Annotated in this window: 55 protein-coding genes and 2 pseudogenes (1 of these 57 cut by a window edge); 31 read left to right on the top strand and 26 right to left on the bottom strand. The window is 68.2% G+C overall.

All coding sequences use genetic code 11. The features are described from left to right. Both typA and CEX88_RS06745 read left to right on the top strand, forming a co-directional pair. Nucleotides 1-1,488, top strand: the 3' portion of a protein-coding gene (gene typA, locus CEX88_RS06750; protein ID WP_094293093.1) for a translational GTPase TypA. Its footprint begins 402 nt before the window's first position; only the last 1,488 of its 1,890 coding nucleotides appear in the window; the start codon falls outside the window, past its left edge; it ends in the stop codon at nt 1,486-1,488. A gap of 50 nt (nt 1,489-1,538) precedes the next feature. Continuing rightward, nucleotides 1,539-3,401 carry an ABC transporter family substrate-binding protein gene (locus CEX88_RS06745; RefSeq protein WP_202931404.1) on the top strand — a complete coding sequence of 621 codons (1,863 nt, stop codon included), beginning with the start codon at nt 1,539-1,541 and terminating at the stop codon, nt 3,399-3,401. A 4-nt stretch (nt 3,402-3,405) separates the two neighbouring features. Here the strand turns inward: CEX88_RS06745 and CEX88_RS06740 are convergent, their stop codons facing one another. Further along, nucleotides 3,406-4,638, bottom strand: coding sequence for a chloride channel protein (locus tag CEX88_RS06740; protein ID WP_094293092.1), 1,233 nt, complete (start codon nt 4,636-4,638; stop codon nt 3,406-3,408). 39 nt (nt 4,639-4,677) lie between these two features. Between CEX88_RS06740 and mshB the strand changes: the two genes are divergently transcribed. The 4 genes from mshB (at nt 4,678) to CEX88_RS06720 (ending at nt 9,579) form a co-directional block, all read left to right on the top strand. Next, nucleotides 4,678-5,568, top strand: coding sequence for an N-acetyl-1-D-myo-inositol-2-amino-2-deoxy-alpha-D-glucopyranoside deacetylase (mshB, locus tag CEX88_RS06735; protein WP_094292896.1), 891 nt, complete (start codon nt 4,678-4,680; stop codon nt 5,566-5,568). 116 nt (nt 5,569-5,684) lie between these two features. Further along, on the top strand, nt 5,685-6,122 hold the full coding sequence (locus CEX88_RS06730) for a hypothetical protein (RefSeq protein ID WP_420799194.1): 438 nt from the start codon (nt 5,685-5,687) through the stop codon (nt 6,120-6,122). A gap of 142 nt (nt 6,123-6,264) precedes the next feature. Then, the gene (locus CEX88_RS06725; RefSeq protein WP_420799201.1) at nt 6,265-8,814 is read left to right on the top strand and encodes a bifunctional FO biosynthesis protein CofGH; all 2,550 of its coding nucleotides are present in this window, start codon (nt 6,265-6,267) and stop codon (nt 8,812-8,814) included. Nucleotides 8,815-9,030: 216 nt separating this feature from the next. Next, entirely contained in the window at nt 9,031-9,579 is a 549-nt protein-coding gene (locus tag CEX88_RS06720) for a YceI family protein (RefSeq protein WP_094292893.1), read from the top strand. 4 nt (nt 9,580-9,583) lie between these two features. Here CEX88_RS06720 and CEX88_RS06715 read toward each other — a convergent pair whose 3' ends face one another. Continuing rightward, nucleotides 9,584-10,195 carry a DUF1353 domain-containing protein gene (locus CEX88_RS06715; RefSeq protein ID WP_082962024.1) on the bottom strand — a complete coding sequence of 204 codons (612 nt, stop codon included), beginning with the start codon at nt 10,193-10,195 and terminating at the stop codon, nt 9,584-9,586. Nucleotides 10,196-10,439: 244 nt separating this feature from the next. On the opposite strand from CEX88_RS06715, the gene fdxA reads away from it, so the two are divergent. After that, nucleotides 10,440-10,763: a ferredoxin gene (fdxA, locus tag CEX88_RS06710; protein WP_064398016.1), complete on the top strand. Its 324-nt coding sequence runs from the start codon at nt 10,440-10,442 to the stop codon at nt 10,761-10,763. Between the two features lie 23 nt (nt 10,764-10,786). Continuing rightward, a complete protein-coding gene (dapC, locus tag CEX88_RS06705; RefSeq protein WP_094292892.1) occupies nt 10,787-11,920 on the top strand; it encodes a succinyldiaminopimelate transaminase in 1,134 nt (377 codons plus the stop codon). Here dapC and CEX88_RS06700 read toward each other — a convergent pair. Continuing rightward, nucleotides 11,907-13,490 carry a PucR family transcriptional regulator gene (locus CEX88_RS06700; RefSeq protein WP_094292891.1) on the bottom strand — a complete coding sequence of 528 codons (1,584 nt, stop codon included), beginning with the start codon at nt 13,488-13,490 and terminating at the stop codon, nt 11,907-11,909. The genes dapC and CEX88_RS06700 overlap by 14 nt on opposite strands. A 93-nt stretch (nt 13,491-13,583) precedes the next feature. Here CEX88_RS06700 and pruA point away from each other — a divergent pair, with 93 nt between their 5' ends. Further along, nucleotides 13,584-15,218 (top strand): L-glutamate gamma-semialdehyde dehydrogenase, encoded by a 1,635-nt coding sequence (gene pruA, locus CEX88_RS06695; protein WP_094293091.1) that lies wholly within the window; start codon nt 13,584-13,586, stop codon nt 15,216-15,218. Then, nucleotides 15,218-16,216, top strand: coding sequence for a proline dehydrogenase family protein (locus tag CEX88_RS06690; RefSeq protein ID WP_094292890.1), 999 nt, complete (start codon nt 15,218-15,220; stop codon nt 16,214-16,216). The genes pruA and CEX88_RS06690 overlap by 1 nt, the downstream gene beginning before the upstream one ends. On the opposite strand, the gene CEX88_RS06685 is transcribed toward CEX88_RS06690, so the two are convergent. The 4 genes from CEX88_RS06685 to CEX88_RS06675 form a co-directional block, all read right to left on the bottom strand. Further along, the gene (locus CEX88_RS06685) at nt 16,213-16,749 is read right to left on the bottom strand and encodes an Rv2253 family sensor-like surface protein (RefSeq protein ID WP_202931395.1); all 537 of its coding nucleotides are present in this window, start codon (nt 16,747-16,749) and stop codon (nt 16,213-16,215) included. The genes CEX88_RS06690 and CEX88_RS06685 overlap by 4 nt on opposite strands. 58 nt (nt 16,750-16,807) lie before the next feature. Next, the gene (locus tag CEX88_RS26025) at nt 16,808-16,945 is read right to left on the bottom strand and encodes a hypothetical protein (RefSeq protein ID WP_202931394.1); all 138 of its coding nucleotides are present in this window, start codon (nt 16,943-16,945) and stop codon (nt 16,808-16,810) included. 80 nt (nt 16,946-17,025) lie between these two features. Then, entirely contained in the window at nt 17,026-17,400 is a 375-nt protein-coding gene (locus CEX88_RS06680) for a VOC family protein (RefSeq protein ID WP_094292889.1), read from the bottom strand. A gap of 71 nt (nt 17,401-17,471) precedes the next feature. Then, entirely contained in the window at nt 17,472-17,957 is a 486-nt protein-coding gene (locus CEX88_RS06675) for an NUDIX domain-containing protein (protein WP_420799200.1), read from the bottom strand. A gap of 93 nt (nt 17,958-18,050) precedes the next feature. Here CEX88_RS06675 and CEX88_RS06670 point away from each other — a divergent pair, with 93 nt between their 5' ends. The 3 genes from CEX88_RS06670 to CEX88_RS06660 all read left to right on the top strand — a co-directional run bounded on the left by CEX88_RS06670 (nt 18,051) and on the right by CEX88_RS06660 (nt 20,421). After that, a complete protein-coding gene (locus CEX88_RS06670) occupies nt 18,051-19,451 on the top strand; it encodes an acyl-CoA synthetase (RefSeq protein ID WP_094292887.1) in 1,401 nt (466 codons plus the stop codon). Beyond that, nucleotides 19,448-19,798, top strand: a complete 351-nt coding sequence (locus CEX88_RS06665) for a VOC family protein (RefSeq protein WP_094292886.1) — start codon at nt 19,448-19,450, stop codon at nt 19,796-19,798. The genes CEX88_RS06670 and CEX88_RS06665 overlap by 4 nt, the downstream gene beginning before the upstream one ends. A 62-nt stretch (nt 19,799-19,860) precedes the next feature. Beyond that, complete coding sequence (locus CEX88_RS06660; RefSeq protein ID WP_094293089.1) at nt 19,861-20,421, top strand: M15 family metallopeptidase; 561 nt, start codon at nt 19,861-19,863, stop codon at nt 20,419-20,421. A gap of 124 nt (nt 20,422-20,545) precedes the next feature. Here CEX88_RS06660 and dapD read toward each other — a convergent pair whose 3' ends face one another. Further along, entirely contained in the window at nt 20,546-21,490 is a 945-nt protein-coding gene (gene dapD, locus CEX88_RS06655) for a 2,3,4,5-tetrahydropyridine-2,6-dicarboxylate N-succinyltransferase (protein ID WP_094292885.1), read from the bottom strand. A 24-nt stretch (nt 21,491-21,514) separates the two neighbouring features. Between dapD and dapE the strand changes: the two genes are divergently transcribed. From dapE to CEX88_RS06635, 4 genes are all read left to right on the top strand, one after another. After that, a complete protein-coding gene (gene dapE / locus CEX88_RS06650; RefSeq protein ID WP_094292884.1) occupies nt 21,515-22,579 on the top strand; it encodes a succinyl-diaminopimelate desuccinylase in 1,065 nt (354 codons plus the stop codon). A 102-nt stretch (nt 22,580-22,681) separates the two neighbouring features. Beyond that, nucleotides 22,682-24,298: an ABC-F family ATP-binding cassette domain-containing protein gene (locus CEX88_RS06645; RefSeq protein WP_094292883.1), complete on the top strand. Its 1,617-nt coding sequence runs from the start codon at nt 22,682-22,684 to the stop codon at nt 24,296-24,298. A gap of 93 nt (nt 24,299-24,391) precedes the next feature. Then, entirely contained in the window at nt 24,392-25,510 is a 1,119-nt protein-coding gene (locus CEX88_RS06640) for a hypothetical protein (RefSeq protein ID WP_094292882.1), read from the top strand. A gap of 12 nt (nt 25,511-25,522) precedes the next feature. After that, nucleotides 25,523-26,209: a hypothetical protein gene (locus tag CEX88_RS06635; RefSeq protein WP_094292881.1), complete on the top strand. Its 687-nt coding sequence runs from the start codon at nt 25,523-25,525 to the stop codon at nt 26,207-26,209. Between the two features lie 3 nt (nt 26,210-26,212). On the opposite strand, the gene CEX88_RS06630 is transcribed toward CEX88_RS06635, so the two are convergent. Together CEX88_RS06630 and CEX88_RS06625 are read right to left on the bottom strand one after the other, a co-directional pair. Next, the gene (locus CEX88_RS06630) at nt 26,213-26,962 is read right to left on the bottom strand and encodes an ESX-1 secretion-associated protein (protein WP_202931393.1); all 750 of its coding nucleotides are present in this window, start codon (nt 26,960-26,962) and stop codon (nt 26,213-26,215) included. A gap of 46 nt (nt 26,963-27,008) precedes the next feature. Continuing rightward, complete coding sequence (locus CEX88_RS06625; protein WP_094292879.1) at nt 27,009-29,102, bottom strand: AAA family ATPase; 2,094 nt, start codon at nt 29,100-29,102, stop codon at nt 27,009-27,011. Between the two features lie 195 nt (nt 29,103-29,297). Between CEX88_RS06625 and CEX88_RS06620 the strand changes: the two genes are divergently transcribed. The 7 genes from CEX88_RS06620 (at nt 29,298) to CEX88_RS06585 (ending at nt 35,215) form a co-directional block, all read left to right on the top strand. Then, nucleotides 29,298-29,873, top strand: a complete 576-nt coding sequence (locus CEX88_RS06620) for an LOG family protein (RefSeq protein ID WP_068195676.1) — start codon at nt 29,298-29,300, stop codon at nt 29,871-29,873. 49 nt (nt 29,874-29,922) lie between these two features. Further along, the gene (gene fadD6 / locus CEX88_RS06615) at nt 29,923-31,704 is read left to right on the top strand and encodes a long-chain-acyl-CoA synthetase FadD6 (RefSeq protein WP_094292877.1); all 1,782 of its coding nucleotides are present in this window, start codon (nt 29,923-29,925) and stop codon (nt 31,702-31,704) included. A gap of 130 nt (nt 31,705-31,834) precedes the next feature. Then, the gene (gene folP, locus CEX88_RS06610) at nt 31,835-32,659 is read left to right on the top strand and encodes a dihydropteroate synthase (RefSeq protein ID WP_094293088.1); all 825 of its coding nucleotides are present in this window, start codon (nt 31,835-31,837) and stop codon (nt 32,657-32,659) included. Beyond that, complete coding sequence (locus tag CEX88_RS06605) at nt 32,656-33,603, top strand: glucosyl-3-phosphoglycerate synthase (protein WP_094292876.1); 948 nt, start codon at nt 32,656-32,658, stop codon at nt 33,601-33,603. Before folP ends, CEX88_RS06605 begins: the two co-directional genes overlap by 4 nt. A 301-nt stretch (nt 33,604-33,904) precedes the next feature. Then, nucleotides 33,905-34,258 carry a DivIVA domain-containing protein gene (locus CEX88_RS06595; RefSeq protein WP_094292874.1) on the top strand — a complete coding sequence of 118 codons (354 nt, stop codon included), beginning with the start codon at nt 33,905-33,907 and terminating at the stop codon, nt 34,256-34,258. Further along, entirely contained in the window at nt 34,255-34,902 is a 648-nt protein-coding gene (locus CEX88_RS06590) for a DNA-3-methyladenine glycosylase I (protein ID WP_094292873.1), read from the top strand. The genes CEX88_RS06595 and CEX88_RS06590 overlap by 4 nt, the downstream gene beginning before the upstream one ends. Before the next feature lie 145 nt (nt 34,903-35,047). Continuing rightward, entirely contained in the window at nt 35,048-35,215 is a 168-nt protein-coding gene (locus tag CEX88_RS06585) for a DUF3117 domain-containing protein (RefSeq protein ID WP_005059648.1), read from the top strand. A gap of 18 nt (nt 35,216-35,233) precedes the next feature. Here the strand turns inward: CEX88_RS06585 and glgA are convergent, their stop codons facing one another. Then, the gene (gene glgA, locus CEX88_RS06580) at nt 35,234-36,403 is read right to left on the bottom strand and encodes a glycogen synthase (protein WP_094292872.1); all 1,170 of its coding nucleotides are present in this window, start codon (nt 36,401-36,403) and stop codon (nt 35,234-35,236) included. A 131-nt stretch (nt 36,404-36,534) separates the two neighbouring features. Here glgA and glgC point away from each other — a divergent pair. Together glgC and CEX88_RS06570 are read left to right on the top strand one after the other, a co-directional pair. Continuing rightward, nucleotides 36,535-37,750 (top strand): annotated as a pseudogene (glgC, locus tag CEX88_RS06575) (glucose-1-phosphate adenylyltransferase). A gap of 147 nt (nt 37,751-37,897) precedes the next feature. Next, a complete protein-coding gene (locus CEX88_RS06570) occupies nt 37,898-38,146 on the top strand; it encodes a hypothetical protein (RefSeq protein ID WP_064420203.1) in 249 nt (82 codons plus the stop codon). Nucleotides 38,147-38,161: 15 nt separating this feature from the next. On the opposite strand, the gene CEX88_RS06565 is transcribed toward CEX88_RS06570, so the two are convergent. The 8 genes and pseudogenes from CEX88_RS06565 to CEX88_RS06530 form a co-directional block, all read right to left on the bottom strand. Continuing rightward, a complete protein-coding gene (locus tag CEX88_RS06565; RefSeq protein WP_094293087.1) occupies nt 38,162-38,746 on the bottom strand; it encodes a DUF4126 domain-containing protein in 585 nt (194 codons plus the stop codon). Nucleotides 38,747-38,847: 101 nt separating this feature from the next. Next, complete coding sequence (locus CEX88_RS06560; RefSeq protein ID WP_094292871.1) at nt 38,848-40,131, bottom strand: DUF222 domain-containing protein; 1,284 nt, start codon at nt 40,129-40,131, stop codon at nt 38,848-38,850. A 78-nt stretch (nt 40,132-40,209) separates the two neighbouring features. Beyond that, complete coding sequence (locus CEX88_RS06555) at nt 40,210-40,884, bottom strand: methyltransferase family protein (RefSeq protein WP_094293086.1); 675 nt, start codon at nt 40,882-40,884, stop codon at nt 40,210-40,212. Between the two features lie 2 nt (nt 40,885-40,886). Beyond that, nucleotides 40,887-41,560: pseudogene (locus CEX88_RS06550) on the bottom strand (methyltransferase family protein). An 11-nt stretch (nt 41,561-41,571) separates the two neighbouring features. Continuing rightward, entirely contained in the window at nt 41,572-43,188 is a 1,617-nt protein-coding gene (locus CEX88_RS06545) for an ABC transporter permease (protein WP_094292870.1), read from the bottom strand. Beyond that, nucleotides 43,185-44,120 (bottom strand): ABC transporter ATP-binding protein, encoded by a 936-nt coding sequence (locus CEX88_RS06540; RefSeq protein ID WP_094292869.1) that lies wholly within the window; start codon nt 44,118-44,120, stop codon nt 43,185-43,187. Before CEX88_RS06540 ends, CEX88_RS06545 begins: the two co-directional genes overlap by 4 nt. After that, a complete protein-coding gene (locus CEX88_RS06535) occupies nt 44,083-44,781 on the bottom strand; it encodes a TetR/AcrR family transcriptional regulator (RefSeq protein ID WP_094292868.1) in 699 nt (232 codons plus the stop codon). The genes CEX88_RS06540 and CEX88_RS06535 overlap by 38 nt, the downstream gene beginning before the upstream one ends. 129 nt (nt 44,782-44,910) lie before the next feature. Next, nucleotides 44,911-45,570 carry an O-methyltransferase gene (locus CEX88_RS06530; RefSeq protein ID WP_094293085.1) on the bottom strand — a complete coding sequence of 220 codons (660 nt, stop codon included), beginning with the start codon at nt 45,568-45,570 and terminating at the stop codon, nt 44,911-44,913. Between the two features lie 176 nt (nt 45,571-45,746). Between CEX88_RS06530 and sigE the strand changes: the two genes are divergently transcribed. The 4 genes from sigE (at nt 45,747) to tatB (ending at nt 48,969) form a co-directional block, all read left to right on the top strand. Then, a complete protein-coding gene (gene sigE / locus CEX88_RS06525; protein WP_094292867.1) occupies nt 45,747-46,535 on the top strand; it encodes an RNA polymerase sigma factor SigE in 789 nt (262 codons plus the stop codon). Between the two features lie 76 nt (nt 46,536-46,611). Further along, nucleotides 46,612-47,007: an anti-sigma E factor RseA gene (rseA, locus tag CEX88_RS06520; RefSeq protein ID WP_094293084.1), complete on the top strand. Its 396-nt coding sequence runs from the start codon at nt 46,612-46,614 to the stop codon at nt 47,005-47,007. Between the two features lie 69 nt (nt 47,008-47,076). Then, on the top strand, nt 47,077-48,561 hold the full coding sequence (htrA, locus tag CEX88_RS06515) for a serine protease HtrA (RefSeq protein ID WP_094292866.1): 1,485 nt from the start codon (nt 47,077-47,079) through the stop codon (nt 48,559-48,561). 3 nt (nt 48,562-48,564) lie between these two features. Beyond that, the gene (gene tatB / locus CEX88_RS06510) at nt 48,565-48,969 is read left to right on the top strand and encodes a Sec-independent protein translocase protein TatB (protein WP_094292865.1); all 405 of its coding nucleotides are present in this window, start codon (nt 48,565-48,567) and stop codon (nt 48,967-48,969) included. A 12-nt stretch (nt 48,970-48,981) separates the two neighbouring features. Here the strand turns inward: tatB and CEX88_RS06505 are convergent, their stop codons facing one another. From CEX88_RS06505 to CEX88_RS06485, 5 genes are all read right to left on the bottom strand, one after another. Then, nucleotides 48,982-49,605, bottom strand: coding sequence for a VldE C-terminal domain-containing protein (locus CEX88_RS06505; RefSeq protein ID WP_094292864.1), 624 nt, complete (start codon nt 49,603-49,605; stop codon nt 48,982-48,984). A gap of 76 nt (nt 49,606-49,681) precedes the next feature. Further along, nucleotides 49,682-50,824, bottom strand: coding sequence for an Mrp/NBP35 family ATP-binding protein (locus CEX88_RS06500; protein ID WP_094293083.1), 1,143 nt, complete (start codon nt 50,822-50,824; stop codon nt 49,682-49,684). 34 nt (nt 50,825-50,858) lie between these two features. Next, entirely contained in the window at nt 50,859-52,238 is a 1,380-nt protein-coding gene (locus tag CEX88_RS06495; protein WP_094293082.1) for a lytic transglycosylase domain-containing protein, read from the bottom strand. Nucleotides 52,239-52,424: 186 nt separating this feature from the next. Continuing rightward, entirely contained in the window at nt 52,425-52,976 is a 552-nt protein-coding gene (locus CEX88_RS06490; protein WP_094292863.1) for a DUF1003 domain-containing protein, read from the bottom strand. Further along, nucleotides 52,973-54,265: a magnesium transporter MgtE N-terminal domain-containing protein gene (locus CEX88_RS06485; protein WP_094292862.1), complete on the bottom strand. Its 1,293-nt coding sequence runs from the start codon at nt 54,263-54,265 to the stop codon at nt 52,973-52,975. Before CEX88_RS06485 ends, CEX88_RS06490 begins: the two co-directional genes overlap by 4 nt. A gap of 25 nt (nt 54,266-54,290) precedes the next feature. Here CEX88_RS06485 and CEX88_RS06480 point away from each other — a divergent pair, with 25 nt between their 5' ends. Then, nucleotides 54,291-55,247 carry an HpcH/HpaI aldolase/citrate lyase family protein gene (locus tag CEX88_RS06480; RefSeq protein WP_094292861.1) on the top strand — a complete coding sequence of 319 codons (957 nt, stop codon included), beginning with the start codon at nt 54,291-54,293 and terminating at the stop codon, nt 55,245-55,247. A gap of 3 nt (nt 55,248-55,250) precedes the next feature. Here CEX88_RS06480 and CEX88_RS26275 read toward each other — a convergent pair whose 3' ends face one another. Further along, nucleotides 55,251-55,712 (bottom strand): DUF4190 domain-containing protein, encoded by a 462-nt coding sequence (locus CEX88_RS26275; protein WP_238381976.1) that lies wholly within the window; start codon nt 55,710-55,712, stop codon nt 55,251-55,253. Nucleotides 55,713-55,716: 4 nt separating this feature from the next. Further along, a complete protein-coding gene (locus CEX88_RS26270) occupies nt 55,717-55,947 on the bottom strand; it encodes a DUF4190 domain-containing protein (protein ID WP_068194904.1) in 231 nt (76 codons plus the stop codon). Between the last annotated feature and the right edge of the window lie 313 nt (nt 55,948-56,260).

Raw genomic sequence — 56,260 nt, 5'->3', positions numbered from 1 at the left:
GACCGCCCCGACGCCCGGATCAGCGAGGTCGTCTCCGACAGCCACGACCTGCTGCTGGACGTCGCATCGGACCTCGATGAGGAAGCGCAGATGGCGGCCGAAGAGGCGCTCGGGCTGCCGACGCTGTACGCGTCGGGCCGGGCCGGCATCGCCAGCACCACCGAGCCCGCCAACGGCGAGAACCCGGACGGCACCAACCTCGACCCGCTGTTCGACGTGCTGATGGAGCACATCCCGCCGCCCACCGGTGACTCCGAAGCCCCGCTGCAGGCGCTGGTCACCAACCTCGACGCCTCGGCGTTCCTGGGCCGCTTGGCGCTGGTCCGCATCTACAACGGCAAGCTGCGCAAGGGCCAGCAGGTCGCCTGGATGCGCGAAGTCGACGGCGTACCGGTCGTCACGAACGCCAAGATCACCGAGCTGCTGGCCACCGTCGGCGTCGAACGCAATCCGACCGACGAGGCCATCGCCGGCGATATCGTCGCCGTCGCGGGCATGCCCGAGATCATGATCGGCGACACGCTCGCCGATCCGGACCATGCGCACGCGCTGCCGCGCATCAGCGTCGACGAGCCGGCCATCTCGGTCACCATCGGCACCAACACCTCACCGCTGGCGGGCAAGGTGTCCGGCCACAAGCTCACCGCGCGGATGGTGCGCAACCGCCTGGACCAGGAACTGGTCGGCAACGTGTCGATCAAGGTCGTCGACATCGGCAGGCCCGATGCGTGGGAGGTGCAGGGCCGCGGCGAACTGGCGCTGGCCGTGCTCGTCGAGCAGATGCGCCGCGAGGGTTTCGAGCTGACCGTCGGCAAGCCGCAGGTGGTGACCCGCACCATCGACGGCAAGCTGCACGAGCCGTACGAGGCGATGACCATCGACTGTCCCGAGGAGTTCGTCGGCGCCATCACGCAGCTGATGGCCGCACGCAAGGGCCGCATGGAGGACATGACCAACCACGCCGCGGGCTGGGTGCGGATGGACTTCGTCGTGCCGAGCCGCGGGCTCATCGGGTTTCGCACCGACTTTTTGACCATCACCCGCGGCACCGGCATCGCCAACGCCGTCTTCGACGGCTACCGGCCGTGGGCGGGGGAGATCCGCGCCCGGCACAGCGGCTCGCTGGTCTCCGACCGCAGCGGTCAGATCACGCCGTTCGCGATGATCCAGCTCGCCGACCGCGGCCAGTTCTTCGTCGAGCCCGGCCAGGACACCTACGAAGGTCAGGTCGTTGGCATCAACCCGCGCGCCGAGGACCTCGACGTCAACGTGACCCGGGAGAAGAAGCTCACCAACATGCGCAGCTCGACGGCCGACGTCATCGAAACCCTGGCCCGGCCGCTGGAACTGACCCTGGAACAAGCCATGGAGTTCTGCGCCGAGGACGAATGCGTCGAGGTCACCCCCGAGGTCGTCCGCGTGCGCAAGGTGGAGTTGAACGCGAGCCTGCGCGCAAGGGCCAAGGCGCGCGCGAAGGCCCGCGGCTGAAACCGGCGGTCGCCGATCGGGCGGGTGCCTCAAAGTTGCCCGATACCCTGTTGGGCGTGCCCGGCCCCCGACGCGTCATCGCCACGTTGTCCGCGATGGTGACACTGTTGGCCGCCTGCACCGTCAGCCCGCCGCCCGCGCCGCAGAGCACCGATACGCAGCAGCAGCCGCCGCCTCCTCCGTTGAAGGCGACGCAGATCATCATGGCGATCGACTGGATCGGCCCCGGCTTCAATCCGCATCTGCTGTCCGATCAGTCGCCCGTCAACGCGGCGATCAGCTCGCTCGTGCTGCCTAGTTCCTTCCGGCCCATCGCCGATCCGAAGACCCCGACCGGGTCGCGGTGGGAACTCGACACCACGCTGCTGGACTCGGCAGAGGTGACGAGCCGAGATCCGTTCACCGTCACCTACAAGATCCGCCCCGAGGCGTCGTGGACCGACAACGCGCCCATCGCCGCCGACGACTACTGGTACCTGTGGCAGCAGATGGTCAGCCAGCCCGGGGTCGTCGACCCGGCGGGGTACGACCTGATCACCGGCGTGCAGTCGGTCGAAGGCGGCAAGACCGCGGTCGTGACGTTCTCGCAGCCGTATCCGGCGTGGCGCGAGTTGTTCAACGACATCCTCCCGGCTCACATCGTCAAGGACGTGCCCGGCGGGTTCGCGGCAGGCCTCGCGCGGGCGCTGCCCGTGACGGGCGGTCAGTTCCGCGTCGAGAACATCGACCCCCAGCGCGACGAAATTCTGCTGGCCCGCAACGACCGGTACTGGGGTCCTCCGGCGAAACCCGATCAGGTGTTGTTCCGCAGGGGTGGCGACTCGGCGGCGCTGGCCGATTCGATTCGCAACGGTGACACGCAGGTCGCCCAGGTGCACGGCGGGTCGGCCGTGTTCGCCCAACTGTCCGCGATTCCCGACGTGCGCACGGCGCGCATCGTCACGCCGCGTGTGATGCGCTTGAGTCTGCGGGCCCAGCAGCCCGCGTTGCGGGAGTCGCAGGTCCGCAAGGCGATCCTGGGGTTGCTCGACGTCGACCTTCTGGCCGCCGTCGGCGCGGGCGACGACAACACGGTGACGTTGGCTCAGGCTCAGGTGCGCTCACCGTCGGATCCGGGTTACACCCCGACCGCGCCGCCCGCGATGGCCAAGGAGGACGCCCTCGGGTTGCTGGCCGACGCGGGGTACGAGGTGGAACCCGTCGTGACCAGTGCGCCGCCTACACCGGGAACCCCCCCACCGGACGGCGACCGTGGGCGCATCGCCAGGAACGGTGAGCCGTTGACGTTGGTGATCGGGGTGGCGGCCAACGACCCGACGTCGGTGGCCGTGGCCAACACCGCGGCCGACCAACTGCGCAACGTCGGCATCGCCGCATCGGTGTCGGCGCTCGACCCCGTCGCGCTCTACGACGATGCGTTGCCCAATAACCGGGTCGATGCGGTGGTCGGCTGGAATCAGGCGGGCGGCGATCTGGCCACGTCGCTCGCGTCGCGCTACGGCTGCCGGGCGCTGGAGGCGACCCCGGTGGCGACGGTCCAACCCGGCCCAAGAGCGACTGCTCCCGCGACCCCGGCACCGAGTACGACGCGGCCCACACCCACCGCGACGACGCCGAGTCCACAGCCCGAACCCGAAACCGACGAACTGGTTCAGGCGCCGAGCAACATCACCGGGATGTGCGATCGCAGCATTCAGCCGAAGATCGACGCCGCGCTCGATGGCAGCGAAGATATCGCCGATGTCATCACCGCCGTCGAACCGCGCCTGTGGAACATGGCGACCGTGCTGCCGATCCTGCAGGACACCACGATCGTGGCGTCGGGCCCGAGCGTGCAGAACGTCAGCCTGTCCGGTGCCGTGCCGGTCGGCATCGTCGGTGACGCCGGCGAATGGGTGAAGACCAAGCAGTAGCGCCTCACCCGCCGGTAATGGCCCGCCTGTCGCGCAGCACGCGCAAGCCGTGTGCGGCGAACGCCGCGATTGCGAACACCACCAGCAGCCAGTAGGGCGGATGCGCGAGCTCCCAGACAAACAGCGCCGCGAACGCCGGTGCGCGCTGGGTGATCGCCAGCACGCCCGCTGCACACGTCAACGACAAGGCCGAGACGGGGAGGTCCGTTCCCGCCCACTGATTGAGTGATAGGGCGACGAGCGACCCAGCGGCCGCACCCGTCGCCAACGCCGGAGTGATCAGGCCGCCGACCGCGCCGGCGCGCAGGAACACCGCGGTGAGAAGCGGCTTCAGCAGCAGGATCATGGCGGCCGCGCCGAGCGTGAGCCCGTTGTTGACGCTGACAGTGAGAATGCTTCTGCCGTTACCCGGCAATTCGGGCCACCAGATCGAGCACACGCCGGTCAGCAGGCCGGCCGCGGCGATCGCGGGAACCAGCATCGATGAGCGCATCTGGATCCGTGGCCGGGCGGCGGTCATGACGCGGTCGAAGGCCAAGCCGACCGCGGCGGCCAGCGGCGAGATGGCCACCGCCAGAAACGCGAACAGTGGCGACAGCTCGAAGTCGGGCCAGGTCAACGCGTGCTCGAGATGGGTGACCGGAGCCGCCACCGCCACGGCCAGGCTCGACGTGATCAGCGCCGCGCCGACCGCACGCGGATGCCAGGTTCGGAGCAGGATGCTTGCGGTGAACAAGGCCCCACCCAACGGCACGCTGTACACCGCGCCGAGCCCGGCGCCGGCGGCGCAGGCGAGCAGGATCTCGCGATCGCGCGCAGTCAGGGCGAGCCGTGTCGTCCCGAAATCGCCGAGCGCGGCGGCGATCTGGCGCGGCGCGCTCTCACGCCCCAGCGATGCGCCCGATCCGACGAGCAGCACCTGAAGTGCGGCGTCTATGCACAACGGCACGCGGGGCAGTGGGCGGGGTTCCCTGATGGCCGAGGACAACGACGGAATCTCGGTGCGCCGACGCAGCAGCCACCACCCGAAACCGGCAAGCGCCCCGCCGATCATCGGGCCTGCGGCGCGCCGGACCGGACTGCTCCCGCCGATACCGGTGAGCAGGGTACCGAACGAGTAGTGGTACGTGAGGTGTTCGACGCCGTGCAGGAGCAGCGTCGTGGCCGCACCCGCGACGCCTGCGAGCAGACCGATGACGATGATCGCGCAACCGAACTCCACGGTGCGCCGGGACACCTCGTGAATGTATGCCAGCCGGCAGGCAAGCTGGTGCGAATGGAACGCGATGACCCCAGCGGTGGGCGGCTGTTGTTCGTGCACGCCCATCCCGACGACGAGACGCTGACCACCGGCGCCACGATCGCCCACTACGTCGGCCGCGGCGCGCAGGTGCGCGTAGTGACATGCACGCTCGGCGAAGAGGGCGAGGTCATCGGCGAGCGGTGGGCCCACCTGGCCGTGGACGAGGCCGATCAGCTCGGCGGCTACCGCATCGGCGAGCTGACCGCGGCGCTGAACGCGCTGGGCCTCGACGAACCGGAGTTCCTCGGCGGGGCCGGGCGCTGGCGCGACTCGGGGATGGCGGGCACACTGCGCCGGCACCACCAGAGGTTCATCGACGCCGATCCCGCCGAGTCCGTGGGTGCGCTGGTCGAAATCATCCGTGAGCTGCGCCCGCACGTCGTCGTCACCTACGACCCGCAAGGGGGTTACGGCCATCCCGACCACATCCACACCCACGAGGTGACGATGGCCGCCGTGGCCGCCGCCGAAGGGTCGGGGTTTCCTGGCGAGCCGTGGGCCGTGCCGAAGGTCTACTGGGCGGTGACGTCCAGGAACGCGATCGCCGAGGGGCTCGCCAGGATCGACGATGCACCCGCCGAGTGGACCCGGGTGACCGTGGACGAGGTGCCGTTCGGCTATCCCGACAACGAGATCGACGCGGTGATCGACGATCCCGGACAGTTGAGCGCCAAGGTGGCGGCGATGCGCGCGCACGCGACGCAGATCACCGTCGCCCCGGACGATCGCTCGTTCGCGCTGTCCAACAACATCGCGCTACCGGTCGGCGGGGTCGAGCACTACATCCTGGCCGCAGGTACGGCCGGTGAACGCGACAGCCGAGGCTGGGAAACCGATCTGCTCGCCGGACTGGACCTTCGATAGCGGCGGCGATAGGGAGTAAGCTCGCCCGCAGTCGGCGGCGCGACGAAGGGACGGCACATGGATCCAGATCTCGATCCCAACCTGCAGCACTGGCAGGACCGGTTCGACAGCCTGCAGTGGGTGATCGGTTCCCTCACCGGCATGCTGGACAGCATCCCGACCTGACCTCGCTCACCACCACCGCCGGGCCTCGAAGCGTGGCAGTCCTGACGCTGCTGGCCATCGACGGCGTGCTGTGCGCCATCGCTTCGGCCTTCTTCCTTCCGCTCCGCCTGGGGTCCGTCCCTTTTCCGATCAGCGCGTTGCTCGCCGGCCTGGTCAACGCCGCGCTGGTGTGGGCCGCCACGCACTGGACCACGTCGCTGCGGGTTGCGGCCCTTCCGTTGTGGACCTGGCTGTTGACGGTGGGGCTGATGACGCTGGGTGGACCGGGAGACGACCTGATCTTCGGCGGCGCCGGCGTGCTGGAGTTCGCGGCGCTGCTGCTCATCGTGCTCGGCACGCTGCCGCCTGCGGCGGTGCTGCGGGCGTACGTGAAGCGAGGACTAGGGTGACCCGTATGTCAGGCGTACGGCACGCGCAAGCGGTTTCACCATGTGAGACCGGATCTGAGACCGGATCTGCGTCGGAGGGGATGAAACTCGTCGGCGGCGGGGTTACAGGGGAGTGGCTCTGAACCCTCAGCGCGGCGCCGATCTGCCCGACCCGGTGATCTCACCGAAGCCCGATCAGCCCAGTCCTGCGGCGCTGCGGCGGGTACTGCGACGCGCACGCGACGGGGTGGCGCTCAACGTGGACGAAGCCGCGATCGCGATGACCGCCCGCGGCGAGCAGTTGGCCGAGTTGTGTACCAGCGCATCACGGGTGCGCGACGCCGGACTCGAGGCAGCAGGGCGGCGCGGGCCCTCGGGACAGCTACCGGTCAGCTACTCGCGCAAAGTATTCATTCCCGTCACGCATCTGTGCCGCGACACCTGCCACTACTGCACGTTCGTCACCGTTCCCGGCCGGCTGCGTGCGCAGGGCAAGGGCATGTACATGGAGCCCGACGAGATTCTCGACGTCGCGCGGCGCGGGGCCGAATTGGGTTGCAAGGAAGCGTTGTTCACGCTCGGTGACCGCCCCGAAGCGCGGTGGGACGAGGCCCGCCAGTGGCTCGACGAGCGGGGTTACGACTCCACGCTGGACTACGTGCGCGCGATGGCGATCCGCGTCCTCGAAGAGGCCGGACTGCTGCCACACCTGAATCCCGGCGTGATGAGTTGGTCGGAACTGTCCCGGCTCAAGCCGGTCGCACCGTCGATGGGCATGATGCTCGAAACCACCTCGCGGCGGCTGTACGAGACGCGCGGCGCGGCTCATTTCGGCAGCCCGGACAAGGACCCCGAGGTTCGGCTGCGGACCCTGGCCGACGCGGGTCGGCTGTCGATCCCGTTCACCACGGGCCTGCTCGTCGGAATCGGTGAGACGCTTGTCGAGCGGGCCGAGACCATTCACGCGATCCGCCGGTCGCACAAGGAGTTCGGGCACGTTCAGGAAGTGATCGTGCAGAACTTCCGGGCCAAGGACCACACCGCGATGGCCTCATCGCCGGACGCGGAGTTCGAGGACTTCCTGGCCACCATCGCGGTCACCCGGCTGGTGCTGGGACCCAAGATGCGGGTTCAGGCACCGCCGAACCTCGTGTCGCGCAACGAGTGTCTGGCCCTCGTCGGGGCCGGGGTCGACGACTGGGGCGGTGTCTCGCCGCTCACCCCCGACCACGTCAACCCCGAACGCCCGTGGCCTGCACTCGACGAGCTGGCCGCGGTGACCGCCGACGCCGGCTACGACCTGGTGCAGCGGCTCACCGCGCAGCCGCAGTACGTGCAGGCGGGTGCGGCGTGGATCGACCCGCGGGTGCGGGGCCACGTCGACGCGCTTGCCGACCCCGACACCGGTTTCGCGCTGGACGTCAACCCGGTCGGGCGGCCGTGGCAAGAGCCCGATGAGGCGTCGGAGTCGTTGGGCCGCACCGACCTTCACTCCGCGATCGACGACGCCGGCCGGCTCACCGAGACCCGCAGCGACCTCGACAGCGCGTTCGGCGACTGGGAGTCGATCCGTGAGAAGATCTCCGAACTCGCGGCCAGGGCACCCGAACGCATCGACACCGATGTGCTGGCGGCGTTGCGCGCCGCCGAACGCGATCCGGCCGGGCTGTCGGACGACGCGTACCTGGCGCTGGCGTGTGCCGACGGTCCGGCATTGGATGCGGTTGGCGCGCTTGCCGATTCGCTGCGCCGCGACGCCGTCGGGGAGGACGTCACGTTCGTCGTCAACCGCAACATCAACTTCACCAACATCTGCTACACCGGTTGCCGGTTCTGTGCCTTCGCCCAGCGTAAAGGCGACGCCGATGCGTATTCGCTGTCGGTGGACGAGGTCGCCGACCGGGCGTGGGAGGCGCACGTCGCGGGCGCGACCGAGGTGTGCATGCAGGGCGGTATCGACCCCGAACTGCCCGTCACCGGCTACGCCGATCTGGTGCGCGCGGTGAAGAAGCGGGTGCCGTCGATGCATGTACATGCGTTCTCGCCGATGGAGATCGCCAACGGTGTCACCCGCAGCGGCCTGTCGATTCGCGAATGGCTGACGTCGTTGCGCGAGGCGGGCTTGGGCAGCATCCCGGGCACCGCGGCAGAGATTCTCGACGACGAAGTGCGATGGGTGCTGACGAAAGGCAAGCTGCCGACGTCCATGTGGATCGAGGTCGTGACGACCGCCCACGAGGTCGGTCTGCGGTCCAGCTCGACGATGATGTACGGCCACGTCGACCAGCCCCGACACTGGGTCGGCCACCTACGGGTGTTGCGCGAAATCCAGGACCGCACCGGCGGGTTCACGGAGTTCGTGCCGCTGCCGTTCGTGCACCAGAGCTCGCCGCTGTATCTGGCCGGCGGCGCGCGGCCGGGCCCGACGCACCGCGACAACCGCGCCGTGCACGCGCTCGCGCGCATCATGCTGCACGGCCGGATCTCCAACATCCAGACCAGCTGGGTCAAACTCGGCGTCGAGCGCACCCAGGTGATGCTCACCGGCGGGGCCAACGACCTCGGCGGCACCTTGATGGAGGAGACGATCTCGAGGATGGCCGGTTCGGAGTTCGGCTCCTACAAGACGGTCGAGGAACTCGTCTCGATCGCCGAGGGCATCGGCCGCCCGGCGCGCCAGCGTTCCACGACGTACGCCCCCCTCGCCGCCTAGCTCTACTTCCGCGAGCGACCGTGTCTGCCCCCCGACACGCCGCGTTCCGGCGAGATTTTGCGGTCGCTCGCGGCCTGAGCCGCGGGCCTGAAAGCGCGGGCCTCGGTTCCGTGACCCCTTCGGAATAAATCCGGACTGTGGTCCGTTTCGATAGGAAGTGCCTCCGATGGCGGACCGGCACCCCGAAGAACCAATCGAAACGAAGGAGAAGCGAGCATGACCACAGCTGTTAGGACCCCCCTTTCCGTCGGCACCTGGACCATCGACCCCGTGCACTCGACCGTAGGGTTCTCCGTACGCCACATGATGGTGAGCAAGGTTCGCGGCACGTTCGACGACTTCAACGGTGCGATCACCGTCGCCGAGGACGGCACGCCCTCGGTCACCGCCGAAATCAAGGTCGACTCCATCAACACCCGTAACGAGCAACGCGACGGCCACCTCAAGTCGGCCGACTTCTTCGACACCGCAGAGCATCCGATCGCCACCTTCACCTCGACCGGTGTGCGGCCCAACGGCGACACCTATCTCATCGATGGCGACTTCACGCTCAAGGGCGTCACCAAGCCGATCACCCTCGAAGTCGAGTTCAACGGCGTCAACCCCGGCATGGGACAGGGCGAGGTCGCCGGCTTTGAGGCCTCAGTTGTGCTGAACCGCAGAGACTTCGGCATCAACATCGACATGCCGCTCGAGACCGGCGGCGCGGTCGTCGGCGACAAGGTCACCGTCACCCTCGAGATCGAGGCCCTCAAGCAGGCCTGACCCGTCAGGTCTTCAACGGCAGCGGTGGTGGTGTCTCGTCGGGCACCACCACCGCGACGACCGACTCGAGAAGCCAGAACACCACCGTCGCAACCACGATCACCAACGCGGGCACGACGACGATCGGGGCGGCGACGAGCAGCACCAGAAGCAGGGCGCCCGGCAGATCTCTCCACCAGCCGGCGCCGCCCTTGCCCTGCAGGATCGCGGAGAGTCGAACCGTCGCCCAGATGATCCAGCGCCGCAGCAGGCTCACGCCGTCGCGCTGCATCTGCAGGCGAAAGCGGTAGTCGGCGGTCCGGCGGTCACACCCCGTGCGCTCCGGAAAGCGCCACAGGTAGTCGTGGAGGACGGCTGCGCGCGCATAACGCCCGGCGCGGGGCACGAACCAGGCCACCACGCCCGGCACCGACACCAGATCGGTCGCGAAGTCGGCGCTGACCTCGAATTGCTCATTCGGCCCCTCGAACCCGAGCGGCTGCGTGGTTCGCCATTCGTCCCACGCGCTCTCCTTGAAGACCCGTTTGGTGGCGCGTACGGCGTCGACCTCGGCTGCGGTCAGTTGTCGGACATGGAGGACGGCCGTCTTGTCGACGGGCGGGGCGCAACGTTCCATCACGCAGGTATAGCAAGGTGGTCGCGCCGTGCGGTCGAACTGAGGGGTGTCTGCTAGGCAGTTGTATGTGCAACGTTTAGTATCAGTAACCACGCGCAACCCTTACCAGGGGTGCGCGTGAAAGTTAGGGCACACTGAGACGACCGTCCAAGTAACGACCACGGATACTTGCGGCTGACTTGGATGCCCACCCCGTACGGCAGCCCACCGGACAGGAGATCGAGGAGACCTTGAGGAGAACACGGTGACGTACGTCATTGCCGAGCCTTGTGTCGACGTCAAAGACAAGGCGTGTATCGAGGAATGCCCAGTCGACTGCATCTACGAGGGCGCTCGCATGCTCTACATCCACCCGGATGAGTGCGTGGACTGCGGTGCCTGCGAACCGGTGTGCCCCGTCGAGGCCATCTACTACGAAGACGACGTGCCTGATCAGTGGAGCAGCTATACGCAGATCAACGCCGACTTCTTCGACGAACTGGGCTCGCCCGGTGGCGCGTCGAAGGTGGGCCAGACCGACAACGACCCGGAGCCGGTCAAGAGCATGCCGCCGCAAGGTGAGGACTGATAACGGCTCACGCAGGGCGCAGTATGCCGCCGCCCGCGCAGCGCAGCCGAGCGGCGCGACAGCCCCGTAGCGCGTCGCTGCCGGCGTTTCCCTGGGACACCCTGGCCGACGTGACCGCGCTGGCTCGTGCGCACCCCGACGGCATCGTCGACCTGTCCGTGGGCACCCCGGTGGACCCGGTGGCACCCGTCATCCGCGAGGCGCTGACGGCGGCCAGCGCCGCGCCCGGCTACCCGACCACCGCAGGCACCCCCGCCTTGCGAGAAGCGGCGGTGAACGCGCTGGCGCGGCGCTACGGCATCACGGGCCTGTCGCCCGACGCCGTGCTGCCGGTGATCGGCACCAAAGAGCTGATCGCCTGGTTGCCGACGCTGTTGGGGCTGGGTCCCGACGACGCTGTGGTCGCGCCCGAGCTGGCGTACCCGACGTACGACGTCGGCGCGCGGCTGGCGGGCGCGCGGATCGTGCGGGCCGATTCGCTGACACAACTCGGTCCGCAGACTCCCGCCCTGGTGTACCTGAACTCGCCGAGCAACCCGACGGGCAAGGTGTTCGGCGTCGACCACCTGCGCAAGGTGGTCGACTGGGCGCGCGAGCGCGGTGTCCTTGTCGCCTCCGACGAGTGCTACCTCGGGCTGGGCTGGGACGCCCAACCGCTGTCGGTGCTGCATCCGTCGGTCTGCGACGGGGACCATACCGGGCTGCTGGCCGTGCATTCGCTGTCCAAGACGTCGTCGCTGGCCGGGTACCGGGCCGGTTTCGTCGCGGGAGACCCGAGCGTCGTCGCCGAGCTGCTGGCGGTTCGCAAGCACGCCGGAATGATGGTGCCGACGCCGGTGCAGGGCGCGATGGTCGCCGGTCTCGACGACGACGAGCACGAACGCGAGCAGCGCGCCCGCTACGAGAAACGGCGCGAGATCCTGCTTCCCGCCGTGCGCGCGGCCGGGTTGACCGTCGAAGACTCCGAGGCCGGGTTGTATCTGTGGGCGACGCGCGGAGAGCCCTGCCGTGACACCGCCGCCTGGCTTGCGCAGCGCGGCATCCTCGTCGCACCCGGCGAGTTCTACGGCGCCCGCGGGACCAAACACGTGCGGATCGCGTTGACCGCGACCGACGAGCGGATATCGGCGGCCGCACAGCGCCTCACGGCCGATTAGATTCCGTCGCTCGTAAACCGAGCGCGAGCACCAGCCGGTCGTCGGGATCGTTCAGCGACGTCGACAACAACTTCTCGATGCGACGGATCCGGTAGCGCACCGTGTTCGGATGCACGTGTAGTCGCTGAGCGACCGCGGTGATGTCACCGAAGGCGTCGAGGTAGGCCCCGAGCGTTTCGGCGAGCACCGGATCCTGTTCTCGCAGTTGATGTATCCGCGGGTCGACGAGCCGCTGACCGACCCGCGACACGATCTCGTCGAGCAGCACGGTGGTACGCGCGTCGTCGAGCGACGCGACGTGGCCGATCGCGCCGGGGTGACGCTGTGCGCTGTCGAAGACCCGGTCCACCTCGGCGCGCGCGTTCGCGGCGGCCGCCAGTCCGGCAAGCGGGGCGGCGACGACCGCCCGCAGCGAGAGCCCCAGTTCGCGGTCGAGCGTCGCGACCGCACCGCGCGCCCACGACATCACCGATGACGGCGCACCGATCTTCGGAAGCAGCACATAGACCCGCCCACCGCTCGACGCGATCTGCGCATCGGGCCGAAAGGCGCTGGCGCTCAGGGCGATCACACTCGCCGGTGTGGTGCCCTCGGGATCGACGAACCCGACGAGCGCACCTCGGCCCTCGACGGAGACGCCGAGTTCCCGTGCGACGGCTGCGACATCGACGGCGTCACCGGACAGGCCGAGCAGTTCCTGCACCTGTCTGGTGTGTGTGGACGGCGAGGCCGACAGCCGCGACAGAATTCGTGCCGCAAGGACGGCGCCGCCGCGCAGCACCTCCTCGACATCGTCGGCCAGTGGTGCCGAACCCTGTTGCAGCCAAATGGTTCCGGCCAACCGGCCGGCTTTCGCAGCGGGAACGTGGATGCCGACCGCCAGGCGCGGTCGCAGCCCCAACTCCGGTCGTTCGGCGACGCGCACAACGTCGGTGCTCGAACGCAGGGCGTCGAAGATGCCCCACTGCGCGAGCCAGGCCAGGTGCTCGGGCGGGCCGGCGCGGCCGAGGATGGTCAGCCGGCGTAGCTCGTCGGCCTCGTCGCTGGACGCCGAATACGCCAGCACGTGGGAATTCTCGTCCTCGATGCTGATCATGCCGCGTGTGCGATCTGCCATCGACTGGGCCAAGCCGAACAGGTCGGTGCCCGGAGCGTGGTGCGGATCGCCATGGTCGCCGTGATGTTCGAACGCGTGGTTCACCAGTTTGTACAGCGACTCCCAGCGGGCCTGCGGTTCGACGGCCACCACCGCGGTGCCCAGCGCGACGGCCTGCTCGACCGCGGCAGGACACGGTTCCTTGACGAAGATCGCGGCGGGCACCCGGCCGGTGCCTGCGAACTGCCGCTCGAGCCAGCGCACCGCGTCCACGTCGTCGACACCGAGCAGAAAGAACAGGTCCGCTGAGCCGGGTCCGACGGCCAGACCCAGCCGGACATCGTCGGCGTCGACCAGGGCGACCGATGCGACGGGCATGTCCAGGCCGCGCGGCGCCTCGACCAGCGTCACCATGGTCCGGTCCAGCGCCAGCAGCAGTCGGCCGAGGCCGAGACCGGCGGTTCGTGGCTCCATCGCACGCCCCTTTGTCTGATCCGACTATAGATCGTCGGTGGCGTTGTCGGATCGGCCATCGGATCGGGTGTCGTGGCCGAGCATCATTTCGTCATGGATGCCATCACCGACGTTCCCCCTCCGGCGAACGAGCCGGTCCACGATTACGCGCCGGGCTCGGGTGAACGCGCCCGGCTCATCGAGGCGCTGACCTCCGTCGCCGCCCACCCCGTGGACCTGCCGCACGTCATCGGCGGCCAACACCGGATGGGTGACGGCGACCGCATCGACGTGGTGCAGCCACACCGTCACACCGACCCTTCCGGGCGGCTGGGCACCCTCACCAACGCCACTCACGCCGACGCGGCCGCGGCCATCGAGGCCGCCATGGTCGCCAAAGCGCAGTGGGAGGCCACTCCGTTCGACGACCGGGCCGCGGTGTTTCTGCGGGCGGCTGACCTCCTCGCAGGCCCGTGGCGCGAAAAACTCTGCGCCGCCACCATGCTCGGGCAGTCCAAGTCGGCGTATCAAGCCGAGATCGACGCGGCCTGCGAGCTCATCGACTTCTGGCGGTTCAACGTCTCGTTCGCCCGAAAGATCCTCGAGCAACAACCGATCAGCGTGCGCGGGGTCTGGAACCGCACCGACTACCGACCGCTCGACGGGTTCATCTACGCGATCACGCCGTTCAACTTCACCGCGATCGCGGGCAACCTGCCCACGGCGCCTGCGCTGATGGGCAACACCGTGATCTGGAAGCCGTCGCCCACCCAGACGTTCGCCGCCTATCTCACGATGCAGTTGCTGGAGCAGGCCGGTCTGCCGCCCGGCGTCATCAACCTGCTCACCGGGGACGGCGTGGCGGTTTCCGAGGTGACGCTGTCGGATCCGCGGCTGGCAGGCATCCACTTCACCGGGTCGACCACGACGTTCCAGCATCTGTGGCGCGAGGTGGGCAACAACATCGACCGCTACCACGGCTACCCGCGCCTGGTGGGCGAGACGGGTGGCAAGGACTTCATCGTCGCCCATGCCAGCGCGCAGCCCGACGTGCTGCGCACGGCGCTGATCCGCGGCGCGTTCGATTATCAGGGCCAGAAGTGCTCGGCGGCGTCGCGGGCGTTCATCGCGCGCTCGGTGTGGCAGCAGATGGGCGACGACTTCCTCTCGGCGACAGAGGAACTGCGCTACGGCGACGTGACCGACCTGACCAACTTCGGCGGTGCGCTGATCGACGCACGGGCGTTCACCAAGAACGTCAAGGCGATCGAGCGCGCGAAGACCGCCCACGTGACCATCGCCGTCGGCGGCGAATACGACGACACAGAAGGCTATTTCGTCCGACCGACCGTGCTGTTGTCCGACGACCCGTCCGACGAATCGTTTCACACCGAGTATTTCGGGCCGATCCTGGCGGTTCACGTCTACCCCGACGACGGATACGACCGCATCCTCGACGTCGTCGACACCGGGGCGAAGTACGCGCTGACCGGTGCGGTGATCGCCGACGACCGCTCGGCGGTGCTGGCGGCCGAACGGCGACTGCGCCATGCGGCAGGCAACTTCTACATCAACGACAAGCCGACCGGTGCAGTCGTCGGACAACAGCCCTTCGGCGGGTCGCGGGCATCGGGCACCAACGACAAGGCGGGTTCGGCGCTGAACCTGCTGCGGTGGACATCGGCGCGCTCGATCAAGGAGACCCTCGTCCCGCCGACCGACCACAACTATCCGCACATGGAGCAGTGATGGGATTCTTCCAACGCGTTGCGCGGCCGGCGATCATGGCCGCCGGCCGGCGGGACTCCCTGCGAAGAACCGCCGAGCGGCTTCCACTCACACGTGATGTCGTGCACCGGTTCGTGCCGGGGGAGACGGCGGACGATGCGCTCGACGCCGTTGTCCGGTTGCGTGATTCGGGTCGCCTCGTGTCGATCGACCACCTCGGCGAGGACGTGACCGACGCGGACACCGCGACCGAGAACGTGCACGCGTATCTGACGCTGCTGGACGGTCTCGCGCGGCGTGAAGAGGGACCGGCCGAAGTGCGGCCACTCGAGGTCTCGTTGAAGTTGTCTGCGTTGGGGCAGGCATTGGCACGCGACGGCGAGAAGATCGCGCTGGAGAACGCCCACACCATCTGCGAACGGGCACAGCGCATCGGGGTGTGGGTGACGGTGGATGCCGAAGACCACACCACCACCGATTCGACCCTGTCGATCGTGCGCGATCTGCGCACCGAGTTCGGCTGGCTGGGAACGGCTCTACAGGCGTATCTCAAGCGCACGCATGCCGACTGCCGGGAACTCGCCGGCCCTGCTGCATTCTCTTCGCGCAAGCGCTCATCGGCGGCTGCGCGAATCCGATTGTGCAAAGGTGCCTACGACGAACCGGAGTCGGTGGCCTACCGCGACCGCGACGACGTCACCGACTCCTACCTGAGCTGCCTTCGGGTGCTGATGGCAGGAAACTGTTACCCGATGGTGGCCTCGCACGACCCGGCCGTCATCGCGGCGGTACCCGCGCTGGCCGCCGAGAACAACCGCGGCCGAGACGGTTTCGAGTACCAGATGCTGTACGGCATCCGCGATGCCGAGCAGCGCAGGCTGGCCGATGCGGGCAACCATGTGCGGGTGTACGTGCCGTTCGGCGCTCAGTGGTACGGGTACTTCGTGCGCAGGCTCGCAGAGCGGCCCGCCAACCTGATGTTCTTTCTGCGGGCGCTGGCCGAACGCCGCGGCGCTTAGAGTGCCACGCCGACGGGAATGCCGGGTGAGCTGACGGGGCGCGCGGCGACAGGCATCACAACCGTCCCGCGGCATGCTCCGCTCAGGATTTCGGTCTGCCAGGTCCCGAACAGCTGTCCGTCGATGTCGGGGGCGTAGAACACGCGCGACCGCGCCGGTGCGTACTCGCTGGGAACCCCGTCGCCGCGGAAGCACTCCCACTGCCAGTTGTAGGCGTACTGCCAGCGCGCCCCATCCCAGGTGTAGCGGACCGGTTGCGGGATGGTGGGATTGCTCGGCGCGGGACCCGACACGACGGTGGCGACACACAGCCCCGCCGAGCAGTCGGTCGCCAGCACGTACTGCGCACTGAAATCGGGTTCGGGTTGAGCGGCGGCGATGCTGGTGCCCATCTTGTCCGACGCGTAGGTGACGATCTCGTAGCGCCCGTTCCACGCCGGATTCGCTGCGGCGGCCGTCGGCAGCAGCGAAACACTCGCGGCCGCAGCACATGTCAGCCCCAACAGCGCACTGGTCAGGGCACGGGCGGACATATCGTGAACACTACTGAGCCGACGTCCGCCAACCCCTCGCGACACGGTTTGCCGAAGGCTACGACACCGTCACGGATTGGTCTCGATGTGCCGGTGGTCGGGGGCCCTCGCCGCAGCCGGCGGAGGACACGAGGAAGTAGCCGGCGCCGCCGAACACCAGCGGCATCATCGCCATCATCCCGTAGATCGCGGTCATCGTGTCACCTCCTCCGATCGCTCCTACTTGGTACACGAAGCAGGGCGGCTCACGGTTCGAAGTGGGTGTCGACGGGCCGGTTACGGCCGAGGCGCGAAGATGCGAAACGTGTTGTCTTCGGGATCGCGGAAGACGACCCAGTACAGACCGTCCTCCTGGTGATCACCGACGCGCACTGCGCCCAACGATTCGACTCGGTCGGCGTGCTCCGACCACGCGGGTCCGCCGTTGAAGTCGATCATCAGCCGATTCTGTCCGGCGGGCAGGTCCGCGGCCGGGCGGCCCTGGAACATCCAGGTCACCCCGCCGTCGTCGAGGCCGACGGTCGCGAACTCCGCGGTCGCGTGCTCGTCGACCGGCCGGTTGAGCACCCTGGACCAGAAGCGCGCCAGCGCGGCGGCGTCGCGGCAGTCGAACGAATACATGCCGATCGGCATGGTGTCTGAAGTCGCCATGTCAGTCTCCTGTGGTCGCTTTTCTGCGTCACTGTGAAGACTCGGCACCGCGACCAAACTCATCGCATCCGTCAGCGCCCCGACAGCACCAGCAGGGCCCACGCCGCGATCGACTGCGCATCGGTGATCACCCCGTCGCGCATCATCTGCTCGATCTCGGCACGGGTGAACCATTCGCTGTGCATGTCCTGTTCCTCGTGCTCGCGGTCGTGCTCGCCCTCGGTGATGCCGGTCGCCAGGAACACCCAGCCGCGCTGGCTGCTCATTCCGGGCGCCACGTCGAGCAGTCCCAGGCGCACCAAATCCCCCGCGCGCAGACCCGTCTCCTCACGCAGTTCGCGCGCCGCGAGGTCGGCGGGCGCGAGGTCCTTCTGGTCCGGCGCGGTGCCCTGCGGAAACTCCCAGCGCCGGAGACCCAGCGGATAGCGGAACTGCTCGACGAGCCGGAACCTGTCGCCATCCCGCGCGATCACCAACGCATAGGTCGGCTTGTCCACGACCGCGTAGATGCCGTCGCTGCCGTCGGGTCGGCGGATGTCGTCCTCGCGCAGCACCATCCAGTTGTTCCGGTAGACCTCGCGCGATGCCAGCCGCTCAATGTGAGTCACGCGCCCAGTATCGCCGAGCCGATATGGGTAACCTCGCTGCTTATGCTGCTGGCTTCGCTCAACCCCGCCGCGATCGCGGGTGGCGCCGACATCGGGGACGCGGTCCGCATCGGCGGGGCGCAGTTGTCGCGCAGTGATCTGGTGGGCGCCGCGACGTCGGTGGCCGAACGCGTCGCGCGTGCGCAGCGGGTCGCGGTACTGGCCACCCCGACCGTGGAGACCGTTTTGGCGGTGACCGGCTGCCTGATCGCCGGTGTGCCGGTCGTCCCGGTGCCCGCCGACGTCGGCGCCGCCGAGCGCAGACACATTCTGGGCGACTCGGGCGCGCAGGCGTGGCTGGGGGAGAAGCCTGCGGAGACCGAGGGTCTGCAGCACGTGCCGGTGCGACTGCACGCGCGCTCGTGGCACCGTTACGCCGAACCGTCCGCCGAGTCGCCCGCGTTGATCGTCTACACGTCCGGCACGACCGGCCCGCCCAAGGGTGTCGTCGTCAGCCGCCGCGCGATCGCCGCCGACATCGACGCGCTCGCCGAAGCGTGGCAGTGGACGCCCGACGACATCCTGGTGCACGGCTTGCCGCTGTATCACGTGCACGGGTTGATCCTCGGGCTGCTCGGATCGCTGCGCATCGGAAACCGGTTCGTGCACACCGGGAAACCGAGTCCGCCGAACTATGCGGCGGCAGGTGGGACGTTGTACTTCGGGGTGCCGACGGTGTGGTCGCGGGTGGCCGACGACGCGGACGCGGCAGCGGCTCTGGCGTCGGCGCGGCTGCTGGTCTCGGGCAGCGCCCCGCTGCCGGTGCCGGTGTTCGACAAGTTGGTCGAAAGGACAGGGCACCCGCCCATCGAACGCTACGGATCGACGGAGTCGCTGATCACGATCAGCACCCGCGCCGACGGTGAGCGCAGACCCGGCTGGGTAGGCCTGCCGCTGACCGGTATCGAGACCCGCCTGGTCGACGAGCACGGCGACGCGGTGCCGCACGACGGGGAAACCATTGGGCAGCTTCATGTTCGGGGCGCGACGTTGTTCGACGGCTACCTCAACCGCCCCGATGCGACCGCCGAGGTGCTCGACCCCGACGGCTGGTATCGCACGGGCGACGTCGCGGTGATCGACGCCGACGGTATGCACCGGATCGTCGGACGCGAATCCGTCGACCTGATCAAGACCGGAGGTTTCCGGGTGGGTGCCGGCGAGATCGAGGCTGCACTGCTCGGACATCCCGGTGTGCAAGAAGTGGCGGTCGTCGGTGTGCCCGACGAGGACCTCGGCCAGCGCATCGTCGCGTTCGTCGTCGGTGACGCCACCCCCGACGAGCTGATCGAGTATGTAGCCCAACAGCTCTCGATACACAAGCGACCGCGTGAGGTGCGGCTGGTGGACTCGCTGCCGCGCAACGCGATGGGCAAAGTGCTCAAGAAGGAGCTGGCACGGTGACGCTGAAGTTCGACGAGATCTGCATCGACGCCCACGACGCCTCGGCGTTGGGCCGGTGGTGGTCGCAGGTGCTGGGCTGGCCCCACGACGTCGACGACGACGGTGACGTCGTGCTGCACGCACCGCCCGGCGCCGGCCCCGACTGGCTGTTTCTCGCGGTGCCCGATGACAAGGTCGCCAAGAATCGCATCCACTTCGACTTCCGGCCTGACGATCAGCAGGCCGAAGTCGAGCGGGTGGTCGGCCTCGGCGCGCGCCACGTCGACATCGGCCAGGGCGACGAAAGCTGGGTCGTGTTGGCCGATCCGGAGGGCAACGAATTCTGCATCCTGGCCGCCGAAGATTGACCGCGCCGTCCCTATTGGCGCGAGCGTGCGCGTCTGTATACGACACGCCGCGAAATCTCAGCATCTTGCGCACGCTCGCGGCGGCGTCAGTGTGCGCAATCGCCGCATGTGGCACACCTCCGCCGCCGCCACCCCCGGCACCCGCCGTCGGCCAGGAGCCGCTGCGCATCGGGCCGGCCGCGCAGGACACCGTCGGCGGTTGGCTGCCCGACGGCCGGACGGTCAGCCCGTTCGACACCGAGGACCCGATCGTGAAGTGGCTCGATCCCGGGTTGCGCGAGGCGGTGCAGAAGGCGGCGCGCGACGCCGAAGACGACGGCATAACGATGCGCATCACGTCCGGCTGGCGATCGAAGGGGTTTCAGGAGCGGCTCTTCGACGACGGCGTCGTCCGGTACGGAAGTGTCCAAGCGGCACGGGAATTCGTCGCCTCACCGGAGAGGTCGAAGCACGTGACCGGCGAAGCCGTCGACATCGGGCCCGTCGAGGCGGACAAGTGGCTGATCGCCAACGGCCGCCGCTTCGGCCTGTGTCAGATCTACGCCAACGAGATCTGGCACTTCGAGTTGGCCGTCGTCGACGGGCGCTGTCCGCCGCTCAAGCCGAACGCCGCGGCGGACTGAGCGCTCACCGCGACATCGAGGGGGCGCTCGTCACGCTGCGAGCGACCGCGAATGACCGTCCGCACCGGCGTGTTGCGGTACAAACACGGACGCTCGCGCAACATAACATAAAAGGTGCTCAACCTCAGTTCTGGTGGAGCGCTTCGTTCAGCGTGATACCGGTGCCGTCGCGGTTGACCACCTCGACGGCGCCTGAGAGCGAATTACGCCGGAACAGAAGGTTGTTGGCGCCGGACAGCTCGCGCGCCTTGACGGTCTGACCGTCGGCGGTCTGCACCTTCGTGCCGGCCGTGACGTACAGACCGGCCTCGACCACGCAGTCGTCGCCCAGCGAGATTCCGATCCCGGCATTGGCGCCCAGCAGACACCGCTTGCCCACCGAGATCACTTCCTTGCCGCCACCCGACAGCGTCCCCATGATCGACGCGCCGCCGCCGAGATCCGTCCCGTCGTCGACGACCACACCGGCCGATATGCGGCCCTCGACCATCGAACTGCCCAGCGTGCCCGCGTTGAAGTTGACGAAACCTTCATGCATGACGGTCGTGCCCTCGGCCAGGTGCGCACCGAGTCGGACACGATCCGCGTCGGCGATCCGCACGCCGGTCGGCAGCACATAGTCGACCATCCGCGGGAACTTGTCGACGCCGTAGACCGCCACCGGCCCGCGCGCACGCAGGCGCGCCCGAACCGTCTCGAATCCGGCAACCGCGCACGGCCCGTGATTGGTCCACACGACGTTGGTCAGCACGCCGAATAGGCCGTCGGCGTTCAAGCCGTGCGGCGCGACAAGCCGGTGCGAGAGCAGATGCAGCCGCAGATAGCCGTCATAGGCGTCGGCGGCCTTGTCCTCCAGCGACGAGATCACCGTCCGGACCGCCACGATGTCGACACCGCGATCCTCATCGCGCCCGGTCAGCGCGCCCAACTCTTCGGGCACCTCGGCCACCGACAGCCGAACCGTGCCCGACGGGCCGTCTGCTCCGAGTTCGGGTGCCGGGAACCATGTGTCGAGGACAGATCCGTCGGCGGCGATCGTCGCCAGTCCTATGCCTGCAGCAGAAGTCACGCAGTAGAGACTAACGTCAGCCGTGTGGGCCTCGATTTGCACGGTGATCCGATCGCGCTGACCGCCGCGCTGGTGGACATTCCCAGCGAGTCGCGCCACGAGAGGCGCATCGCCGACGAAGTCGAGACCGCGCTGCGCGAACAGACCTCCCTCGAGGTGATCCGCAACGCCGACGCCGTGCTGGCCCGCACGAACCTGGGGCTGCCGTCGCGGGTGCTGCTCGCCGGCCACCTCGACACCGTGCCCGTCGCTGACAACCTACCTAGCCGGCTCGTCGACGGGGAACTGCACGGCTGCGGCACCTCGGACATGAAATCGGGCGACGCGGTTTTCCTGCACCTGGCCGCCACCATCGTCGAGCCGACGCACGACATCACGCTGGTCATGTACGACTGCGAGGAGATCGAGGCGTCGGCCAACGGACTGAACCGCATCCAATCCGAGCTGCCCGACTGGCTGCGGGCCGACGTCGCGATCCTCGGCGAACCCTCCGACGGCTACATCGAGGCCGGCTGCCAGGGCACGCTGCGCGTCGTGATCAGCGCGAGCGGTACCCGCGCGCACTCGGCGCGGTCGTGGTTGGGCGATAATGCGATTCACAAACTCGGATCCGTACTCGACCGGCTGTCGTCGTATCAGGCCCGCAGCGTGGAGATCGACGGCTGCACCTACCGCGAAGGCCTGTCCGCGGTGCGCATCGACGGCGGTATCGCCGGCAACGTCATCCCCGATGCGGCCTCGGTGTCGGTGAACTTCCGGTTCGCGCCCGACCGCAATGTGGACGAGGCGCTGCGCCACGTGCGCGAGGTGTTCGACGGTCTCGACGTCGAGATCGAACTCACCGACTCGGCGGCCGGTGCGCTGCCCGGGCTGACCAAGCCGGCTGCGGCCGCGCTGGTGGCTGCCGCAGGCGGACAGGTCCGGGCCAAGTACGGATGGACCGACGTGTCGCGATTCGCCGCCCTCGGGGTTCCCGCGGTCAACTACGGCCCCGGTGATCCGAACCTCGCCCACCGTGTCGACGAGCGCGTCGAGGTCGCGAAGATCACCGCCGCGACCCACGTGTTGCGCCGGTATTTAACCACTTGACCGCGCGTCTACCCTGAACGCATGTGAGTTGACGACGTCTCCGGGTGCCGCCCGGATCCGACCGTCCCCCTTTTCCGTGCGAGACACGAAGCGATCACTCACATGTCTTCTATCGTCTGTTCCCAATTGTCTTTTGTATGGCCCGACGACACACCGCTGTTCGACGAGCTGTCCTTTTCCGTCGGCGAGGGCCGGACCGGTCTGGTCGCCCCCAACGGCGCCGGAAAGAGCGCGCTGCTCAAGCTGATCGCCGGTGAGCTGTCGCCGACGTCGGGTTCGGTCACCGTCGACGGCACGCTCGGGTATCTGCCGCAGACGCTGCCCTACATCGCACATCACACCGTCGCAGAACTGCTCGGCGTCGCATCCGTCATCGCAGCGCTCGACGCGCTGGCCGACGGGAACCCCGGTGCCGACGTCTTCACCACGATCGGCGACGACTGGGATGTCGAGGAGCGCGCGCGGGCGCAGCTGGATCGGCTCGCACTGAGCCACATCGCGCTCGACCGTCGACTCGACACGCTGTCGGGCGGCGAGATCATCAGCATCGGCATCGCCGGGCAACTGCTGAACCGGCCCGACGTGTTGCTGCTCGACGAACCGACGAACAACCTCGACATCGACGCGCGCCACCGACTCTACGACGCGCTCGACGACTTCACGGGCTGCCTGCTGGTGGTCAGCCACGATCGGCTGCTGCTCGACCGCATGGACCGGATCGCCGAACTGCACCACGGTGAGATCCGCTCCTACGGTGGCAATTTCACGCTGTACACGGAGGCGGTGAGCCATGAGCAGCGCGTCGCCGAGAACAACGTCCGCAGCGCTCACCAGCTGCTCAAGCGCGAGAAGCGCGAGATGCAGCAGGCGCGCGAGCGTGCGGCGCGGCGAGCGGGCACCGCGGCGCGCAATCTCAGCCACGCCGGGTTACCGAAAATCGTTGCAGGAGCGCGGAAGCGGCGAGCCCAGGAGACCGCGGGCCGCATCGACGGCGTGCACGCCGCGCGGGTCGACGATGCCGGGGCTCGCCTGGGTGACGCCGAGCGGGCGATCAGGAACGACGACGCGCTCATACTGGACCTGCCCGGCACCGACGTACCCGCCGGCCGGGATGTGCTCACCGCCAAGGGGTTGCACTTCTCGGCCGGTGAGCGGCTGCTTCTCGACGACGTCGACCTGTCGGTGCGCGGGCCCGAGCGCATCGCGCTGACCGGGCGCAACGGGGTGGGCAAGTCGACGCTGCTGCGCATCGTCGGCGGGGACCTGACACCGGACTCCGGTTCGGTACAGCGCAGTGGTGCCCGCGTGGCGTATCTGTCGCAGCGGCTCGACCTGCTCGATCCGCAGCTCACCGTCGCCGAGAGCCTCACCGCCTATGCGCCGAGCCTTTCTCACACCCGTCGCATGCACCTTCTGGCGCAGTTCCTCTTCCGAGGCGACCGGATCCATGTGCCGGTGGGCGCGCTGTCCGGCGGTGAGCGGTTGCGGGCGACACTCGCTTGCGTGTTGTTCGCCGAACCGGCGCCCGAGTTGCTCCTGCTCGACGAGCCCACCAACAACCTCGACCTCGTCAGCGTCGGGCAGCTTCAGGCTGCGCTGAACGCGTACCGGGGCGCGTTCGTCGTCGTCAGCCACGACGAGCCCTTCCTCGCCGACATCGGCGTGCAGCGGTGGCTCCGGCTATCCGGCGGCCGTCTCGAGGAGCAGTGGATGCCCTGATCGGACGTCACGCCGCATGAAATCGGCGCACGGGCAGCTATCCGGGGCACGGTAAGTTTGAGACCCGTAGCGTGTCGTCAAGGGGGTCGCGCCATGGGCATCGCGCCCGATTCCAGCCCGTACGGTGGTCAGACCGTGACCGGCCCGGGCTGGCCGAACGTCGACGAGGAGACGTTGGCCGCAGCGGCGGCGTCGTACGAGGCGTTGGCGTCCAAGATCAGCGGCAACGTCGTGCCCGAACAGCAGGGTCAGCTGATGCAGTTGTCCGATTCGTGGGAGGGTGCGGGCGCGCTCGCCGCCGCGGGGGAGGCCACCAGCATCATCGGCGGGCACGAGGCCAACGCGGCGCAGGCGGCCGCGATCGCGGCGAAGTTGCGCGCGATGGAGGCCACGGTCGTGAAGACGAAGATGCTGGCGAACACGATCGCCCAAGAGGTCCAGCATGAGTGTGAAGCCCTCTCGGCGATGCCGTTCAGCAACACCCAGGAGCTGGTGCAGAGCCGGATCAAGATGGGGCTGTCGCAGAACATCGCCAACATCACCGCCAGCACCACCGAACTCGCCAACACCCTCGGCGTACCGCCGAGCATCCCGCTTTTCGGCGTCCCACCCGTGCCCGGAGCCAAGGAGGCGCAGGACAGCGGGGAGGAAGCGGCGAAGCAGGCCGGTGACGGTTCACAGCAGGCGATGCAGATGGTCGGCCAGATGGGAGCCATGGCCGCGCAGCTGCCGATGCAGATCGGCCAGACGCTGATGCAGGTGCCACAGCAGCTGGGCCAGCAGCTCTCGCAGCCGCTGCAACAGCTGACGTCGATGTTCGGCCAGGGCGGAAAGGCCGACTCCCTCGCCGCCGCAGGGCTGCCCTTCTCGTCGTTCTCCAACCATCCGCTCGCCGGCGGCTCGGGCGCCGGTGGCGGCTCCGGCATGGTCCGGGCGGCGTCGCTGCCGGGCTCCGGCGGTGCGCCACTGCAAACCCCGCAGATGGCCAACCTCGTCGGCAGCAAGGCGGTCAGCACCACGCCCGCGCCCGAGGGCGCGACCGCGGGGGCCGCCGCGGTCGGCGGGGCGGCCCCGATGGCCGCGGGCGGCGGTATGGGCGGGATGGCCCCGATGATGGGTCAGCGCGGCGTCAGCGGGGGCACCGCACCGGGATTGGCCGTGCCCGCGCCGCTGGAGCACGATCTCGACGACGACGACGATGACGACTGGTGACGAGGAGCGCACATGGGTAGCCCACTGAAAAAGCCCGACGGCATCAGCTGGAACGCGGCGGCGGTCGAACTGCCCGAGATACCGATGATTCCGGCGGGACAAGACGCGATGAGCGCCACCATTTCGGCGGTACTGCCGACCCTGGCCGCGCAGCTGACCACCAACGTCGCCGCGCTGTCGGCCAAGGAGAACACCTTCTCGGGCAAAGTGGGCGCCGCGCAGGCCGCCTACGAGAACTCCGACGACGCGGGCTCTCAGTCGGTCGGCCAGATCGTCGGGATGCTCGGCCAGGTGGGGCAGCAGGCCGGTCAGATGGGGCAGATGGCGGGGGCGCCTGCTCAGGCCCTCGGTGGGCAGACCGGAATGTTCGGCTCCCTCATGCAGCAGGCCATGCAAGGCGCCCAGTCGCCGGGCGGCTCGTCGGCAACCGGCGGAGGTGCGCTACCGAGCGGTGGTGCCGCCGCGACGGGCGGGCCGACGGCGCAGGGCCCGGGTGCCGGCGCACCGGCGCAGCAGCCTCGCGACGACGCCGGGCTGCAGACCGGTGAATTCGACGATCGTGAGGACCACCGGCCGTTGCACCGCGCCGACGACCGCCCGTGGGACGGCGCCGCCGGACCACAGGGCAGTGAATCGGGTGCGGGCGCTGCCCCCGTCACCCCTCCGAAGTCTGGGGACGACGTCGCCCGCAACCTGTAGCGGTTAACCCACCTGGGGACGCGTCTGTGCGGGTCGCGGGACCTCCGCGGCGACCGGCGCCTCCGGTGCACGACCCACTACCGCCGAATCGCTCGGTGCAGCTTGGTATTCCGGTTCCACGCGGCGCGTCGGCTCGGATGGTTCCTCGTCGGAGCGTTTGCCGGTGCCCTTGTCGTCGACGCGACTGTCGTCGCGCTCAGGTGTCTCTTCGCCTCGCGCGGCCTGCTGTACACCTTGCGCGATCATCTGCGGAACCTGTTGCAGCCCCTGGGCAAGACCCAGCAGTGGCGCCGTCATCGACCCGACCAGCTGCCCGACCTGCCCGAGCATCTGGCCGACCATCTGATCGGCGCCGGGCGGACCTGCCGCGCCGTTCGCGGGGGAGCCCAGGGCACTCCCTGTTGCCGGTGCGCTCTCGTGCGCTTGCGTATCCCGTTGACCGTCAAGCGCTTCGGCGGCCGCACGCAACTTCTCGGCTCCTTCGTGGTCGCCCTGCTCGTACATCTGGGCGGCCTTCTGTAGCAGGTCGGAGATCGTCGCACCCGCGTCGGCGGTGGAGTGCACGGTGCCAAGCCGAGCGTCGAGCGCGCTCGACAGCGCGGCGCCCACTCCGGCCGCGATCTGGCCGTGGCTGTTCTGCACGCCGGTTGCCTCCGGTGCGCCGGCGAGCACGTGCGACAGGTCCGTCGCGACGCGGTCGTGGATCGAGGCGGAGGACCGCAACCCGTTTGTCTGCGCGAACAACTGGCTCATGACAGTCAAGCCTAGGGCCGCGACAAGACCCGTCCTGACACGAATTTCAGCGGTGCGCTTCGCCTTGGGCTGCGGCGTCCGCGGCGGCGCCGTGCCACCCGCACGCCGCGTAGCCCTGGGACGCCTCGGCCAGCGCGGCGGCATTCCGCGCGGTGAGCGCCCGGCTGTGCGCCAGCGCCAACCGCCCAGTCGTGCAGTCACATTCGGTGCTCACCCGTTCGATCGCGTCCGCGGCCCGCATGTCGCCGAGCCGCACCGCGTCCACCAGCGAGCGCAGCGCAACGGCCGTCTGGCCGCCGCGCTCGGCACTGCGCACCGCCTCACGGGCCGAGGCGACGGCGCCGTGCTCGTCGCGGCGCGCCCACATCGTCCACGCCCGTGCGAGCGCCAACTCCGGGGCGAACAGCATCGACTTCAAGCCGTGCCGAGACTCGGCGCGCGCCAATGCCTTTCCCGCCTCGACACCCGCACCGAGCTGACCGAGCGCCTGGGCCAGCAGCATCCACGCCAACGGCCCCCACGAGTAGCCGGTCGGGGCCAGCGCCGCGGCCGCACGGCGCAGAAGGCGCACCGCCTCCTCGAGCTCACCCTTGGCGATCAGCACGTCGGCCACCAGCACCTCACCGATCGCGCGCCCCGGTTGTTGCAGCTGCGCGAAGTCGGTGAGCCGCTGGGCAAGCTGCTGGGCGCGGTCCATTTCACCTGCCATCAGCAACGCCGTCGTCTGCCCGAATCCGCTCGTGAACCGCAGAAGCCCCGGATGTCCAGCGGCCATCGCCCGCTCGGCCAACGCGTCGACATCGGCGAACCGGCCCGTCCGCGCCGAGCTCAACGCCGCTGCCGCCGCCGCCCAACCGATCGCGGTGTCGTCGGCGTCCGGCGACGCCAATACGTCGGCGGCCACCTCCATCGCCCGCGACACGCTCCCGGCGTTCATCGCAAACGTCGCCGACAACGCATCGAGCGTGATGCGTGCGGCCGGCGACGACACCCGGTTGCGTGTCGCACGCAGGAACGCTGTGGCGCGCTCGGGCTCGGACAGCATCCAGAACTGGTTGGCGGCCCGCGGCAGCGCCCACGCCATCAGCTCGGTCTCCGACAGCGCGGCGCCGTTCACGCCGTCGAGCACCGCGTCCGCGTCGCGGCCTCGGCCCTGCCACGCCAGCGCGTACGCCAGCGTCAACCGGGTGGACAGGTCGTCGGGTGCGCGCTGCAGCGCGGCGCGGCCGAGCCGTTCGCTGAGCACCAGATCGCCGAGTCGCAACGCCTCCGCGGCCGCCGAGGACAGCTCGGCGGGTCCCTGCGGACTGTCGCTGTCGAGCGCCAGCACCGCGCGGCGCAACCTGTCGACGGCGCCGTGACCGGCCCGCCCGGCCAGCCGGTCGACGACTTCACCCCGCAGCCTGCGCAGCTCCGGACCGCCCAATGCCTCGCGCACCGAGTCGGCGAACAGCGGATGCGCCGGGTGCACCCAACCGTCATCGACCACGACGGCGCCCGATGCCGCTGCGGCCTCGACCGATTCCGGACCGACCAAGGCTTCGAGCTCGTCGAGCGCCAGCGGGTCGTCGACGGCCAGGTACTCCAAAACGCGGTAGGCGGCGTCCGGCAGGGCGGTGACGAATTCGCCGACCGAAGCCGCCACGCGACGGTCGTCGTGACCCGGCGGCTCGAGGTCGATGCGCTCGACGAGGCCGTCGTCCCACAACGCCGAGACACCGTCGGCCATCACCCCGGCTGGCGCCACCGTCACAATCAGCGCGGCGGCGCCGCTGACCGCGAGCTGGTAGATCAGCGCAGCCGACAACGGATCCAACAGATGAGCGTCGTCCACCACCAGCAGGCGCCCGTCCCCCAGAGTGTCGCGGGCGCTGCGCAGAACGTCCGCGGTCTTGCCGGTGTCGGCGACGTCAATGAGACGACTGACCGCGGCGAACGGGACCGCGGCCATCGGCGCGGTGGCGGTGACCCAGTCGACGCGGTGGTAGGCCCCGGCGAGCCGTTCTGCGGCCGCTCGCGCCAGCGTCGTCTTACCCACGCCGGCGGGACCGATCAGGACGGCGCCGGAACGCTTCTGCAGACCGGCTTCGATCGAATCGAGTGCCGGTCCGGGCGGCGAGGTGACCCACTCAATCGGCACCGCCGGAGTCTATGGCTAAATCGATCGCCACACTCCTGAACGCAGCCGGGGGCCGCTTGATCGTCGTGCGGCTAGATGGATCGCCGCACTCCTCAACGCGGCTGGGGCCGCTTGATCGTCGTGCGGCTGAATTCGATCGCCGCACTCCTCAACGCGGCTGGGGCCGCTTGATCGTCGTGCGGCTAGGTTGTGCTCGTGTCCGCTGAACCCCACGCTCGCGAGTCCGGTCGTCAGTGGGCGGTGTGTGTCTACTGCGCGTCGGGTCCGATGCACCCCGAGCTCATCGGGCTGGCCGAGGAGGTTGGGGTGGCGATCGCCGAGCGGGGTTGGAGCCTGGTCTCCGGCGGCGGAAACGTCTCGGCGATGGGTGCGTTGGCGACGGCGGCCAGGTCCCGCGGGGGACACACCGTCGGTGTCATCCCGAAGGCGCTGGTGCATCGCGAGGTCGCCGACGTCGACGCCGACGAACTCGTCGTCACCGACACGATGCGTCAGCGCAAGGAAGTCATGGAGGGGCGGGCGGACGCGTTCATCGCCCTGCCCGGAGGCATCGGCACGCTCGAGGAATTCTTCGAAGCCTGGACAGCGGGTTATTTGGGTATGCATGACAAACCGGTCGTGCTGCTCGACCCCATCGGGCACTACGACGGGCTGTTGGCATGGCTGCACGATCTGCGCGACAGCGGGTACGTCGCGCAGGGGGCACTGGACCGATTGGTCGTCGCTGTCGACGTCGAGTCGGCCATGACGGCGTGTGCGCCACCGCCATGAACACGGTCACTAGGGTGTGCGACAAACGAACAGGGAGGGACGAACGCGCATGACCGAGAAGTCGGGGATTCGCCGCAGCGTCGGTTTATTGGACATCGCCGCCCGCGCGCCGGGCCTGATCGCGGACCTGCCGACGATCCTGCGGGGCGTCGTCACCGGTTTCGGTGCCCGGCCCTCGGCCCAAACCTCGATCGGCAAGGTTTTCCAGGACCGCGCCGCGCGCTACGGCGACAAGGTGTTCCTCCGGTTCGGTGACGAGCAGATCACCTATCGCGAGGCCAACGAGACCGTCAACCGCTACGCCGCGATCCTGGCTGCCCGCGGCGTGGGCCACGGCGATGTCGTCGCCATCATGCTGCGCAACTCCGCGGAGCCCGTGCTGCTGATGCTGGCGTCGGTCAAGTGCGGCGCGATCGCCGGCATGCTCAACTACAACCAGCGGGGCGACGTGCTCAAGCACAGCCTCGGGCTGCTGGAGGCCAAGGCCGTCGTCGCCGACACCGACTTCGTCGAGCCGATCACGGAGTCCGGCGCCGACACCGACGGACTGCTCACCATCGACGACCTCAAGCGCCTGGCCTCTTCCGCGCCCACCAGCAACCCGCCGACCACCGCGGCGGTGCTCGCCAAGGACAACGCGTTCTACATCTTCACGTCCGGCACCACCGGCATGCCGAAGGCCAGCGTGATGACGCATTACCGCTGGCTGCGGGCGCTGGCCGGGTTCGGCGGCCTCGGAATGCGGCTGACCAGCAAGGACACGCTCTACTGCTGTCTGCCGCTGTATCACAACAACGCGTTGACGGTCGCCTTGTCGTCGGTGCTGAACTCCGGTGCGACGCTGGCGATCGGCAAGCAGTTCTCGGCGTCGAAGTTCTGGGACGAGGTGATCCGCTACGACGCGACCGCGTTCGTCTACATCGGCGAGATCTGCTCGTACCTGCTCAGCCAGCCACCCAAGGACACCGACCGCAAGCACAAGGTGCGGGTCATCTGTGGCAACGGTCTGCGCCCGGCGATCTGGAACGACTTCACCGAACGGTTCGGCATCGACCGGGTGTGTGAGTTCTACGGCGCCAGCGAGGGCAACACCGCCTTCGTCAACGTGTTCAACATTCCGCAGTCCACCGGTATCTGCCCGTCGCCGGTGGCCTTCGTCGAGTACGACCCCGAGACCGGCGATCCGCTGCGCGACGACAAGGGCCGCGTCAAGAAGGTGCCCACCGGGGAGCCTGGCCTATTGCTGTCCAAGGTCAGCAACTTCCAGCCGTTCGACGGCTACACCGATCGCGAAGAGACCGAAAAGAAGTTGGTGCGCAACGCGTTCCGCGACGACGACGTGTGGTTCAACACCGGCGATCTGATGCGCTCGCAGGGGTTCGGGCACGCGTCGTTCACCGACCGGCTCGGCGATACCTTCCGGTGGAAGGGCGAGAACGTCGCCACCACCGAGGTGGAGACGGCCATCTCCGCCGCACCGCAGGTCGAGGAGTGCACCGTGTTCGGCGTCGAGGTCGAGGGCGCAGGCGGACGCGCGGGCATGGCCGCGATCCAGCTCAAAGAGGGCGAGAAGTTCGACGGCAAGGCGCTGGCCAAGGCCGCATACGACAAGTTGCCCAATTACGCGGTGCCGTTGTTCGTGCGGGTGGTCGAGGAGCTGGCGTACACGTCGACGTTCAAGAGCCAGAAGGTCGACCTTCGCAAGGAGGGCTTCAACGTCGAGGAGATCGAGGATCCGATCTACGTGCTCTCCGGCCGCGACGAGGGTTACGTCGAGTTCTACGACGACTACCCCAAAGAGGTCGCCGAGGGAAAGAAGCCCAAAAACTAGCGATTGGTGGAGCCGCAGCTGCCGTGAGCGCCGCGGAACTCCACAAACGGCACGACCGTAGCCTGGAAGAGTGAACACGCACTCGGGTCGCTTCCTGGGCCGGCCCGTCGCCGCCGATCGAGCGCTGATCATGGCGATCGTGAACCGGACTCCGGACTCCTTCTACGACCGCGGCGCCGCGTTCACCGACGAGGCGGCCAAGGCGGCGGCGCACCGGGTGATTGAGGACGGCGCCGACGTCGTCGACGTGGGCGGGGTGAAGGCGGGCCCGGGTAACACCGTCGACACCGAAGAGGAGATCGCGCGCGTCGTTCCGTTCATCGAATGGCTGCGCGGCACCTATCCCGATCAGCTGATCAGCGTCGACACCTGGCGCTCGGCGGTAGCCAAACAGGCGTGCGCGGCCGGAGCCGACCTGATCAACGACACCTGGGCCGGCCACGATCCGGCGCTGCCGGAGGTGGCCGCGGAGTTCGGTGCTGGCCTGGTGTGCTCGCACACCGGCGGCGCACAACCACGCACCAGGCCGTTCCGGGTCAACTACGGAATCACCGAACGCGGCGTCGTTGACGACGTGATCGCAGAGGTGACCGCGGCGGCCGAACGCGCGGTCGCGGCGGGGGTGGCGCGCGACGCCGTGCTGATCGATCCGACGCATGATTTCGGCAAGAACACTCATCACGGTCTTAGTTTGTTGCGCCATGTGAAAGAGCTTGTAAACACTGGATGGCCCGTCCTGATGGCGCTCAGCAACAAGGATTTCGTCGGGGAGACTCTGGGTGTGGGTTTGACCGAACGCCTGGAGGGCACCCTTGCAGCCACCGCCTTGGCGGCCGCAGACGGAGCCGCGATGTTCCGGGTGCATGAGGTCGGACCGACTCGGCGTGTACTGGAAATGGTCGCGTCGATCCAGGGCGGGCGGCCGCCGACGCGCACGGTGAGGGGACTGGCATGACACTCACACCCGAACTTCCCGCTACTGACGTCGTCATCGCACGCTGGCTCAACGACCACAGCTGGAGCCGGCCGACGTGGACAGTCTCCGAACTCGAAGCCGCCAAACGGGGCCGCACCATCTCGGTGGTGCTGCCCGCCCTCAACGAGGAAGAGACGGTCGGCAGCGTCGTCGAGACCATCACCCCGCTGCTCGGTGGGCTGGTCGACGAGCTGATCGTGCTGGATTCCGGCTCGACCGACGACACCGAGATCCGCGCCCTGGCCGCCGGTGCGCGCGTGATCAGCCGCGAGGCGGCGCTGCCGGAGGTGACTCCGCAACCCGGCAAGGGGGAAGTGCTGTGGCGCTCGCTGGCCGCCACGACCGGTGACGTCGTGGTGTTCGTCGACTCGGACCTGATCGACCCCGACCCGATGTTCGTGCCCAAGCTGGTCGGTCCGCTGCTCACCACGGATGGTGTGCACCTGGTCAAGGGCTTCTACCGCAGGCCGCTGAAGGTCAGCGGCAGCGAGGACGCCAACGGCGGCGGGCGGGTGACCGAGCTGGTGGCCCGGCCGCTGCTGGCCTCCCTGCGGCCGGAGCTCAGTTGCATCCTGCAACCGCTGGGCGGTGAATACGCCGGCACTCGTGAGCTGTTTACGTCCGTACCGTTCGCGCCGGGCTACGGGGTCGAGATCGGTCTGCTGATCGACGCCTACGACCGGCTCGGCCTCGACGGGATCGCCCAGGTCAACCTCGGTGTTCGCACACACCGCAACCGGCCGCTGACCGAGCTGGCCAGCATGAGCCGCCAGGTGATCGCGACGCTCCTGTCGCGCTGCGGGGTGCCGGACTCCGGTGTGGGGCTGACGCAGTTCTTCGCCGACGGCCACGACTACACGCCGCGCACGTCGTCGGTGTCGCTGGCCGACCGCCCCCCGATGGTGACCCTGCGCCCGCGCTGAGTTTTCTCGCCGCTTGATCGTCGTCCGCCGGGTTGAATTGGCGGACTCCTCAGCGCGGCTCGTTCCTCGCCGCTTGATCGTCGTCCGCCGGTTTGAACTGGCGGACTCCTCAGCGCGGCTCGTCCCTCGCCGCTTGATCGTCGTCCGCCGGGTTGAATTGGCGGACTCCTCAGCGCGGCTCGTCCCTCGCCGCTTGATCGTCGTCCGCCGGGTTGAATTGGCGGACTCCTCAGCGCGGCTCGTCCCTCGCCGCTTGATCGTCGTCCGCCGGATGTCGGCGCTCTGAGGCAGTATCGAGACCGTGAGCCTGGTTCTGCTGTATCTGGTCGTACTGGTCCTGATCGCCGTGGTGCTGTTCGCCGTGGGCAGCGTCGTGTTCGGTCGCGGTGAACCGCTGCCTCCGTTGCCGCGGGAGACCACCGCTACGGTGCTGCCCGCCTCCGGCGTGACGAGCGCCGACGTCGACGCCGTCAAGTTCGCCCAGACGCTGCGCGGCTACAAGACCAGCGAAGTCGATTGGGTGCTCGACCGGCTCGGCCAGGAACTCGACCTGCTGCGCGGCCAGCTGGCCACCCTGCGGGCCACACACGGCATCGAGGACGACGAGCCCATCGAGGGTGGCGCGCACGCATTGCAATCCGAGGACGAGTCGTGAGCGCCGCCGCCCCGGAAACCTCCGAAGAACCCTCCGTCGAACCCGACGGCCGTGTCCGCTGCGCGTGGATCGACGAATCACGTTTGGCTCCAGCTGATTTCATTCTCTACCGTGACTATCACGACACCGAGTGGGGGCGGCCGCTGCGCGACTCGGTCGCCCTGTTCGAGCGGGTGAGCCTCGAAGCGTTCCAGAGCGGGCTGTCGTGGCTGGTGATTCTGCGGAAGCGGGAGAACTTCCGCCGCGCGTTCCACGGTTTCGACATCGACCGGGTCGCGCGCTACACCGAGCGCGACACCACGCGGTTGATGGGCGATGCCGGGATTGTGCGCAACCGCGCGAAGATCGAGGCCACCATCGCCAACGCGCGAGCGGCGGCCGACCTGCGTGACGCGGGGACCGACCTGGCCGAGCTGTTGTGGTCGTTCGCGCCGCCACCCCGGCCGCGGCCCGCCAGCTTCGCCGAGGTTCCGGCCGTCACCCCCGAGTCGACCGCGATGGCCAAGGAACTGAAGCGCCGCGGCTTCCGCTTCGTGGGACCCACGACCGCCTACGCGTTGATGCAGGCGACCGGAATGGTCGACGATCACACCGTCGACTGCTGGGTACCGGCGACTTCAGCGGCACCCGGGAAGCGGCCTTAGCCGGGTCTTTGCACACCGAACGGCGCCGATAGGGAACAATAGAGGCGTTCAGTAGCAGTTTCAGTGCCGGGAATGTCAAACGAGTGGGCAGTCTCGGCCCCGACCGAGCCCGCGGGCGGGCCGGCTCATCTGGAGGGAGCACTCGATGGCGGCGATGAAGCCCCGGACCGGCGACGGTCCACTGGAAGCAACCAAGGAGGGGCGCGGCATCGTGATGCGGGTACCACTGGAAGGCGGCGGGAGACTCGTCGTCGAGCTGACCCCTGATGAGGCCGCCGCGCTCGGGGACGAACTGAAGAACGTCACGAGCTGACGGTTCAGAGGTGACCGGCTACGCCGGATTGCCGACTTTCTGATAGATCTCCAAGGTCTGCTCGGCGATGTGGGCCCAGGAGAACTCGTGAATGCAGCGCTGCCGCCCGGCCTCGCCGTACTGGCGGGCCCTCTCGGGGTCGGCGATCAACTCGTTGACCGTCGCGGCCAACCGGCTCTCGTACGCCGGGGCGTCCTGCGGGTCGTAGTGCACCAACCGCCCGGTGTGCCCGTCGGCCACGACCTCCGGAATGCCGCCGACGTCGGAGGCCACGACCGCCGTGGCGCATGCCATCGCCTCCAAGTTCACGATGCCCAGCGGCTCGTACACCGATGGGCATACGAAAACAGTTGCAGCGGATAGTATTTCGCGAATCTTGACGATGGGGAGCATCTCGCGAACCCAGAAGACTCCGGTGCGGGCATGTGACAGATGCTGAACCGCCTCGGTCACTTCCGCGGCGATCTCCGGGGTGTCGGGCGCTCCTGCGCACAGCACCAGCTGCACATCGGGGGCGAAATCGTGGGCCGCGGCGATCAAATGGGCAACGCCCTTCTGCCGCGTGATCCGACCGACGAACGCCACCATGGGCCGCGACGGGTCGACGCCGAGTTCGGCCAGCACCGATTCGCCGGGCTCCGGGCTTGCCGGATACCAGACCTCGGTGTCGATCCCGTTGCGCACCACGTGGACCCGGTTCGGGTCCAACGCGGGATAGGTGCGCAGGACGTCCTCGCGCATACCGGAGCTGACCGCGATCACCGCGTCGGCGCCCTCCACCGCCGTCTTCTCCACCCACGACGACACCCGGTAGCCGCCGCCGAGCTGTTCGGCCTTCCACGGGCGCATCGGCTCCAGCGAGTGCGCGGTCAGCACGTGCGGCACCCCGTAGAGCAGTGCGGCGAGATGGCCGGCCAGGCCGGTGTACCAGGTGTGCGAGTGCACCACGTCCGCATGTGCGGCGGCATTGACCATGTTGAGGTCGGCCGACAGCATCGACAGCGCGGCGTTCGCGCCGATCAGCGCGGGGTCGGGTTGCGCGACGATCGCGTCCGCACGCGAGGCCCCCATGCAGTGCACGTCGACCTCGCAGAGGCGGCGCAGCTGAGCGACCAACTCGGTGACGTGGACCCCCGCCCCGCCGTAGACCTCGGGTGGATATTCCCGAGTCATCATCGCCACCCGCATGATTTCGACCCTAGTTACGGGCGCAAGCCGCCGCAGGAGTGATCGCGTCGGAGCCGCCGTATCTGCGTCGGAGACGTTGACTCGTCGTGGAATGGGTAGCCCAGGACAGAAGCGGCCGATAGGTTTGAAGCATGAGGGAACTGCCACACGTGCTGGGCATCGTCCTGGCCGGCGGGGAGGGCAAGCGGCTCTACCCGTTGACCGCGGATCGAGCCAAGCCCGCCGTTCCCTTCGGTGGCGCCTACCGCCTGATCGACTTCGTGCTGTCGAATCTGGTCAATGCGCGGTATCTGCGGATTTGCGTGCTGACGCAATACAAGTCGCACTCACTTGATCGTCACATCTCCCAGAACTGGCGATTGTCGGGCCTCGCTGGTGAGTACATCACGCCCGTCCCGGCCCAGCAGCGGCTCGGCCCGCGGTGGTACACCGGTTCCGCGGACGCGATCTACCAGTCGCTGAACCTCATCTACGACGAAGATCCGGATTACATCGTCGTGTTCGGCGCCGACCACGTCTACCGAATGGACCCCGAGCAGATGGTCCAGTTCCACATCGAAAGCGGCGCGGGCGCGACAGTCGCGGGTATCCGGGTACCGCGCCAGGAGGCCACCGCGTTCGGGGTCATCGACGCCGACGAGTCCGGCCGCATCCGCAGCTTCATCGAGAAGCCCCCCCGACCCGCCGGGCACGCCGGACAATCCCGACGAGGCGTTCGTGTCGATGGGCAACTACATCTTCACCACCAAGGTGCTGATCGACGCGATCCGCGCCGACGCCGACGACGACCACTCCGACCACGACATGGGCGGCGACATCATCCCCCGTCTGGTCGACGACGGCATGGCGGCGGTGTACGACTTCAGCAACAACGAAGTGCCCGGTGCGACCGAACGCGATCACGGTTACTGGCGCGACGTGGGAACCCTCGACGCGTTCTACGACGCGCACATGGACCTGGTGTCGGTGCACCCGGTGTTCAACCTCTACAACAAGCGTTGGCCGATCCGCGGGGAGTCCGAGATGCTCGCGCCGGCGAAGTTCGTCAACGGCGGTTCGGCGCAGGAGTCGGTCGTTGGCGCCGGCAGCATCATCTCGGCTGCGTCCGTGCGGAATTCGGTGTTGTCGTCCAACGTCGTCGTCGACGACGGGGCGATCGTCGAGGGCAGCGTGATCATGCCCGGGGCCCGCATCGGTCGCGGCGCGGTGGTGCGCCACGCGATCTTGGACAAGAACGTGGTCGTCGGCCCCGGCGAGATGGTCGGGGTGGACCTCGACAAGGACCGCGAACGGTTCGCGATCAGCGCCGGGGGAGTGGTCGCGGTCGGTAAGGGTGTCTGGATCTAACCCCTAACCCCCTAGCGCGGACCGTCCGCCAGACCCGGATGCGCACTCGACGAGTTTCGGCATCGGCCTCCTTATGCGTTGTGCCGTGGTGTTTCACGCTGGCTCCTGTCAAAACGGCCCGCAGGGCCACGAGCACAGGAGACAACGATGAGACGCAACACCATCACGGCCGCGGTCGCCGCCGGCGCGATCGCCGTCGGCGCCCTGATGACCACGACCGCGCCGGCCGCGCACGCCGAGAAGCTCTCGGAGAAGACGATCAAGAGTGAGTGCAAAGCCGCCGGCGGGACCTACACCAACAAGGGCTCGGTGTCGACCTGCGGCTACAAGGACATCAGCGGCAACAGGTACATCGACGTCTTCTCCGGCGGCCATTACGTCACCACGCTGACGTGAGAGCGGGACCCGGAGTCAGTTCGCTGCGGCGTTGCGGCGCCGTCGCCGCAGGATCCAGACCGCCAGCCACGCCAGGACCACGACGGCCACCAACACGAGCACGGGCACCAGGATCGCGGCGAGGACCAGTCCGACACTGACCCCGTCCTCGACCGTGCTCAGCACCGGTGCGGCCACCCCGGCGGTGGCGACGTTGGCCGCCGGACGAACCGTCGACTTGGTCAGCGACACCACCAGCGCGACGACGACACCGATCACCACCGGAATCCACTGCCCGGACTGAGCGAACGCGCCGGGGTCGGTGACCGCCGACGTCTGCGCCGCGGTGCCGGAACCGAAGACGATGCCGCCCGCGGTCGGCCGGACGAACGTCTGGACGGCATCGTTGACGCTGTCCAGCGCCGGGACCTTGTCGGCCACGATCTCGACGACCAGAAGCGTCGCGACGATCGCCATCACCCAGCCGTTCTCCAGCCAGGCCCAGCCGGCGGGCAGGGCGACCAGGTCGGTGAACCGCGACAGCAGACCGAGCGCCAGCAGGGGGATATAGGCGTTGAGCCCCGCCGCGGTCGCCAGGCCGAGGCCGGTCAGCAGTTCCACATCCGCCATTATCGACCGGTAGACGACCCGTCAAAGCCGCTTCCCGCGCACTACCGAGACCTCGGCGCTGCTAGCCGTGATCGCCTTGATGACGCTCTGGATCAGGCTGCGTCGCGCCAGCCCAAGACGTCAGCGAAAGCGGTCTCGATCCTGCTCGCACGCGTGTGCGGCGACCCGGGCAGCGGTGGTGCCTTCGATCTATGACGGGCACCGGTCGGAGTGGTGACCTCGGAAGTATGGACGCCGTCGCCGCTGCGTCCCGTGACGACCCGCCAGCCCCGGGCTTCCTTGGCGAAGTTACAGGCTGCGCACGCGCCAACTCCGTTGACCTCGCTGGTCGCCCCGCCTGCCGCGTGGGGGGCGGCGTGGTCGGTGTGGCGGATGGGGGCGTCGCAGTACGGGGTGCGGCACGTGTCGTCGCGCAAGGCGATGAACTTCGCAAGGGCTTTGGGGAACAGCCGCGCCCGTGACTCCATGGCGACCAGCGCACCGGACGACGGTCGGCGGTACAGCCTGCGGAGCGTGGCTCTGGAGCGCTTGTCGGCGATCGCGTCGCTCGTCAGGCGGCGGGCGACCGCGGCGGGGATCGGACCGTAACCCGGAACTCGCGCCGGAGACGGACCGCCGCCGAACAGTGTGTCGTCATCCATGACGAGGTCAACCGCCACCGGCACCGGGACGTCGGCCGGCTGACCGGTGACGCGTTCATAAAGCGTGTCGGCCATGACCTGTCCGCGCCCCCGGTTGTCGAAGGTCGTGTCGGCAGCATGCTTGAGCGCTGCGTAGACCGATACGCCGCGTGTCATGGGCAGCAGCGCGGTCACGTAGGCCATCGTGTCGGGTGCAGGGCGGATGGTCACTGTCCGTTCACGTTCGGCGCGCACGGCGCGGTCGACGACGGCTTGCGGGTCGAGCCGGTAGGCGATGGCCTTTGCGTCTGCGGCGATGCGCTTATCGCCTTTTCCTTCGAGTTCGGATTGGGCCGCGCACATCTCGGCGTCAAGTTTTCCGCGGTCCTCCACGGATAAGCAGGCCGACTCGCGCACGATCAGCGTGGCCCGCCATTCGGAGAGCGCCCCCGCTTCCAGCGCGGCAAGGGTGTGAGGCATCTCGTGGATGAGGGCCCGAGCGAAGCCGAGATGACGACCGCCGCGATTGGGGGAGTCGTGGCGGGCCAGCGCGATCTCGTTGGCCAAACCGCGGCCGAGCTTGGCGGCGGGAACGCCTTCGGACGCCTCGCGGGCGCGGCGTTTCTGGTCGAGTGCCGCGGTGAGCCTGGCTTGGCCGGCGGCGGCAACGGACTTGAGGTGCTCGAGTTCGGCGATGCAGTCGATCAACGTCGCCTCATCGGCTTCGGTATCAATGACCGCCAGCTTCTCGAACATGTGTGCGATTCTAGCGGAAGCGGGTGACACGTTTCGCGCGACGCCGCGTCGTCGTGGGGCCGGGCTGACCGTCCGGCTTCACCAGACGTAGGGCACCAATCGGTAGCGCACCTTCTGCATGTACTCGGGGTAGCCGGCCAGGTCGTCGGCGAGCAGCGCTTCCTCGTCGCGGACCCGAAGGGCGAGGATCGCGAGGCCGACGGGGACGAAGACCAGACCCCACCAGGAGCCCAGAGCGAGCGGTACCCCGATCATCAGGATCACATTGCCCAAGTACATCGGGTGCCGGACGACTCCATACCAGCCTGTGGATGACAGCTGTTGACCCGGCTCGACGGTGACATTTGCTGCGGCATAACCATTCTGGATGGTAACCAGCATCGCGATCGTGAGTCCGCCTCCGACGAGGACGAGTCCGGCCACCGAAACGATCGCTGGCACCGAGGACCAGCCGAAGCGGAAGGCCAGCGTGCTCGCCGCGATCATGGCGGCCATCGAGATGAAGGCGATGGCGATGATGAGCTTCTGAACAGGTCGTGTTTCAGCTCGCGGACCCGCTTGCATGCGACGGCGCAGGGCTTCTGGATTCCGTCTTGCCAGATAGCCGCTCGGGACCAGAGTGGCCAGTGCGAAGACCGCGATGAACGCCCACCCACGCCAGTAATCGAACGTCCCTGCAGATCCAAACACCAGTAGACCGAACACCACGAAGCCAATGAGCGACGTAGCTGTCGCCTGGGCAACGGTTTTCATCATCACCACACTCCAGGCACCAGGCGGTAGTGCACCTTCTCCATGTACTCGTCGTAGCCATCGAGTTCCTGCCGCAAGGCCTTCTCCTCGTCGGTGATACGCGCCGCGAACACGAAGAAACCGGGAATGACCGTGAGCAAGGCCCAATATGACGCGAGCGCCAACGGCATACCGGCCATCATGATCAACGCGCCGACGTACATCGGGTGGCGCACAACGCCATACAACCCGGTGGACACCAGCGGTTGGTCGCGTTCGATGGTGATCGTGGCTGCGGCATATTTGTTCTGGATGACCACGCCTTTGCCAGCAAGAGCCCGGCCAGCACCAGCACGTTGCCGAGCACCACCACCGCCGTCGGCACCGTCGACCAGCCGAACCGGCGGTCGAGCGCGCTGAGGACTCCGGCGGCCACCACCGTCATGTAGAGGCCGACGTAGATGAGCTTTTGCGCCCAGCGGGTTTCGGCCCACGGCCCCGTAGTCAGTCGCCGCTGTAGGGCGTCGGGATACTTCACCGCCAGATATACGGTCGGCACCATGGTGCCGACAATGAACACCGCGATGAAGACCCATGCCTGCCAGTAGTCGAAGGTTCCGGCGGGTAAGAACAGCAGAACACCCATGAACAGGATCCCGCCGACGGCCGACGCCAGCAGCTGAAGCGTGACCTTCACGATTCCACCTCTCAGACGGCGTCGCGCCTGCGGTACAGGAAGCCGGCCACCCACGTCAGGGCGGCGGCGAGCATCGTCAGCACGACGAGCGTGGCCACCGAATAGTCGATCGGCGCCGTCGTGCGTCCGATCGGCGAGAGGTCGATCAGCCACTGCGGCAACCGCAACAACGGGCCGAGGTACAGCGCGGTGACGACGAACGCCACCGCTAGCCAACCCAGCACGGGCCGCCGCGCCGCGACGGCCACCGCCGCCACGGACGCCATCACCCCCAGTGCGGGAACGAAGGCCAGCCCCGCGAGCGTCAGACGGAGCACGGTCGCCGGTTCGCCGATCGTGAGTCCCGCCCCCAACCCGTTGCCGAGTCCGGCGGCGAACATCAGCACCACCGAACCGAGCACCGCCGATACGACGGCCGTCGTCAGCCAGCGCCATCGCGACACCGCTCCGGCCAGCACGGCTTCCCCCAGACCGTTGCCCTCGTCGGTGTGAACCCGCAGCACGGCGGCGACGACGTACGCGCCCGCCGCGGCCGCGAGGAACTGGGTCATCGTGGTGTACACGCCGTCGGTGCCCTGCTGGGCCATCATCAGCCGGATCACGTCATTGGTCTCGGCGGCGTCGAGCAGTGACTTGGTCATCGACCCGAAAGCCAGACCGCCGAGGAACAACCCGATGGTCCAGCCGACGGTCTGACCTCGCTGCAGCGTCAGGTGCAGACCCAGCACACCCCTGATCGGTCGGGCGTCGGGATGCTCACCGGTGGACGGGATGACACCGTCGTCGTACTGACGTCTGCCCTCCAGCAGCGCAGCCACTGCGATGAGGGCGACGGTGAGCAAGATCAGCACCGCGAACGGCCACAGCCTCAGGTCGACGAACGCGCGCATCTGCTGGGCCCACGCGATCGGGGAGAACCAGCTCAGCGCACTGCCGGAGTTGTCGATCACATCGCCGATTCCACGGACCACCGCAGCGACCGCCAGCACGGCCATGGCCGCGCCGGACGCCGTACGCGCCTGGCGCCACAACTGCGCGGTCACCGCTGCCACGGAGCCGAAAAGCATGGCCACCCCGGTCACGCCGAGACACATCGCCGCAGTGTCGATGAGCGAGAAACCGCTCGCGGTCATCGCCAGCGTCATCGTCACGGCGAGCACCACGTTGACCACGCCGACCAGAATCAGTGCCGCTGCGGTTCGTGCATAGCGGCCCACGACCGATGACAGCACCAACTCGGCTGCGCCGCTTTCCTCTTCGGCCCGGGTATGACGAATCACCGTGAGGATCGCGAGGATCGACGTGGCGACGATCAGCGTCAGCATCATCTCGTTCGCGATCATCGCGCCGAGGTCGGTCTCGTTGCGGCCGAACATCGGCCCGCCCATCATCATTCCCGCGGGCGTCCTCATCAGATCCACGCGCGTGAGCCGCTGCGCCTCTTCGGGATAGGCCAATTCCATGGCGGCCGGCGCGTAGGCCATCAGCATCGTCAGGACGCCGACCCAGACACTGAGCCGGAGCCGGTCCCGACGCAGAGCCAGGCGCAGCAGGTCTGCGGTGCCCGTCCAGGCGTTCGAACGGCCATGCCGCTGCGTGCGAGGCGCGGTCGCCGTCATCGTCGTCATCGCGTGGTCCCCCGATACTCGCGCAGGAACATGTCTTCCAGCGATGCCGGTGTGACGGTCAGGTCGAGGATGCCGAGCTCGGTCAGAATGCCCATTGCGCGGTCAAGATCGTTGCGGTCGACCGAGAAGACGTAGTGCCCGTCGGTGACCGCGAAATCGTGGACGAACGGCTCGGCCCGTAGGCGCTGGCCGTCGTTGCGGGTGCGTGCGGTCACGGTCGTGCGCATCAGGTGCCGCAGCTCGGCGAGGGTGCCGGCGCGCACCGTGCGACCGGCGCGGATGATCGTGACGCTGTCACACAGCTTTTCGACCTCGGCCAGGATATGGCTCGACAACAGCACCGCAGCGCCGCGCTGTACGACTTCACCCACGCACTCCTGAAACACCTTCTCCATCAACGGATCCAGGCCGGACGTGGGCTCATCCAGGATGTAGAGCTCGGCGGCGGTGGAAAAGGCGGCGATGATGGCGACCTTCTGCCTGTTGCCCTTTGAGTAGGTGCGGGCCTTCTTGTGCGGGTCGAGTTCGAAGCGCTCGATCAGCTGATCCCGGCGGGCGGTGTCCACACCGTTACCGCGCAGCCGGGCCAGGAAGTCGATCGCCTGCAGCCCGGTCAGGTTGGGCCACAACGTCACATCTCCCGGCACGTAGGCGATCCGGCGGTGCAGTGCCACCGCGTCATCCCAGGGATCGCCGCCGAGCAGCCGCACCGTGCCGCTGTCCGCCCGCAACAGGCCGAGCAACACGCGGATCGTGGTTGACTTGCCCGCTCCGTTCGGGCCGAGAAAGCCGGTGATCTGCCCCGGCGCGACCGTCAAATTCAGTCCGTCGAGCGCCTTGGTCCGTCCGAAAGCTTTTGTCAATCCGTGAACTTCGACGGCAGGTCCGTTGATGTCAGCCTGTCGCCGATGGTGCGCTGTCTGAGCCGTCATCGCGATCTCCTTCTTCCCCGGTGGTGAACGGGATGCCTTTCTCGCGCTGGGCGAGGAACGCGTCGTACATGGTCGAGTCGGCCATCAGCCCTTCGGTGTAGAGCTCGAGGGCAGGCAACACCATGTCCTCGCTGTAATCACGCAACACGGCCCGCAGATCGGTGGGGTTGTCGTGCAGCTGCAGATACAGCAGGAAGCCGCCTGCGCCGATCATCCCGAGGTACCGGGCTCGGGCGCAGGGGTCACGGCTCGGCTTGAGCACACCCGATCGAACGCCTTCGTCGGTGTACTGCTCGACCTGGTCGATCATGCGACGCCAGAACGACTTCGCCAGCTCGCTGCCGGACTGCATGCTGCGAACCAGGTACGCCATCAACGGCGCATAGGACTCGATCTCGGCCATCTGTGCGAGCCAGGTCGCCGGATCGCTGGTTTGCATCGACTCGGTTTTGACCTGGCGGATCTCGTCGGCGATGAAGTCGTCGCACGCCTTGCGCAGCCCGTCTTTGGAGCCGAAGTGGTGGATGACCAGCGCGGCCGACACCCCCGCCGCGTCGGCGATGGATCGCAGGCCGACGTTGAACCCGTGCTGGCCCCACTGGTCGATTGCGGCGTCGCGAATCCGGGCGACGGCCGTGAGATCGTTCGAAGCTGAACGCACGTTCAGTAGACTAAACGCACGTTTAGTCAGTGGTCAAGATGCGATAGCGAGCAGACGCAAACCAGCCTGGAAAGAGAGCAGTCCTGCGTACCCCAGCCTTTCGGCGTGGGCCCAGCTCGGCGAGAGAATTCAGTCGCGCGCGGCGGCGAGCAGGCCGTCGCCCAGTGGGATCAGCACCGGGGTGAGCCGTTCGTCCTCGGCGATCAGCCGGGTGGCCTCGCGCACGGCCGCCACCTCGGTGTCGTTGGCGGTGGCGTCGCCGGCCCGGCCGCCGAGTGCGGCGCGATGCAGCACGATCGCGCCGCCCGGGCGCAACAACCGGACGGCTTCGGCGACGAACTGCGGCTGATCCAGCGGATCGGCGTCGACGAACACCAGGTCGTACGACTCGTCGGCGAGGCGGGTCAGCACTTCTTGGGCGCGCCCGCTGATCAGCCGGCTACGCCCGGGTCCGATCCCGGCCTCGGTGAACGCCTGCTTGGCGATGCGCTGATGCTCGGGTTCGACGTCGATCGTGGTCAGTACGCCGTCTTCGCGCATACCCGACAGCAGCCACAGCCCGCTGACCCCGGCGCCGGTTCCGACCTCCACGACGGCCTTGGCGGAGGTCAGCTTGGCGAACACGCACAGCAGCGCGCCGACTGCGGGGGTGACGGCGCCTGCGCCGATGTCGAGGGCGCGTTCGCGGGCCGCGGCGACGATGGCGTCCTCGGAGATGGACTGCTCGGCATGCGAGACGATGGAATCGGCACGGCTGTGCGGTCCGATGACGTCGTCGGTGCCGGCCATGCCCGCAGCGTAGCCAACCGGTGCGGGCCAGCATCGCGACACGCCCGTTCCCGACGAACCGATCATGCGAATTTTCAGCAGGTTCGCGCAGGTCAAAAATGGGTAGAAAAGTTTTCTCAGGAAATGTTCAGTTTGCTCATATGCCAGGCACGGAACGGTCGGAGACGGTATGTCCCATGGAAAACGGCGGACGCTGGCATCCAGGGGACCAACCAGGGAATACCTATGCGGATCTCCGCGTTGCGGGCAGTAGCGAACCGCCGCACCGTGATGGCGGCTGTGACCAGGAGGATCTGACGACCACCATCAAGATGGCGCCGACTTCGATGTCCCACCTCGAACAGTTCGCGGACGGGGAATGGGTCGAGCCTTCCGACGAAATGACCGGCACCGCGGTGTTCGACGCCACGGGCGACAAATCGACCATGCCCTCATGGGACGAGCTGGTGCGCCAGCACGCCGACCGGGTGTACCGGCTGGCCTACCGCCTGTCGGGTAATCAGCACGACGCCGAGGACCTCACCCAGGAGACGTTCATCCGGGTGTTCCGCTCGCTGCAGAACTATCAGCCCGGCACGTTCGAGGGCTGGCTGCACCGCATCACCACCAACTTGTTCCTCGACATGGTGCGCAGGCGCGGCCGCATCCGTATGGAGGCGCTGCCCGAGGACTACGACCGTGTTCCGGCCGATGATCCCAACCCCGAGCAGATCTACCACGACTCGCGGCTGGGTCCTGACCTGCAGGCCGCACTGGATTCGTTGCCGCCGGAGTTTCGCGCCGCCGTGGTGCTGTGCGATATCGAGGGACTGTCCTACGAGGAGATCGGCGCGACGCTCGACGTCAAGTTGGGCACCGTGCGTAGCCGCATCCACCGCGGTCGGCAGGCCCTCCGCGACTACCTGGCCAATCACGGCGAGACCGGTTCGTCGGCTGGCCACGGCGACGCGGCCAAAACGGCCTGACGTTCGCGGGCATCCGCACAGCGCTCCGCGCTACATTCGAATGGACGCCGTGACACGCAGCGAGAGGAGCTGGGCAATGGTCGACCCGGGACACATGTTCCGCCGGGCCTTCTCGTGGTTGCCCTCTCAGTTCGCCTCCCAGAGCGACGCGCCGGTCGGGCCGCGAGAGTTCGGCTCCACCGAGCACCTCTCGACCGAGGCAGTCGCCGCCTTCGTCGACGGTGAACTGAGGCTGACCCCGCATCTGCGCGCCGCTCACCACTTATCGCTGTGCCCGCAGTGCGCCGCCGAGGTCGAGGCCCAGCGCCAAGCGCGCGCGGCGTTGCGGGAGTGCCGGCCGGTCGCCATGCCGAGCTCGCTGCTGGGCCTGTTGTCCGAGATCCCGCACCATGCTCCACCGGAGCCGCCCGTCGAGACGCAGCAGTCCCAGTTTGCTGACAGCACACAGCGTTCTCGGCGCAGGCGCCGGTAGGGTAAGTGCGACGACCAGCAGCGATCCGCGCCGGCACTCGCGGGCGCTTTCACAGAGGGTGATGACCGGGTGACCAATCTCGACCAGACCGGGCGCGAACGCCTGGAACCCCGCCCTGTCTCGCGGCCGCCCGTCGATCCGGCGGCGCAGCGCGCATTCGGCAGGCCCGACGGTGTCGACGGTTCGTTCGTGGGCCTCGACAAGTATCGCGACCAAGGCGAGTTCACGCCGACCAACCAGCCGCCCGACCCGGTGCTGGCCGAGGCGTTCGGTAAGCCCTATCCCGGCGGCGACTCGCTGCAGCGCCATCCCGCCGACACGGGCGCGCTCGAAGCCGAGCGGGATCAGGACACCGACTTGGCCGCCGACCCGTGGCGGGATCCGTCGGCGCCGGCCGCCCTTGGCGCCCCCGCCGTCCACGAGCCGCCGCGACCCCCGGCGAATGTCCCCACGGGCAAGTTGGGCGTGCGCGACGTGCTGTTCGGCGGCCGGGTCTCCTACGTCGCGCTGGCGATGTTGGCCATCATCGCGTTGGTGATCGGTTTCGCAGGCGGGTGGGTAGGCCGCAAGACCGCCGAGGTGGTCGAGGCGTTCACCACGTCGAAGGTCACGCTCGACACCACCGACAGCGGTCCGCCGCCCGAAGGCCACATCGCCAAAGTCGCTGCTGCCGTAGCTGATTCGGTGGTCACGGTGGAGGCGACCAGCGATCAGGAAGGTTCGCAGGGCTCCGGCGTCGTCATCGATGGGCGCGGGTACATCGTGACCAACAACCACGTCATCTCCGAAGCCGCGAACAACCCCAGCAAGTACAAGCTGAAGATCGTCTTCAACGACGGCAAAGAGGTGCCCGCCAACCTCGTTGGCCGCGACCCCAAGACCGACCTGGCCGTGCTGAAGGTCGACAACGTCGACAACCTGACCGTGGCGCAGATGGGCGACTCGGACAAGTTGCGCGTCGGCGACGAGGTGATCGCCGCGGGCGCTCCGCTGGGTCTGCGCAGCACCGTCACCGCCGGAATCATCAGCGCGCTGCACCGCCCGGTGCCGCTGTCCGGCGACGGTTCCGACACCGACACCGTCATCGACGGTCTGCAGACCGATGCGCCGATCAATCACGGCAACTCCGGCGGCCCCCTCATCGACATGAACGGCAACGTGATCGGCATCAACACCGCCGGTAAGTCGCTGTCCGACAGCGCCAGCGGGCTCGGGTTCGCGATCCCGATCAACGAGGTCAAGACGGTCGTCGACTCGCTCATCCGCGAGGGCAAGATCGCCCACCCGACGCTGGGCCTGACCGCCCGCTCGGTCAGCAACGACATCGCCTCCGGCGCCCAGGTGGCCAACGTGAAGGCAGGCAGCCCCGCGGAAAAGGCGGGGATCCTGGAGAACGACGTCGTGGTCAAGGTGGGGGACCGGACCGTGGCCGACGCCGACGAATTCGTCGTCGCCGTGCGTCAGCTCAAGATCGGCCAGGACGCACCGATCGAGGTGATGCGCGACGGCCGGCGGGTCACGCTGACCGTCAATCCGGGTCCCGACACCACATAGCCGATGTTCGCCAATATCGGCTGGGGCGAGATGCTGATCCTGGTGATCGCCGGTCTGGTGATCCTGGGACCCGAGCGGCTACCCGGCGCAATCCGGTGGACGACGGGCGCGCTGCGCCAGGCCCGCGACTACATCGGCGGCGCCACCAGCCAACTGCGGGAAGACCTCGGGCCGGAGTTCGATGACCTGCGCGAGCCGCTCAGCGAGCTCAACAAGTTGCGCGGTATGACGCCGCGCGCCGCGCTCACCAAACATCTGCTCGACGGCGACGACTCGATCTTCACCGGCAACTTCGACCGCAAGCAGGCCGATAAACCGATCTCCTCGACGGAGCCGCCTGCGCAGACGGCGCCGCCCGCAGCACCGCAAGCGCCCGCGACGACACCGTTCGACACCGACGCCACATAAAGCGGTGAGAGCTCAGATGTAGTAGTCCTCGTCGCCGGACGGGTATCCGCCGCCGTTGGTGGCGATGTGGACATGGTCGAAGTGGTTGGCGGTCTCGTTGCCGTAGTCGGCCGTCCAGCTGGGTGCCCCGACGCCCGGGTAGAAGCCCTGCCGCCAGATCACATGGATCACACCCCAGCGCTCCGCGTTGGCCAACGCGATCCCGGCGATCTGGTTGCCGAGGGCGATGCCCTCTTCGCTGCCGTGGTTCGGGATCATCACGTCGATCGCCAAGCCGTTCGGGTGCCACGGCAGCGGGTCTTGGCGGTATCCGCCAATCGTCTTGACTTCGGGGAACAGCACGCTGATTGCGCGAGCCACCCGAATCGTGTTGACCTGCAACCCGTTTTCGGGCGTGATACCGGCGGGCAACGCGAACGGGGTCGCTGCCGTGGCAACGGGCGCGCTGGCCGCGAGCAACTCCGCTTCGGTGGGCGTGTTGACCCTGGGGGCGGCCGCTGGCGCATCCTGATGCACGGCCGCGGGCGGGGCGGAATGCTGCGCCGCGGGTTCGCCGGTCTGGGCGTAGAACAGGGCGACGGACAGCGTGATGGACGCGACGAGCGCCAGCAACTTGCCGCGCCCGTTGGCTAACATCGCCCTACCCACGAACAGCACTGTAACGCCTTGTCGGACAGGGTGTGACGGAGTTCGGGCTCGGACACGCGAGGTGTTATCGACCGGCCGGGTCCAAACCCAGCGACATGCCCGCCAGTCCGCGCTTGCGGCTCGACAGGGCATCGGCGACGCTGCGCAACTCCTTACCGGCCGTCGAGTCCGGTGCGGAGAGCACCAGCGGGACGCCGGAGTCGCCGGCCGTCACCAGTTCGGGGTCCAGCGGCACCTGGCCCAGCAACGGCACGTCGGCGCCGATCGCGCGCGACAACCGCTCGGCGACCTGTTTGCCGCCGCCTTCGCCGAAGATCTGCATGGTCGTGCCGTCGGGCAAGGTCAGCCCCGCCATGTTCTCCACCACGCCGACGATGCGCTGACGGGTCTGCAACGCGATCGCTCCTGCCCGCTCGGCCACCTCGGCAGCGGCCAGTTGGGGCGTCGTGATCACCAGGATCTCCGCGCCCGGAATCAGCTGGGCCACCGAGATCGCGACGTCGCCGGTGCCCGGCGGCAGGTCGAGCAGCAGCACGTCAAGGTCACCCCAGTAGACGTCGGCGAGGAACTGCTGCAGCGCACGGTGCAGCATCGGGCCGCGCCAGACCACCGGGGTGTTGCCCTGGGTGAACATCGCGATGGAGATGACCCGGACGTCGTGGGCGACCGGCGGAACGATCATCGACTCCACCTGGGTGGGCCGGTCCGTAACGCCCATCATGCGGGGAACGGAGTGCCCGTAGATGTCGGCGTCGAGCACTCCGACCGACACGCCACGCGCGGCCATGGCCGCAGCGAGGTTCACCGTCACGCTGGACTTGCCTACGCCACCCTTACCGGAAGCCACCGCGTAGACGCGGGTCAGCGAACCGGGCTGGGCGAACGGGATGACGGGCTCCCGCGAATCACCACGCAGTTGCTTGCGCAGTTCGGTGCGTTGTTCATCGTTCATCACGTCGAGGCTGACCCGCACGGCGCCGGTTCCCGGGACGTCGGCGACGGCCCGGCTGACCTGATCGGAGATCTCGGTCTTCTTCGGGCACGCAGCGGTGGTCAGGTAGATCTCGACATGGACCGCCCCGTCAGGTTCGACGGTGACGTTCTTGACCATTCCGAGTTCGGTGATCGGCCGCCGCAGCTCGGGGTCGATCACCTTGGCCAGCGCGCGACGAATCGCGGCTTCCAGGTCAGCGGGTGAATTAGACATCACCATCGAGTCTAGGCCGACTCGACGGCGGCCCTTAACCGACGGGTCCGGGCGCCGGACCCGGCTGGGCCGCCGGACCCGGCTGGGCCGCCGGGCCGGGCGCGGGTGCTTGAGCCGGGCCTGGCGCGGGTGCCTGAGCCGGACCGGGTGCGCCGACGGGAGCCGGTGCGCCGATTGGAGCGGGTCCGGGCTGCGGAGCACCCAGTGGTGCGGGCGGCCCCAACGGCGCCGGTGCGGGCGGAAGCATCGGGTTGGCTATGGGTGGCCCACCGAGTGCCGGCTGCAGCGGTGGCGCCGGGTTGTCCTCGATGCAGAACACCGCGCACTCGGGCCGTTGTGGCTGCATCCACGGCGGTGTCCACGGCGGCGGTTGCGCGGGCGCCTGCGGCGTCGCCGGTGTTTGCGGTGCCGGTCCCGGCAGGGGGCCGAGTCGCTGACCAGGGACGAAGCCCGGCATATTGCCCATCCGGCTGGCTACCGAGTCGCGCTCGAGCAACGGCATCAACGCCAACGGATCGCCTTCTGGCAATCCCAGAGCGTTAAGGGGCAGACCCGGCCCGAGGCCCTGGTACTCCTTCAGATCGGTGAGGTGCACGTTGGCGGGGGTGTCTTCCAACGTCGGGACCGATCCAGTGATGGGAGGCAGATCCATCGGCACGACGCCCGTCGCGTACGCCGCGGCCCAGCCCAGCACGTTGCGCGCGTAGGCCACCGAGTTGTTGTAACGCAGGATCGCCGACATGACGTGGTTCGGGTCTCGCAGGTTCAGGTTGCCGCTGCACAGATAGCGGGCGGCGGCCAGTGACGAGTCGAACAGGTTCTGCACTTCGGCCTTGCCGTCGCCGTCGCCGTCGGAGGCGTACCGCGACCAGGTGCCGGGCAGGAACTGCATCGGTCCCATTGCGCGGGCGTAGGTGACGCGGTCGGCCACGCGGCTCTGCACGATGATCTCGTTGCCGGGCAGCGTGCCGTCGAGCGTGGGCCCGAAGATGGGGCGGATGGCGGTGCCGCGGGCGTCGGTCGCGCCTCCGTTGGCGTGCATCGACTCGATGCGCCCGATACCGGCCAACAGGTTCCAGCTCAGGCCGCAGCCGGGGTAAGCGGACGCCATGATGCGCTCGGCGTTCCGGTACGCCGACAAGGCCATACCGGGAATGCCCAGTGCGCCAGGAGAATTCACCACCGCGGCGGGCGGGGGAGCCGACACCGTCGAGGCGGCGATGTGGAAGGCCATCGGTTCCTTGGCGACCGCGACCACCGATGCGCCCGACCGGGCGCCCGGTGACGGCTCGACAGCGGCCAGTGGCGTCACCGCGGCATCCGAGGTCGGGGTCTGCGGGGACGGCGCCGAGGCGCCGACGCTGCCGGCCAGGATGATCGGGGTGATGATGGCCACGCCGAGACCGGCACGCATGCGATTGGCGGATGCCAGCTTCTGCACGTGAGGGCCCGGGATTCGCCGCAGACGCCCCGTTTGGCGCCGCACGGCCTTGAGGGCGGCGGCTCCTCCCCTTATGTGCACTCAACCGTCCTATGTTTGCGATCGCTTGTGAACCAAGTCACCATACCTATCAGATAACCGCCGCGTTACAGCAATTCGTTAGCTACCTGCACTCGACTTTTTCGGCCGGCGCTCGCCCGGGTCGCTCCGGCCGGCTTCGTCGTCGCCCGATTCGCCCGGCGGGTGCTGCAGGGTGGCCAGCATTTCGCGCATCTCGTCGAGTTCTCTGCGCAGGTAGTCGCGGGTGACCACCTCGCCGATCGCCAACCGCAGCGCGGCCAGTTCGCGGGCCAGGTATTCGGTGTCGGCCTTGGTCTGCAGGGCGCGGCGGCGGTCTTCGTCCAGCGACACGCGATCGCGGTTTTCCTGGCGGTTCTGCGCCAGCAGGATCAGTGGCGCCGCGTAGGCCGCCTGGGTGGAGAACGCCAGGTTGAGCAGGATGAACGGATACGGGTCCCAGCGCAGCCCGACCGCGAACAGGTTCAACGTGATCCAGACGATCACGAGGATGGTCTGCCACGCCAGGTAGCGCCCGGTGCCCAGGAACCGGGCGATGTTCTCGCTGAAGTTCCCGACCGCCTCGGGGTCGACGTTGAACGAGAACCGCCGCCGGGTGGCCAGCGGCGTATCGAGCCGGCTGCGGTCGGTCATGAGGTTCCTTCGGCGCCGGTGAGCTCGGGTTCCTCGGTCTCGCGCCAGTCGTGGGGCAGCAGATGGTCGAGCACGTCGTCGACCGACACGGCGCCCAGCAGGTGGTTCTCTTCGTCGACGACCGGCCCGCACAACAGGTTGTAGGCGGCGAAGTAGCGCGTCACCGCGCCAAGCGAGTCGTCAGGGGACAGGTTGGGCAGATCGGTGTCCACGATTCCGCTGACCAGATCGGCAGGCGGCTCGCGCAGCAGGCGCTGCAGGTGCACACAACCCAGGTAGTGACCGGTGGGCGTGGCGGTCGGGGGGCGGGTGACGAACACCAACGAGGCCAACGCCGGGGTGAGGTCCGGGTCGCGGACCCGCGCGAGTGCCTCGGCGACGGTGGTGTCCGGGGCCAGCACCACGGGTTCGGACGTCATCAACCCGCCCGCGGTGTCGGGGGAGTGCGCCAGCAGACGGCGGACATCCTCGGAATCCTCGGGGTCCATGCGGCGTAGGAACTGCTCGGCGTCGGTCGGCGTCATCGACCCGAGGAGGTCGGCGGCGTCGTCGGGGTCCATCGCCTCGAGGACGTCGGCGGCGCGGTCGGCCGGCAGGCGCCTGAGCACGTCGAGCTGGTCGTCTTCGGGCAACTCCTGCAGCACGTCGGCCAGCCGCTCGTCGTCGAGGGCGTTGACCAACTCGTAGCGGCGTTTGGCGGGCAGCTCCCGGATCGCCTCGGCCACCTCGACGGCGCGCTGCCCCTCGAACTGATCGAGCAGCTGCGCGACGCCCTGGCCGGGCATCGCCAGACCCGACGGTGTCAGGCCCTGAACGTGCTGCCAATCCACCACGTGCACGTTGGCTCGCCTGCCAAGGCGCCGGTGTGGGCGGACTGCGACCTTGGTGACCATCCAGTCGCGGGTGCGCGTCTGCTCGATGCCGAGATCGACGACGATCACATCGACGTCGGCCAGCTGCGGCAGGTCCGGATCGTCGACGCGGACGCGGGTTTCGATCACCTGTCCGAGGACGAGCACCTCACCGGGGCGCTGGGCGAACCGGCGCAACGACACGCTGCCGGTGGCAAGCGTCACCGCACCGGGATCGATCGACGTCACCCGCAGAATCGGTACGAAAATCCTTCGCCGCGTGAGCATTTCGACAACCAAGCCGAGTACGCGGGGTTGCTGGCGCACCAGGCTGATGCTGACCACCACATCACGGACACGGCCGATGGACTCGCCGTCGGGGCCCAAGACCACCATCCCCGCGAGACGAGCCGCATAGACCCTGTTGACCGCCGCCATGCATCAAAGGGTAGAGAGTGTTGTTGTGGAAAACCGGTATCGACCCCGCCGAACGGTCCTTTCCGTTCCCGGGAGCAGCGCGAAGATGGTCGAGAAGGCGAAAACCCTGACCGCTGACGAGGTGTTCCTCGATCTCGAGGACGCCGTCGCGCCCGACGCCAAAGCCGAAGCCCGCACCCGCGTGGCGACCGCTCTGGCGGAGCCGGGGTGGGCGGGCCAGCTGCGCGGTGTGCGGGTCAACGACTGGACGACGCCGTGGACCTACGCCGACATCATCGAAGTGGTGGCGACCGCGGGTGCCGCGCTCGACATCGTGGTCCTGCCCAAGGTCAGCGACGCCTCCCACATCCAGGCGCTGCACCTGTTGCTGAGTCAGCTCGAGGCGACCCACGACCTCCCGGTCGGCCGCATCGGTATCGAGGCGCAGATCGAGAATGCGCAGGGCCTCACCAACATTGACGCGATCGCGGCCGCACCACGGGTGCAGGCGTTGGTGCTGGGACCCGCCGACATGGCGGCCAGCTTGAACATGCGCACGCTCGAGGTCGGCGAGCAGCCCGAGGGCTACGACGTCGGCGATGCGCACCATCACGTGCTGATGCGCATTCTCGTGGCGGCGCGGACGCACGGGGTGCTCGCGATCGACGGTCCCTATCTGAAGATTCGCGACGTCGACGGCTTCCGCCGCGTCGCCGGCCGTTCCGCGGCGCTGGGATACGACGGCAAATGGGTGCTGCACCCCGACCAGATCGTCGCGGGCAACGAGATTTTCAGTCCCCGGCAGAAGGATTACGACCACGCCGAGCTGATTCTCGAGGCCTACGAGTGGCACACCTCGCGCGCAGGCGGAGCCAGGGGCGCGGCCATGTTGGGCGACGAGATGATCGACGAGGCGAGCCGGAAGATGGCCCTGGTGATCGCCGGAAAGGGCCGCGCCGCAGGCATGCAGCGCCAAGGCGAGCCGTTCCGTCAGCCGCAGTGACGCTCAGGCCCACAGCCCTCCGGTGGCGAGCAGGCTCAGGTAAAGCAGTATGTATACGAGGAAGCCTGCGACCGCCAGGCCGCCGATGATCGTGCCCGCCAACGCAATTCCGAATCCGTCCTGTCCGGTGTGCTTGGTTTCGCGCATCGCCATGATCCCGAGGATCACCCCGACGATGCACGTCACGCCGCAGCAGAACACCCCGACGAGGGAGCACACCAATGCGCCGATCGCCATCCCGTTCGTGCCCGCAGGATGGATCGACCGGTAGGGGTCGTATCCGTAACCGCCGAGCGGGTAGTAGCCCTGATAAGGGTTAGGAGCAGCCGGATAGGGCGGCGGATAACCCGGTGAGGGCGGCGTATCGAGCGGCGGCGGCAGCCCCGCATCGGTGGGGTAATCCACCGGTGCGAACGGATCAGGCCTGCCGGTGTTCCGGACCCCGTCCTGGTCGCCGCCGCTCACCGGGTCAGGTGCTCAGCATGGCGATGCCGAAGACGATGTTGAGCAGCAGCGTCGCCGCGCCGACGGCGATACCGGCGATCGCCAATCCGCGGCCCCCCTCACCTGAGTTCTTGACCTGGTTCAGCGCCACGATGCCCAGCACGATGCCGATCAGCGAGCCGACACCACAGAGGACGCCGATCGCCGAGGCCACCAGCGAGCCGATCGCCAGACCGTTGGTCTTGTCCTGCGGCATGCCGTAACCGTCGGCATACCCGGGTGCGCCGTATCCCGCGTACGAGGGCGGAGCGCCGTAAGGGGAGGGCGCGCCATAGGGCGGCGGCGGTGGATAACCCTGGCCGGTGTTGGCCGGGTCAGGGTAGGGCGGAGGGTAGGCATGTATCTTATAGACATCTCCGAGCCCAGGAGACTAGGGATGATCTCGTATGTGGTCTTATGTCGTAATACCATCAGCAAAAGTAGTCGCTTTCACTCCTCTCCCTGACCTAGAGTGTCGTTCTCTCTTCTTTGTACGTTAGCGTCTTACACTCCCTGAAGTACCTATGTGC

The sequence above is a fragment of the Mycobacterium neumannii genome, from assembly GCF_002245615.1.
GTDB lineage: Bacteria > Actinomycetota > Actinomycetes > Mycobacteriales > Mycobacteriaceae > Mycobacterium > Mycobacterium neumannii_A.
The sequence above is the reverse complement of the archived record's forward strand: the minus strand, read 5'-3'. Positions and strand labels throughout refer to the sequence as shown.

Excerpts from the sequence above, each read along its gene's own strand:
- mshB (WP_094292896.1), top strand. The coding sequence starts at position 4,678 with ATGGAACGCGATGACCCCAGCGGTGGGCGGCTGTTGTTCGTGCACGCC.
- CEX88_RS06720 (WP_094292893.1), top strand. The coding sequence starts at position 9,031 with ATGACCACAGCTGTTAGGACCCCCCTTTCCGTCGGCACCTGGACCATC.
- CEX88_RS06715 (WP_082962024.1), bottom strand. The coding sequence starts at position 10,195 with ATGGAACGTTGCGCCCCGCCCGTCGACAAGACGGCCGTCCTCCATGTC.
- dapC (WP_094292892.1), top strand. The coding sequence starts at position 10,787 with ATGCCGCCGCCCGCGCAGCGCAGCCGAGCGGCGCGACAGCCCCGTAGC.
- CEX88_RS06700 (WP_094292891.1), bottom strand. The coding sequence starts at position 13,490 with ATGGAGCCACGAACCGCCGGTCTCGGCCTCGGCCGACTGCTGCTGGCG.
- pruA (WP_094293091.1), top strand. The coding sequence starts at position 13,584 with ATGGATGCCATCACCGACGTTCCCCCTCCGGCGAACGAGCCGGTCCAC.
- CEX88_RS06690 (WP_094292890.1), top strand. The coding sequence starts at position 15,218 with ATGGGATTCTTCCAACGCGTTGCGCGGCCGGCGATCATGGCCGCCGGC.
- CEX88_RS06685 (WP_202931395.1), bottom strand. The coding sequence starts at position 16,749 with ATGTCCGCCCGTGCCCTGACCAGTGCGCTGTTGGGGCTGACATGTGCT.
- CEX88_RS26025 (WP_202931394.1), bottom strand. The coding sequence starts at position 16,945 with ATGACCGCGATCTACGGGATGATGGCGATGATGCCGCTGGTGTTCGGC.
- CEX88_RS06680 (WP_094292889.1), bottom strand. The coding sequence starts at position 17,400 with ATGGCGACTTCAGACACCATGCCGATCGGCATGTATTCGTTCGACTGC.
- CEX88_RS06675 (WP_420799200.1), bottom strand. The coding sequence starts at position 17,957 with ATGGTGCTGCGCGAGGACGACATCCGCCGACCCGACGGCAGCGACGGC.
- CEX88_RS06670 (WP_094292887.1), top strand. The coding sequence starts at position 18,051 with ATGCTGCTGGCTTCGCTCAACCCCGCCGCGATCGCGGGTGGCGCCGAC.
- CEX88_RS06645 (WP_094292883.1), top strand. The coding sequence starts at position 22,682 with ATGTCTTCTATCGTCTGTTCCCAATTGTCTTTTGTATGGCCCGACGAC.
- CEX88_RS06640 (WP_094292882.1), top strand. The coding sequence starts at position 24,392 with ATGGGCATCGCGCCCGATTCCAGCCCGTACGGTGGTCAGACCGTGACC.
- CEX88_RS06635 (WP_094292881.1), top strand. The coding sequence starts at position 25,523 with ATGGGTAGCCCACTGAAAAAGCCCGACGGCATCAGCTGGAACGCGGCG.
- CEX88_RS06630 (WP_202931393.1), bottom strand. The coding sequence starts at position 26,962 with ATGAGCCAGTTGTTCGCGCAGACAAACGGGTTGCGGTCCTCCGCCTCG.
- fadD6 (WP_094292877.1), top strand. The coding sequence starts at position 29,923 with ATGACCGAGAAGTCGGGGATTCGCCGCAGCGTCGGTTTATTGGACATC.
- folP (WP_094293088.1), top strand. The coding sequence starts at position 31,835 with ATGGCGATCGTGAACCGGACTCCGGACTCCTTCTACGACCGCGGCGCC.
- CEX88_RS06605 (WP_094292876.1), top strand. The coding sequence starts at position 32,656 with ATGACACTCACACCCGAACTTCCCGCTACTGACGTCGTCATCGCACGC.
- CEX88_RS06585 (WP_005059648.1), top strand. The coding sequence starts at position 35,048 with ATGGCGGCGATGAAGCCCCGGACCGGCGACGGTCCACTGGAAGCAACC.
- glgA (WP_094292872.1), bottom strand. The coding sequence starts at position 36,403 with ATGCGGGTGGCGATGATGACTCGGGAATATCCACCCGAGGTCTACGGC.
- CEX88_RS06570 (WP_064420203.1), top strand. The coding sequence starts at position 37,898 with ATGAGACGCAACACCATCACGGCCGCGGTCGCCGCCGGCGCGATCGCC.
- CEX88_RS06560 (WP_094292871.1), bottom strand. The coding sequence starts at position 40,131 with ATGTTCGAGAAGCTGGCGGTCATTGATACCGAAGCCGATGAGGCGACG.
- CEX88_RS06555 (WP_094293086.1), bottom strand. The coding sequence starts at position 40,884 with ATGAAAACCGTTGCCCAGGCGACAGCTACGTCGCTCATTGGCTTCGTG.
- CEX88_RS06545 (WP_094292870.1), bottom strand. The coding sequence starts at position 43,188 with ATGACGACGATGACGGCGACCGCGCCTCGCACGCAGCGGCATGGCCGT.
- CEX88_RS06540 (WP_094292869.1), bottom strand. The coding sequence starts at position 44,120 with ATGACGGCTCAGACAGCGCACCATCGGCGACAGGCTGACATCAACGGA.
- CEX88_RS06530 (WP_094293085.1), bottom strand. The coding sequence starts at position 45,570 with ATGGCCGGCACCGACGACGTCATCGGACCGCACAGCCGTGCCGATTCC.
- sigE (WP_094292867.1), top strand. The coding sequence starts at position 45,747 with ATGGAAAACGGCGGACGCTGGCATCCAGGGGACCAACCAGGGAATACC.
- rseA (WP_094293084.1), top strand. The coding sequence starts at position 46,612 with ATGGTCGACCCGGGACACATGTTCCGCCGGGCCTTCTCGTGGTTGCCC.
- tatB (WP_094292865.1), top strand. The coding sequence starts at position 48,565 with ATGTTCGCCAATATCGGCTGGGGCGAGATGCTGATCCTGGTGATCGCC.
- CEX88_RS06505 (WP_094292864.1), bottom strand. The coding sequence starts at position 49,605 with ATGTTAGCCAACGGGCGCGGCAAGTTGCTGGCGCTCGTCGCGTCCATC.
- CEX88_RS06500 (WP_094293083.1), bottom strand. The coding sequence starts at position 50,824 with ATGTCTAATTCACCCGCTGACCTGGAAGCCGCGATTCGTCGCGCGCTG.
- CEX88_RS06495 (WP_094293082.1), bottom strand. The coding sequence starts at position 52,238 with ATGCGTGCCGGTCTCGGCGTGGCCATCATCACCCCGATCATCCTGGCC.
- CEX88_RS06490 (WP_094292863.1), bottom strand. The coding sequence starts at position 52,976 with ATGACCGACCGCAGCCGGCTCGATACGCCGCTGGCCACCCGGCGGCGG.
- CEX88_RS06485 (WP_094292862.1), bottom strand. The coding sequence starts at position 54,265 with ATGGCGGCGGTCAACAGGGTCTATGCGGCTCGTCTCGCGGGGATGGTG.
- CEX88_RS26270 (WP_068194904.1), bottom strand. The coding sequence starts at position 55,947 with ATGCCGCAGGACAAGACCAACGGTCTGGCGATCGGCTCGCTGGTGGCC.